Genomic DNA, 57,671 nt, shown 5'->3' with positions numbered 1-57,671 from the left:
ATATTTATACTAATGTGGTATTCATTATGTGGATTATGATATATCTTGATTAACATAATGATGTATCATGAAAAAATTATAAATTTAGGAGTGCATTATGAAAAATAAAGGGAGCTTAATTTTTACAATGGTCATGACGTTAATTGTCGTTGGGGCAATTGCAGCAATGGTGATCATGAAGCAAAACTCAAATAAAGCAGATGCCGTTTTAGAAACAAAATCAGTAGAACCAGGGAAAGTAACCGCAACAGATGATTACAGCAAAATTGATTTAAAAGGTCAGCCAATGGAAGGCAAAAAAGATGCTAAAGTCACAATGGTTGAGTTTGGTGATTTTAAATGTCCTGCTTGTAAGTATTTTGAAGAAAATATTAAACCTAAATATGTTCAAAAATACATCGATAAAGGTGATTTAAAGGTTTACTTTATTCACACACCATTCCACGGAGCTGAGTCTTTATTAGGTGGTTATGCTGGTGAGTCTGTATTAAAACATGAGCCAGATAAATATTGGGCATTTCACGAAGCGTTATTTAATTTACAACCAAAGCAACATGATACTTCTGATCAATGGTTAACAGCTAGCGCTTTAGACAAAGCATTTGATAAAGCAGGTATTAAAGATAAAGAGGCTATTATGAAAGATGTGAAATCATCTAAAGAAGAAGCGGCAGTTCAAAAAGACGTTGATTTAGTACAACAATATCAAATTACACAAACACCAACATTAATCGTCGATGGCAAAGTCATTAAAGATCCAATGAATGAAAAACAAGTCACAGATGCAATTGAAAAGGCATTAAAATAATGAAAAATACTAAATTTTTCTATTTTGCTTGGGTGATTTCGTTGACTGCAATGTTGGGAAGCTTGTATTTTTCGCAAATTAGACATTTCGTACCGTGTGAAATGTGTTGGTATCAACGTATATTAATGTATCCATTAGTTATCATTAGTGCGTTTGCGGCATTTACAAATCAATATCAATATAAATTTTTAATTTTAACGTTCTCATGTATTGGTATATGTTTTTCGATTTATCACTACATGGAACAAAAAGTACCGGGATTTGCATCAATTAAGCCATGTATAGGTGGTGTTCCTTGTAATACGCAATACATTAATTATTTTGGCTTTATAACAATTCCGTTTTTAGCAGGTACTGCATTTTTATTAATCATTATTTCAATGTTATGTATTAAAAAAGAACAATAATTATCATCGAATCATCATTTTATTAGCAAATGAATAGCAAAAAAATTAGGGAATGGGCAAAATTTAAGCCATATTCCCTTTTTTTCGTATTTGGAGAGGTATTTTAGGAAACTGTACCGAAAGTGTATTTATTCGTTAAAAAACATGCAATTTATCGAAAATAAAGGTATAATTAAATAATGATTAAAAGATGGAGGAGTGTGTGTAATGACTAAAAAAATCGTCTTCGATAAAGAAGTCACTTTAGGTCAGTTTTTAAAGTCTGAAGGAATTATCTCAACAGGTGGTCAGGCAAAATGGTATTTACAAGATAATCCTGTCACTTTAAATGGCGAGCTAGAGAATCGTAGAGGCAAAAAATTACTTCAAGGCGATACACTTGAAGTAGAAGGCGAAAAATTCACGATTTCATACACGACAACAGAATGAAATTAAAATCATTATCGCTTACGAATTACCGCAATTATGAGCAAATTTCATTAAACTTTAATGATGAAGTGAACATTCTCATCGGTAACAATGCACAAGGTAAAACCAATATGCTAGAAGCCATCTATACATTGAGTATGGCTAAAAGTCATCGTACAAGTAACGATAAAGACTTAATTGGTTGGGGACAGTCATTTAGTCGTATTGAAGGTGAATTAGAGTATAGATATGGTGTAATGCCACTGTCACTAACCATTTCAAATAAAGGTAAAAATGCTAAAGTAAATCATCTTGAACAAAAGAAACTAACACAATACATTGGCCATATGAATGTCGTGTTATTTGCTCCAGAGGATTTAAATTTAGTAAAAGGTAGTCCTCAAGTTAGAAGAAGATTTATTGATATGGAGATTGGTCAAATTTCGAATGTTTATTTGAATGACCTTTCAAATTATCAACGCCTCTTAAAGCAAAAAAATCACTACTTAAAGCAGTTGAAATTGTCTCAAAATAAAGACACGACTATGCTAGAAGTCTTAAATGAACAATTTTGTGAATATGCTGTTAAAATTACTTTAAAAAGACAATCATTTATTAAGCAATTAGAGAAACTTGCAATTCCAATTCACAAGGGCATTACGATGGATAAAGAGTTATTAAAAATTAATTATTTATCCAGTCTTACAATTGATGATGAAGCCTCAATGAAAACAGCATTTTTAGAGAAACTCAATAAAGAGATGCATAAAGAAATTGAACGCACAGTCAGCTTATATGGGCCTCATCGAGATGATATGGCTTTTTTCATCAATGATATTGATGTTCAAACCTTTGGCTCGCAAGGACAACAACGTACAACAGCACTATCTGTTAAGCTCGCTGAAATTGAATTGATTTATGAAGAAATTGGAGAGTATCCAATTCTTTTACTAGATGATGTACTTAGTGAACTAGATGATTATCGTCAAACACATTTATTAACAACCATTCAACATAAAGTTCAAACCTTCGTTACAACAACGTCAGTAGAAGGTATTGAGCATGAAACAGTCAATCGCGCAACATTATTCAATGTCCAAAATGGGCAGATCATTAATTAAAGGTTAGGTGACATTCGTGGAACAAAATTTAAACCAATACGGTGCAGACCAGATACAAGTATTAGAAGGCTTAGAAGCGGTACGTAAAAGACCTGGTATGTATATCGGTTCAACAGCTTCAAAAGGATTACATCATTTAGTTTGGGAAATTGTCGATAATAGTATCGATGAAGCTTTAGCAGGATTTGCAGATCATATTACAGTAACAATTGAAGAAGATAACTGGATTCGCGTTACGGATAATGGTCGTGGAATTCCTGTTGAAATGCATAAGAAAATGGGTCGACCTGCTGTTGAAGTTATTTTAACAGTATTGCATGCTGGTGGTAAGTTCGGCGGTGGCGGATATAAAGTATCTGGTGGATTACACGGTGTAGGATCTTCGGTAGTAAATGCTTTATCATCGACATTAGAAGTTTATGTCCATAAAGATGGTCAAATTCATCATCAAGCCTATCATCGTGGTGTACCTGCTTTTGATTTAAAAGTGATTGGTGAAACAGATAAGACTGGTACAGAAATCAGATTCAAAGCAGATGACGAAATCTTTACTGAAACGACAGTTTATGAATATGAAACACTTCAAAAACGTATACGTGAATTGGCATTTTTAAATAAAGGTATCCGAATTGAAATTCGTGATGAACGTGACAAAGAAAATATCATTGAAGATGATTACTACTATGAAGGTGGTATTAAATCATACGTTGAGTTATTAAATAAATCTAAAGAAGTATTGTTTGATGAGCCAATTTATATTCATGCGTCACGTGATGAAATTGAAGTCGAAATATCGATTCAATACAATAATGGCTATGCAACGAACCTTTTAAGTTATGCCAACAATATTCACACGTACGAAGGTGGTACACATGAAGATGGCTTTAAACGTGCTTTAACACGTGTAATTAATAACTATGGTTCTAAAAATAAGCTGATTAAAGATAATGATGAAAAATTATCAGGTGAAGACGTTCGTGAAGGGATTACAGCAGTCGTATCTATCAAACATGGTAATCCTCAATTCGAAGGACAAACGAAAACGAAATTAGGTAATACTGAAGTTCGTCAAATCACAGACAATTTATTTAGTGAACATTTTGAGCGTTTCTTAATGGAGAATCCTCCAGTTGCAAGAATTATCGTAGAAAAAGGAATTATGGCATCACGTGCACGTCTTGCTGCGAAAAAAGCACGTGAAGTAACACGTCGTAAGTCTGCATTAGAAGTATCAAGTTTACCAGGTAAATTAGCAGATTGTTCAAGCAAGAACCCTGAAATTAGTGAATTATATATCGTAGAGGGTGACTCTGCCGGTGGTTCAGCAAAATTAGGTCGTGACTCTAAAACACAAGCGATTTTACCACTGAGAGGTAAAATTCTAAATGTTGAAAAAGCGCGTCTAGATAAAATTTTAGGTAACAATGAAATTCGTTCAATGATTACTGCAATGGGAACAGGTATTGGTGGCGAATTTGATATTGTAAAAGCAAGATATCATAAGATTGTGATTATGACCGATGCCGATGTCGATGGTGCGCATATTAGAACATTATTATTAACGTTCTTCTATCGCTTTATGAGACCTTTATTAGAAGCGGGTTATGTGTATATTGCACAGCCACCGTTATTTAAATTAGAACAAGGTAAGAAGAAATATTATGTTTATAACGACAGAGAATTAGAAAAGTTAAGAGCAGAATTACCACAAACACCTAAGCCACAATTAGCACGTTACAAAGGTTTAGGAGAAATGAATGCCGATCAGTTATGGGAAACGACAATGAATCCTGAAAACAGAACAATGTTACAAGTAACATTAGATGATGCGATTGAAGCGGATGAAGTTTTTGAAATGTTAATGGGTGATGTTGTTGAGAATAGACGTGCATTTATCGAAGAAAATGCTGAATACGCAAATATTGATGCATAAGTCATTTAAGGAGGCCATAAAATGGTTTTAGAACACGAAAGTGTGAAAGAACAAAATATTACCAAGGAAATGAAAACGTCATTCCTTGATTACGCGATGAGTGTTATTGTTTCACGTGCATTACCCGATGTGCGTGATGGTATGAAACCGGTACATCGTCGTATTTTATACGGTATGAATGATCAAGGGATGACGAGTGATAAACCGTACAAAAAATCAGCACGTATCGTCGGTGATGTAATGGGTAAATATCACCCACACGGTGACTCATCGATTTACGAAGCAATGGTACGTATGGCACAAGATTTCAGTTATCGCTATATGTTAGTTGATGGTCAAGGAAACTTTGGTTCTATGGATGGCGACGGTGCAGCTGCAATGCGTTATACAGAAGCACGTATGTCTAAAATCGCTATGGAATTAATGCGAGACATCAATAAAGATACGATTGACTTTACAGATAACTACGATGGAAATGAACGTGAACCAGTTGTTTTACCATCTCGTTTCCCTAATTTACTTGTTAACGGTGCGTCAGGGATTGCCGTGGGGATGGCAACAAACATTCCACCTCATAACTTAACAGAAGTCATCAATGGTGTATTGGAATTAAGTAAAAATCCAGACATTTCAATTACAGAGTTAATGGATCATATAACAGGACCAGATTTTCCTACTGCAGGATTAATTTTAGGACGTAGTGGTATTCGCCGTGCTTATGAAACAGGTCGTGGTTCTATCATGATGCGTGCAAAAACATTAATCGAAACACGTAAAAATGGTAAAGAAACGATTGTTATTACTGAAATTCCTTATCAAGTGAATAAAGCGAAACTTGTTGAAAAGATTGCTGAACTTGCACGTGATAAGAAAATTGATGGTATTACAGATTTACGTGATGAAACAAGTTTAAAAGAAGGCGTACGTATTGTTATTGATATTCGCCGTGACGCGAATGCCAATGTCATTTTAAATAACTTATACAAATTAACACCGTTACAAACTTCATTTGGTGTCAATATGATTGCACTTGTTGATGGTAGACCAAAGTTATTAAACTTAAAGCAAGCATTGTACCATTATTTAGAACACCAAAAAGTCGTAATTCGTCGTCGTACAGCTTATAACTTAAAGAAAGCTGAAGACCGTGCGCATTTACTTGAAGGTTTGCGTATTGCATTAGATCATATCGATGCAATCATTTCATTAATTCGTGCATCTGAAACAGATTCAATCGCATTACAAGGATTAATGGAGCAATTTAATTTATCTGAACGACAAGCACAAGCCATTTTAGATATGCGTTTACGCCGTTTAACAGGTTTAGAACGCGATAAAATTGAATCAGAATATCAAGAGTTATTAAAATATATTGATGAATTACGTGCCATCTTAGCAGATGAAGAACGTGTATTAGAAGTAATCCGTGAAGAATTGATTGAAATTCGAGATAAATTCGGTGATGAAAGAAGAACTGAAATTACAGCGGGTGGCTTTGATCAATTAGAAGATGAAGATTTAATTGATGAAGAGAATATCGTGATTACATTAAGTCATAACAATTACATTAAACGTTTACCAGCATCAACGTACCGCACACAACATCGTGGTGGTCGTGGTGTACAAGGTATGAATACGTTAGATGATGACTTTGTTAGTCAAATGGTAACAACTTCAACACATGATAACGTCTTATTCTTTACGAATTTAGGTCGTGTGTACAAAATCAAAGGTTATGAAATTCCTGAATTGTCACGTCAGTCTAAAGGTATTCCGATTGTAAACGTATTGGAATTAGATAAAGATGAAAAAATCAGTACAATGATTGCTGTTCGTGACTTAGAACGTGAAGATGCCTTTATCGTATTTGCTACAAAACACGGTATCATCAAACGTTCTCATTTAAATAACTTTGCCCGCATCAATAAAAATGGCAAGATCGCCATCAACTTTAAAGAAAGCGATGAATTGATTGCTGTTCGCTTAACAAATGGTGAAAAACAATTAATCATCGGTACGAAAAATGCCTCATTAATTCGCTTTGAAGAAGATAAATTAAGACCACTAGGCCGTACAGCTTCAGGGGTTAAAGGTATTTCTTTACGTGATGGTGACGAAGTTATCGGATTAGACGTATTAGAATCTAATGGTGAAGACGATGTATTAGTTGTAACTGAAAAAGGATACGGTAAACGTACAAAAGAAAGTGAATATCGTATTTCTAATCGTGGTGGTAAAGGTATTAAAACTGCCTCTATCACTGAGAAAAATGGTAACTTAGTATACATTGCTACGGTTAAAGGTGACGAAGACATCATGCTTGTTACAAACCAAGGTGTCATTATTCGCTTAGATGTGAATGAATTCTCACAAAATGGCCGTTCAGCACAAGGTGTACGATTAATTCGCTTAGGTGAAGGTCAGTTGGTTGCAACAGTCGCACGTGTTGAAAAAGAAGAAGAGGTAGAAGAAGAAGTTGTAGATACAGAAGCATCATCTGAAGGTGTGATCGTAACAGAATCTAAAGTAGCAACTGAAGATGATACAACAGATAAAGCTGATTTACCTGCTGAATTTTTAGAACGCGTAGAAGAAGATATTGCGCAAGCTGAAGCAATAGAAGATGAAAACACTGAGGAATAGTACAAAAAGTTTGAGATATTGATGAAACCATCATCATGTCTCAAACTTTTTTTATCTAATATTGTAAACGTAATCATATAAAATTTTATGCAAATACATTGAAATCAATGCGTGAAAGTACTACATTAAGGGTGTTAAATAGATAAAATAGGGAGTCGTTCAAATGAAAAAAACAGGTGCAGATTTACTAGTAGATACTTTAATTAATCAAGGCGTAACACATGTATTTGGTATTCCAGGTGCGAAGATTGATAAAGTATTCGATGTATTAAATGAACGTGGGCCAGAAATGATTGTGACGCGTCATGAACAAAATGCAACGTTAATGGCGCAAGGTATTGGCCGATTAACAGGTAAACCAGGTGTTGTTATTGCAACAAGTGGTCCTGGGGTTACAAACTTAGCGACAGGACTTGTTACTGCAAATTCAGAAAGTGATCCAGTTGTTGCGATTGGTGGTAATGTGCGTCGTCAAGATGCATTGAAGAGAACACATCAATCTTTAGACAATAAAGGTTTAATGAGTTATGTGACGAAGTATTCAGTTGAAGTAGAAAGTGCAGCAAGTATGTCAGAGGCAACAAATAACGCCTTTCGTGAAGCGGTAGCAGGTAGAAAAGGTGCAACATTTATTAGTATTCCTCAAGACGTTACAACTGAAGAAGTTGAATTGGAAGCGAAGAATGTTAAAGAAGCACCAATTTACGGTCCAGCACCTTCATTTGAAGTAGACGCATTAGTAGAAAAATTAAAAAATGCGAAATTACCTGTACTTTTATTAGGAATGCGTGCTTCTTCAGAAGAAAACACAGCAGCATTACGTCAGTTGTTATCTAAAAATGAAATACCAGTGGTTGAAACATTCCAAGCATCAGGTATCATTTCTCGTGAGTTAGAACATACTTTCTTCGGCCGAATTGGATTATTTAGAAACCAACCTGGTGATGAATTATTGAGAAAATCAGATTTAGTTATTACGATTGGATATGATCCAATTGAATATGACCCATTCATATGGAACAAAGAAAATGATAAAAATATCATTCACATTGATGAAGTACAAAGTGATATAGATAACCACTATGTACCAGTAACAGAGTTGATTGGTAACACAGCCCTTACGATTCAACGTATTTCTGAAAAACTGGACGCAGGTGATATTCAAATTGGTGAAACAGAACAACAATTCTTAAATCAATTGGCACAAATCCTACAAGATAAAATGACATTGCCAGAAGACTATAAAGACAGTGCATTAGTGAACCCAAAACATATCATTAAAGCAGTTCGTGATATGATTGGTGACGATGTGACAGTAACAGTAGATGTAGGTTCATTGTATATTTATATGGCGCGCTACTTTAGAAGTTATGCACCAAGACATTTACTATTTTCAAATGGGATGCAAACATTAGGAGTTGCGCTACCTTGGGCAATTGCAGCATCTATTGTAAGACCTGGTAAGAAAATCATCTCAATGGCAGGTGATGGTGGTTTCTTATTCTCAGGACAAGATTTAGAAACAGCTGTACGTTTAAAAGCCCCAATCGTTCAATTAATTTGGAATGATGGCCATTACGATATGGTGAAATTCCAACAAGAAGATAAGTATGGTCGAAATGCTGCAGTTGAATTAGGCGAAGTAGACTTTGCAAAATATGCTGAATCAATGGGTGCTAAAGGCTATAAAGTAACCCATGCAAGTGAGTTAGAAAGTATTTTAGAGCGTGCAATGCAAGAAGAAGGACCAGTTGTTATTGATATTCCAGTAGATTATAGTAACAACGCGAAGTTAATGGCAGAGTTATTACCGAACGAAACGAACTAGGAGGCTTATTATGAATGATTTGTATCAATATTCAACGATGGGTGCATTAGTTGGTGGTATGTTCGAAGGTCAGTTCAAAATGAAAGATGTACTTGAAACAGGGAATTATGGTATCGGTACGATGGATGGTTTAAATGGAGAACTCATCATTCTAGAAGGTAAACCATACTTGATTGAAAGTACAGGAACTGTGAGAGCAGTTCAACATGATGAACTGACACCATTTGCGAGTGTGATGCATTTTGAACCAACAAAGACATTACATTTTAATGAACCATTAACAAAAGCACAATTAGATGAAATGGTGCTTAAAGAAATGCAGGGGATGAATTATTTTCATGCAGTAAAAATCAGTGGGAAATTCAAATTAATTAAAGCACGTTCTGTTAAAAAGCAACAACCGCCATTTAAGAAATTAGTAGAAGCGGTTAAAGAACAAGGTTACTTTGATTTTGAAGATACAACAGGTACACTGTTTGGTTTCTATACACCACACTTTATTCAAGGGATAGGTGTAGGTGGTTATCATGTGCATTATTTAAGTGATGATTTAACACAAGGTGGTCATGTCTTTGATTACATTATTGAAGATGTGACAGTAGCATTAGCGCTACAAGAGGACTTTATACTACGTATGCCTAATACGGATCGTTACCGTAGTAATGATTTAAATGATCCTGATATGTTAAAAGACATAGAAGCGAGTGAATAAAGAGGAGGCTGTGATATAAGCTATTATCACCTCTTTCTAAACAGACTAAACGGCGAAACATAAGTTGCCACTACGACAAAAACCGAACAAAAACGATAAATCAAAAAGCGATTTATACGTTTTGTTCGGTTTATTGCTTGAGGCAGAACACTTATGTTTCAGCCTCCCCTTATTTCTATATCTATTCCTCTTCTAAACTTTTCATCATATATGGTAATTCATCGATGACTTTTGATGCAGGTGTGACATACATTTCTTTTGCAAGCTTATCTCCAATTAAACTATGGATATAAACAGCTTGTTTAATGGCATCTTCAATATCGTCAAATTGAGCGACAAAGCTTGCCATAATACCTGCTAACGTATCTCCCATACCACCAGAAGCCATTGCAGGATTGCCAATGTCTATTTTGTAATCACCAGACTTTAAGTAAAGCTCAGATTCATGTTTTTTAAGCACAACATGTGCACCTAATTTATTCGCGCGTTTGCGATTTAATTCTGGTGTTTGATCATCAATTTCAATCCAAGATAAACGTTCCCATTCCATTTGATGTGGTGTGAAGATCACTTCACAATCTGGAAGTGGATGCTTAAGTTTGCTTAAAATAGTGATGGCATCTCCATCTATGATTAATGTTTGATGTGATTCAATATGTTGAAATAATAGCGTTAACGTATTATTTCCCTGGAAATCCAATCCGAGACCAGGACCTATCAAGATACAGTCCGCAGCTTGTATGAGTTTTGTGAGTCGTTTAATGTCGGTAATATCAGATACCATTGCTTCAGGACATCTTGAATGTAAGGCAGAATGATTTGATACATGTGTTGCAACTGTCGTTAATCCACCACCACTATAAACACAAGCGCGTGCAGCTAGCATGATAGAGCCACCCATATTTTGATTTCCGCCAATTAATAAAATACGACCATAGTCACCTTTATGAGAGTGTATTTTACGTTTTGGAATTTTAATGTCACGAATGATTTCCATACAAAAGCTCCTTCTTAGAAAATTACAATCGTTAATACTATATCATATTGTTGAAAATGTAAAAGTGATTTGTTAATATATAGATAATTCAATATATTATTTATCGATGGGATAAGTAGTGAATGTGATTTAAATAGAGACACAGTGGTCGGTGCAAACTGTGAGTTACAGTCATGAAATTCTACCCATATACAAGATAAATCGGTCAAACCGTTATCATTTTTGAGTGAATCGCTTCGGCGATTAATTAGGGTGGCAACGCGTATACCACGTCCCTTTTATGGGGCGTGGTATTTTTTGTTACTCAAAAATAAATGTTTTTATTAAAAATATTAGGAGGCAATAACTATGTTAGACATCAAATTATTTAGAACTGAACCTGAATTTGTTAAGAAGAAATTAGAAATGCGTGGTATTGATACAAGTGTTGTAGAAACAATCCTTGAATTAGATACGAAAAGTCGTGAATTGACTCAAAAAACTGAAGAATTAAAAGCACAACGTAATAAAGCAAGTGAAGAAATCGCACTTAAAAAACGCAATAAAGAAAATGCAGACGATGCCATTGTAGCAATGCGTCAAGTTGGTGAAGAAATTAAAGCCATCGATGCGGAATTAAATACTGTAAGTGCAGAATTACGTAATCATTTAGTAACTATTCCAAACTTCGTAAGTGATGAAACACCATTTGGTACATCTGAAGAAGAAAACGTTGAAGTTAAAAAATGGGGTACACCGCGTGAGTTTGATTTTGAAGCAAAAGCACACTGGGATATCGTTGAAGAATTAAAAATGGCTGACTTTGAGCGAGCTGCAAAAGTTTCAGGTGCACGATTTGCGTTCTTAACTAAAGACGGTGCAAGATTAGAACGTGCTTTAATGAACTTCATGTTAGATACACATATGAAAAATGGTTATCAAGAAATGGTATCACCTCAATTAGTAAATGCAGCTTCAATGTTTGGTACAGGTCAATTACCTAAATTTGAAGAAGATTTATTTAAAGTAGAAAAAGAAGGTTTCTATACAATTCCTACAGCGGAAGTACCATTAACAAACTTCTACCGTGATGAAATTTTAGATGGCGATATGTTACCTCAAAAATTCACAGGACAAACAGCATGTTTCCGTTCAGAAGCAGGATCAGCTGGTCGTGATACACGTGGTTTAATTCGTATGCACCAATTCAATAAAGTAGAAATGGTTCGTTTCGAAAAACCTGAAGATTCTTATGCAGCGTTAGAAGAAATGACGCATCATGCTGAAGGTATTTTAGAAGCATTAAAGATTCCATACCGTACAATTACTTTATGTTCAGGTGATATTGGATTCGGTTCAGCAAAAACATATGATATTGAAGTTTGGTTACCAAGTTATAATGACTATAAAGAAATCAGTTCATGTTCAAATATGATTGACTTCCAAGCAAGACGTGCAAACATTCGTTTCAAACGCGAAAAAGGTGCAAAAGCTGAATTAGTACATACTTTAAATGGTTCAGGTTTAGCAGTAGGTCGTACATTTGCAGCTGTGGTAGAAAACTATCAAAATGCTGATGGTACAATTACAGTACCAGAAGTATTAGTACCTTATATGGGTGGACAAACAGTTATTAAATAATTGGCTGTGTAATGATAACATGTAAAAAGCTAGAGACATTAAATTCAATGTCTCTAGCTTTTTATTTGTTGATTTTGTATTTTCCTTATTTCAAATAAATTGGTCCGCCTGGTCCTACAGGGATACCGAGTAAATACCATACGATGACAAGGATTGTCCAAAAGATCCCAAATCCTATTGAGAATGGCATGAGTGCCGCAATCATTGTTCCTAATCCAATGTTTTTTTCATACTTTTGGGCAAATGATAAAAGTAATGGTAAATAAGGCATCATTGGTGTGATTGGGTTTGTGACTGAGTCCCCAACACGATAAATCGTTTGAGTAAATGCTGGGTGAAAGCCTAGTAACATCATCATTGGGACTAAAATTGGGGCTAATATCGCCCATTTTGCTGATGCGCTTCCCATTAACATGTTGATTGTAGCCGATAAAATTAATATCCCTACAATCAATACGACACCATTTTGGCCTTCTAAACTTTCAGCACCTTTAATGGCAATATACGTACCTAAGTTACTCCAAGTAAAGTAAGCAAGCATTTGTGCTGCAAAGAACACAATCACGATAAATGATCCCATTTGGCTCATTGAATCACTCATCATTTTTGCAAAATCTTTCGTTGATTTTAAAGTCCCAGCAATAAAACCGTAAATTAATCCCGGAATTAAGAATAAAATTGTAATAATAAACACAATTCCATTCATTAAAGGTGAATCTTCTATTAAGCTTCCTGTTTTGGCATTTCTTAATAACCCATGTTCAGGGATCGCTAAAATGGCAATGATAATCATGGCTACTAATATACCCAAATTTGCAAAATTCATGGCTTTCTTTTCTAAAGGCGAGATGTCATCTTCTAAATCAGTTGCTTGTTCTTGAGCAACATTTTCTTGGTCTTCAGCATGTGATGGATCATATTTGCCTAAACGTGGAATAGTAATTTTCGTTGCAACGAACCATGCGACAAATAATAAAACAAACGTTGAAGCACATAAGAAATAATAATTCATCGCAGCATTCACTTTAACATTACCATCGACGAGCTTTGTTGCAGGTTCTGTAAACGAAACAACAAGTGCGTCTGTCATCCCTATAAATAAACTTGCTGAGAAACCACCAAGTGCTGCAGCATAAGCAGTCACAAGTCCGGCAATGGGGTGATAGCCTAGTTTAATAAAGACCATCGCAGCAATCGGTGGTAAAACGATTGGTGCAGCATCGCCAGCAGCATTTCCTAAAATCCCTACTAATATGATGACAGGAATAATCAATTTTTTAGGGGCTTTTTCTACTGTATACTTCATTAACGTTTCAAAATATCCCGTACGTTCTGCTACACCTACACCTAACATGACTGCTAAGACTAAACCAAGTGGTGGGAATGTCGCAAAGTTTTCAACCGCTTTTGAAATAATCTTCGCAATACCTTCAGCATTTAATAAATTCACAATTTCAACGGTTTTACCGTTCGCTGGATTCTTTGCGCTAACGCCTAAATTTCCTAGAATACATGAAATCGTAAGAATGATTGCACAAAGAGAGATAAAAATCATTACAGGGTCAGGCAACTTATTACCTGACTTCTCGACAAGATCTAAAAAACGATCAAAGAAACTTTTCTTTTTAATATTATCTGCCATAAACAACCTCCTAGATGTAGTCAAAAAGAATAAAATCAAGCTTAATACCCTTTTAACCGTAATTGTTATGCTTTAAACCCTAAAATCAGAAAATTTAAACTTTTTATGATAGAATGGCTTTAAATAAGGGTTTTAAAGCATTTAATTTAATAAAAAGATGAAAAAAGCAATAAATATAAAAAATATACTTGAATATAATAAATATATTCAGTATACTAAGTATATAAGTTAAGCAAGCGAAGGATGATTAAACATGTTTAAGAAGCTTTTTGGTAAAAAAGAAGAACAAAATACAAATAACGAAAGAGGTAATGTAAAAATGACAACATTTAAATTTGACAAAGCACACTCAAGTATCGATTTTTCAGTAAAACACATGATGGTTTCTAAAGTGAAAGGTGAATTCACTGATTTTGACGCAACTTTAACAGGTGACGTTAACGACGTAAATTCATTAAAAGCAACAGCTACAATTCAAGTGGTATCAATTGATACAAACAACGCTGACCGTGATGGTCATTTAAAATCAGCTGATTTCTTTGATGTTGAACAATTTGAAACAATCACATTCGTTTCTAAATCAATCACTGAAGATACAATCACAGGTGATTTAACAATTAAAGGTGTTACTCACGAAGAAACATTCGATATCGAAGTAGGTGGTGTTCACAAAAACCCATTCACTGGTGGAGATGTATCAGGTGTTTCTGTATCAGGTAAAATTAACCGTGAAAAATATGGTTTAACTTGGAACCAAGCGTTAGAAACAGGTGGCGTAATGGTTGGTAAAGACATTAAATTCGAAGCATCTGCAGAATTTAGTATTGAAGCATAATTATTGATGATGTATTGCAAGGCACACTTTTTATAGTGTGTCTTTTTTACGTTTGAGATAAGTTGTACATTCATTGAGGTATTTGTGTAGGTGGTGTAAAATAGAAACGTTATAAAAATTTAGTTTAGGAGCTTTTTATTTTGAAAATCGATATCTTTAAAACGTTGATCACGACGTTTATTTTGGTACTGATGACGGTTATTGTTAGCTTTGTACCGGGATTAATGGTGATATTGACACCTTTGATGTTAGTACCCATCGTCAATTTATTTATAAAATCAAAAAATAGTTATTTTGTTGCAAGTGCCATTACTGTATTATTTGCAACTTTATTATTGTCAACGGTCTCAATGGTTTGGATAACAGGTCTTGTATTAGCAGGTTATCTGATTGGATCGTTACTTAATATGCGTAGTTCTAAAGAACGTATGTTATATGTTCTGACGATTTTTTATAGTTTTTATACATTGCTTGCTATTATCGTTTTTCAAATGGCAAATATTATACCGAAAGTAGATGTGTGGTTTAAGGATGTAACAACACTTTATATCAAATTACTTCAAGAAGAAGTGAAAAAGGGTAATTTTAAAGCAGAAAATATTGAGTTGTTTAAAACAGCAATGGATATGTTTATGCTACAAGTGCCTGGATTAATCATCTTTTGTATGTTCTTACTTTCTTTAGTACAGCTATTGATTACGATGCCTTTACTGAGAACTTTTAAAGTATCGACACCTAATTTTAGGCCGTTATATATGTGGCATATTCCAAAAATCACGATGTATCTATACTTCATTGCAACAATCATTAAATGGGGTTTAACAGAGACAGATGTAGTGATGCTTGGCATAGTCACTAACTTACAGTATGTGTTAGAATGGATTATATTTATACAAGGGATTTCATTGTTCCATTTCTTTATGAAAATTAGAAAAACCAATATTTTCATGAATATTTGTATATTTATTTTGGCGTTTTTATTGCCATCAGTGACACAAATATTTGGTATGTTGGATATGATATTTAATATGAAATCGCGTATTAAACGAAAGTAGGTGCTAGGGTGAACAGGAAATATGACAAACAAAAAATACTGATTCCATATATATTGATGAGTATTTTAGCTTGTGTGATGACTGTCTCAATATTTTTTGTAAAAAAAGAACTTGCACTTATTTTTAGTGTAGTACTTATTGTATCTATCATTATTGGATGCATTTATTTGATTAGAAGTATTCGTAATTATGATCAATATATTGGGCATTTATCGACATCGATTGACCATGGTAAGAAACGTGCAATTCGTGATTTACCGATAGGTGTTATTTTATTAGATGAAAATGATGTCGTAGAATGGCATAACCAATTTATGTTTAAACATATTAATCGTCCGATGATTAATGAGCCAATTAATGAATTGTTTCCAAACTTATTGAATCAATTAAAGGTGAGCAATTTAAAAGAAGCCACAACTTCTTTTGAAGATCGTCATTATAAAGTTTTTTACAGTAGTGATACGAATATTTTATATTTCTTTGATATTTCAGATGCTGTGATGTTAGAGAATATGTATGAGGATGCTAAACCTGTTGTAGGGACATTATTTTTAGATAACTACGATGAAATTACCCAAAATATGAGCGATGCGCAACGTTCTGAAATCAATAGTATGATGACATCAGAAATCAACCGTTGGGCTGAAGAAAATCAAGTGTTTGTTAAGCGTTATTCAGCGGATCAATATATGTTGTTTTTAAATCAAAAGATTTTACATGACATCGAACAAACGAAATTTAACTTATTAGACGATATTCGTGAGAAAAACCGCGAGAAAAAAACACACATCACGTTAAGTGTCGGTATTGGTGAAGGTGCCGATAATCTCGTTGATTTAGGCGCACTAGCACAATCAAGTTTAGACTTGGCATTAGGTCGTGGTGGTGACCAAGTAGCAATAAAAAATGAAAATGGTAATGTACGTTTCTATGGTGGTAAAACGGATCCTATGGAAAAACGTACACGTGTCCGTGCTCGAGTTATTTCACATGCTTTAAGAGATATTTTAATTGAAGGTGACAATGTCATTGTGATGGGACATAAACGTCCTGATATGGATGCAATTGGTGCAGCAATCGGTGTTGCACGATTTGCGAAAATGAATAATTTAACTGCACACATTGTATTAAATGACCATGATATTGATGATACGCTATCTCGTGTGATGGAAGAAATTAAAGAAAAAGAAGAGTTGCATAAAACATTTGTAACTTCTGAAGAAGCATGGAATTTAATGACACGCAATACGACTTTGGTTATTGTGGATACAAATAAACCAGATATGGTCATCGATGAAAGCATCTTAAATAAAGCACAGCGTAAAGTGGTGATTGATCATCATAGACGTGGTGAAGAATTTATTTCAAGTCCATTACTTGTGTATATGGAACAATATGCAAGTTCTACAGCAGAGCTTGTTACAGAGCTTTTAGAATATCAACCGACAGAGCATAAATTAACACGTTTAGAAGCAACGGTAATGTTAGCCGGTATTATTGTGGATACGAGAAACTTTACATTAAGAACGGGATCAAGAACGTTTGATGCTGCAAGTTTCTTAAGAAGCCACGGTGCTGATACTATTTTATGTCAACATTTCTTAAAGGATGATATTGAAACATATATTAAACGTTCTGAAATCATTAAGACGGTTGAATTAGAGAAAAATGGTATTGCGATTGCGCATGGATCAAATGATGAAATTATCCATCCAGTTACTGTTGCGCAAGCGGCAGATGAGTTGTTAAGTTTAGAAGGTGTAGAAGCGTCATTTGTATTTGCTAAACGTGCTGATAATATCGTTGGTGTATCAGCAAGATCTTTAGGAGAAATCAACGTACAAGTGGTGATGGAAAAATTAGGCGGCGGTGGTCATTTAACGAATGCAGCTGCACAATTAAAAGATATTTCAATAGAAGAAGCGATTTTGCAATTACATCAAGTGATTACAGAAAGCGATAAAGGAGAAGATTAAGATGAAAGTCATTTTTACTCAAGATGTTAAAGGTAAAGGAAAAAAAGGTGAAGTTAAAGAAGTACCTGTAGGCTACGCGAACAACTTCTTACTAAAAAATAATTACGCTGTAGAAGCAACACCAGGTAATTTAAAGCAATTAGAAGCACAAAATAAGCGTATTGAAAAAGACAAACAACAAGAATTAGAAGATGCGAAACAATTAAAAGAAAGAATCGAATCGTTAGAAGTTAAAGTGACAGCAAAGTCAGGTGAAGGCGGTCGTTTATTTGGTTCAGTAAGTTCAAAACAAGTTGTAGAAGCATTAAATAAACAACATGGTATCAAAGTAGATAAACGTAAAATGGATTTACATGATGGTATTAGAAGTTTAGGATACACAAATGTACCCGTTAAATTACATCATGATGTATTAGCAACATTAAAAGTACATGTAGTAGAAGCATAAAAACAAGGAGGTTAATATGTCTGAATTTGAACAACGAAAAATACCTTACAGCGAAGAAGCAGAACAGTCTGTATTAGGTGCAGTATTATTAGAACCAGATGTATTAACCTCTGTGTTAGAAGTACTGTTACCTACACATTTTTATAAGCGTGCACATCAAAATATTTTTAGTGCGATGCTCACATTATCAGAGCAAAATAAAGAAGTAGATGTGATTACCATCATGGATCAAATGACCAATGATGGAACGCTTGAAGAATCTGGTGGCGCACAGTACTTGATTATGCTATCGGAATTTGTACCAACGACGAGAAATATTGATTTCTACGCTGATATTGTCTATAAGAATGCGATAAAACGTAGAGTCATTCATACTGCTGAAAGCATTATGATTGAAGGTTATGATGATAGTGTTGATTTTGAAACATTATTATCAGATGCTGAGAAACGCATTTCTGATATTGCTACGAACCGTGGTTCAGATGGATTTAAAGATATCAGTACAGTATTAACACAAGTATTTGAAAATGCTGAAATGTTGGATTCCAACAAGGGGCAAACACCAGGTATTCCAACAGGATATCGTGACTTAGATGCAATGACCGCAGGATTTAACCGTAATGATCTAATCATTATTGCCGCACGTCCATCAGTAGGTAAAACGGCGTTTGCTTTAAATATTGCCCAACAAGTCGCTGTACATGATGATAATTATTCAGTAGGTATTTTCTCATTAGAGATGGGTGCCGATCAATTAGCAACGCGTATGATTTGTTCAACGGGTAACGTAGATAGTAATCGACTAAGAACGGGGACAATGGATGCAGATGATTGGAAAAGATTCACTGTAGCCATTGCAAAGTTATCTAAAACAAAAATCTTTATCGATGATACACCAGGTATTCGTATTACAGATATTCGTTCAAAATGCCGTCGTTTAAAACAAGAACATGGATTAGATATGATATTAATTGACTATTTACAGCTAATCCAAGGTTCAGGAAGTCGTAGCTCAGAAAACAGACAACAAGAAGTTTCTGAAATTTCTCGAATGTTAAAAGCATTAGCACGTGAATTAGAATGTCCGGTTATCGCATTATCACAGTTATCACGTGGTGTAGAACAACGTCAAGATAAACGTCCAATGATGAGTGATATTCGTGAATCGGGATCGATTGAACAAGATGCGGATATTGTTGCGTTCTTGTACCGTGATGACTACTACAATCGTGGTGGTGGTGAAGAAGGTGAGGACCAACAAGTGGATGCAGGTGCACAAAGTGAAAATGGTGAAATTGAAATCATCATTGCTAAACAACGTAACGGTCCAACAGGTACAGTCAAATTAATGTTCATGAAGCAATATAATAAATTTGCGGATATGGAATATGCACATGTTGACGGTTATTAAATAAATAAAAAAATAAATAATTCAAAACACGTATATTTCATAAGGTTTTTGTGAAAATGTACGTGTTTTTTTACATTTAGTTTCGTTTGATTCATAGAATGTTTGGTAAAAATACAGTTAGATGTATAAGGTGTATGATAATTTTAATGTCTTTAATATCAAGTGAAATAAAGGTTTTTGGCCTTTGAAAATGGAAAGTAAGCTGATAAAGTATATCATATACATGAATAAATATACTAAAAATTTAATGTTCGTTTTTGATTTGCTTTTTTCACATATCATTGGTAGAATACAAAAGGTTAGTCATAAATATGGAGGTGCTCTTATGTCATCAATCGTAGTTGTTGGGACGCAATGGGGAGACGAAGGTAAAGGTAAAATCACAGACTTTTTAGCAGAACAAGCGAATGTTATCGCTAGATTTTCAGGCGGTAATAATGCAGGACATACAATTAAATTCGGTGGAGAAACGTACAAATTACATTTAGTACCATCAGGTATTTTCTATTCAGATAAATTATCAGTAATCGGTAATGGTGTAGTTGTTGATCCGGTTGCTTTATTAAAAGAATTAGATGCTTTAAATGAACGTGGTGTGAGTACTGATAACTTACGTATTTCAAACCGTGCGCAAGTCATCTTACCATATCATTTGAAACAAGATGAATTAGAAGAAGAAAAACGTGGCGATAATAAAATTGGTACAACGAAAAAAGGTATCGGACCTGCATATGTAGATAAAGCACAGCGTATCGGTATTCGTATGGCTGATTTATTAGACAAAGAAACATTCAAATTAAAGTTAGAAGAAAACTTAGCATATAAAAATGAATTATTCGAAAAAATGTTCGGTGCAACTGGCTTCACTGTAGAAGAAATCTTCGATGAATACTATGCAGCGGGCCAACGCTTAGCACAATATGTAACAGACACTTCTAAAGTATTAGACGATGCTTTTGTTGCAGATGAGAAAGTATTATTTGAAGGTGCACAAGGAGTTATGTTAGATATCGATCACGGTACATATCCTTTCGTTACTTCAAGTAACCCTATTGCCGGAAATGTAACAGTTGGTACAGGTGTAGGTCCAACATTCGTTTCTAAAGTTGTTGGTGTATGTAAAGCCTACACATCTCGTGTAGGTGACGGTCCATTCCCAACAGAATTATTTGATGAAGATGGCCATCATATTCGTGAAGTAGGTCGTGAATACGGTACAACTACAGGACGTCCACGTCGTGTAGGTTGGTTTGACTCTGTAGTATTACGTCATTCTCGTCGTGTAAGTGGTATTACAGATTTATCAATCAACTCAATTGACGTATTAACAGGTTTAGATACAGTGAAAATCTGTACTGCTTATGAGTTAGATGGTAAAGAAATTACTGAATATCCAGCAAACTTAAATGAATTAAAACGTTGTAAACCAATCTTTGAAGAGTTACCAGGATGGACTGAAGATGTAACAGCTTGCAAAACTTTAGATGAGTTACCAGATAACGCACGTCGTTATTTAGAACGTATTTCTGAATTATGTAACGTTAAAATTTCAATCTTCTCAGTAGGTCCAGACCGTAACCAAACGAATTTATTAGAAGATTTATGGGCATAATAAAAAACGAGGCAGCTGCCTCGTTTTTTTGTTTATATAGATATTCATATCTATATCTATATCTATATCTATTTCTAAATTTATCTCTAACTCTATTTTCAAAACGATTTCTAAAGTTAATGAATGTCTCTTTTCTTAAATCTGCCACCTTTTACTTCTGCGACATTACCAATCGCTACAAAGGCTGATTTATCAAAATGATTTACAATATCTTTAACTTTAAATTCCTCTAAACGTGTAATGACACAGAAGATAACCTTTTTATCATCACCTGTATATGCGCCTTCACCTTTTAAATATGTTACACCACGACCTAAACGATCATTAATGGCATCGCCAATCTCTTCATATTGATCACTAATAATCCAAACCGATTTCGACTCATCTAAACCTTGTTGTACGATATCGATGGTTTTAAAAGCAATAAAATAAGCAATAACAGAATACATTGCAGATTCATAATTAAATACAAATGCTGCAGCAACATAAATAAAGAAGTTAATTACCATCACGATTTCGCCAACTGAAAAAGGTGATTTATTACTGATCAATATCGCTAATATTTCTGAACCGTCTAAAGATCCACCATAGCGAATAACGAGTCCGACACCAAGTCCGAGTATTACTCCACCAACGATAGTTACAAGAAATTTCTCATCAACAATAGGTGGTACCGGATGTAAGAGTGATGTACCGATTGATAATATTAAGATTGCATACAGTGTTGAGATTGCAAAAGTTTTGCCGATTTGTTTATAACCTAAAAAGAAAAAGGGGACGTTTAAAATGAAAATGAATAGCCCTAATGGTATATGTAGTAAATGGCTAAGCATAATAGAAATACCTACGATACCACCATCAAGTAATTTATTAGGAACTAAAAAAAGTTCTAGAGAAACGGCCATTAATATGGCGCCTAGAGTAATGAAAGAAAACCGTTTAATTTTTTCTTTAAGTGGTAGTTTTTTATGAACTTTGACCACTTTCTGTGCATTCATATCTTGAGTTTGCACGATATCTGCACTCATACAACCAACTCCCTTTTTAAAAAAATAGTGTTCAATACAATTATACAAAAAAATCAGTAAAATTTTAAAAATAATGCTTGTCATTGCTATTTTTATCATGCTATAATCATTCTTGTGCTATTAATAAATGGCCCCTTGGTCAAGCGGTTAAGACACCGCCCTTTCACGGCGGTAACACGGGTTCGAATCCCGTAGGGGTCACCATTTTTAATATTAAGGTCCCGTGGTGTAGCGGTTAACATGCCTGCCTGTCACGCAGGAGATCGCGGGTTCGATTCCCGTCGGGACCGTATCAAAGAGTTAGACAATCGTCTTGCTCTTTTTTTTGTGTTTTAATGTAAAAATATGCAAGTTATATAACAGACTGATTAAATTAATTCAGTTAAATAGAAAAATGACGAAAATAGTGGTAAATTAGAGAATAGATTATTATGAACTTTTATAGAAAAGAGGGTCAATATGTCGAGAAAAATAGTTGTGGTAGATGACGAAAAGCCGATTGCAGATATACTAGAGTTTAACTTGAAAAAAGAAGGATACGAAGTATTTGTTGCTTATGATGGAGACGATGCTGTTGAATTAATTTATGATATTCAACCGGATATTGTCTTATTAGACATTATGTTACCAGGGCGTGATGGTATGGAAGTATGTCGTGAAGTTCGTAAAAAATACGATATGCCTATTATCATGTTGACTGCTAAAGACTCTGAAATTGATAAAGTATTAGGTTTAGAACTTGGTGCGGACGATTATGTTACAAAGCCGTTCTCTACACGTGAATTAATTGCACGTGTGAAAGCGAACTTAAGACGTCATTATACGCAAGCACAATCTGAAGAAAAAGAAGAAACAAATGAAATTGTGATTAAAGACATTACAGTTTATCCAGATGCATATTCAATTAAAAAACGTGGTGCAGATATTGAATTAACACACCGTGAATTTGAATTGTTCCATTATTTATCTAAACATATTGGACAAGTAATGACACGTGAACATTTATTACAAACTGTATGGGGCTATGACTATTTTGGTGATGTGCGTACGGTTGACGTAACGATTCGTCGTTTACGTGAAAAGATTGAAGATGATGCAAGCCATCCAGAATATATCGTAACAAGACGTGGTGTAGGCTACTTCTTACAATCTCAGGAGTAGTATGATGGCGCAGTTTCTAAAAAAACTTCAATCACTCCATATCAAACTTGTTGTGATTTATGTATTGCTGATTATTATAGGGATGCAAATCATTGGATTGTATTTCACAAACAATTTAGAGAAAAAGTTAACTTATAACTTCGAACAAACAATTAATACACAAATTAAGTCGATTAATTATGATTTAAAAAATGTTTATCGTCAGAATAAAGACGATAAGACAGCGATTCAAAAAGAAGTACAAAAGATAGTAGACGAGTATGCAGTGCGTTCTAATATTGATGTCATTCGTTTTATCAATACAGATGAAAAGATCATTGCGACGAATAAAGATTCGAATCAAGGGACAATCAACCCTAAAGTGAATGATAGCCAAATACAAAATTCATTGTCATTAGGGAAAACGAATGACCGTATTCAATTAAAGGATGAACCTACTCGAAAAGTACGTGTGTGGGTAAAGAATTTCCCGATTAAAGATAGCAATAAAATTATTGGTGTTATTCATATTGAAGAGTCGATTGAACCTGTCTATGAACAATTAAATGATATTAATAAAATCTTTATTATCGGTACGGGTGTGTCGTTATTAATTACGATTATTTTAGGATTCTTCATTTCAAGAACTATTACAAAACCGATTTCAGATATGCGTAACCAAGCCATCGAGATGTCCAAAGGGAATTATACAAATCGTGTTAAAGTGTATGGAAACGATGAAATTGGTGAATTGGCAGTAACGTTTAACAACTTATCTAAACGTGTTCAAGAAGCACAGGCCAACACTGAAAGTGAAAAACGCCGATTAGATTCAGTAATTACTTACATGTCAGATGGAGTTATTGCGACAGATCGCCGTGGACGAGTGCGTATCGTAAACGAAATGGCACTTCGTATGTTAGATATGAACAAAGATGAAGTAGAAGGCCGTCACGTATTAGATATTTTGAATATTGAAGAGCATTATTCATTAGATGAATTACAAGACATTGCTGGTGGTATTATAATTGATATGAATGAAACGGAAAAATTAATTGTCCGCGCTTCATTTAGAACGATTATTCAAGATACAGGATTCATCACAGGTTATATTGCGGTATTACATGATGTAACAGAACAACACCATGTAGAAAATGAACGTCGTGAGTTCGTTGCCAACGTATCACATGAATTAAGAACACCATTAACATCGATGAGAAGTTACATAGAAGCGTTAGAAGAAGGTGCATGGCAAGATGAGAAGTTAGCACCTCAATTTTTAAGTGTTACACGTGAAGAAACAGATCGAATGATTCGATTGGTCAATGACTTATTACAATTATCGAAAATGGATAATACAGATGACCATTTAAACAAAGAATTAATTGATTTCAATATGTTTATACATAAAATTATTAACCGCTTTGAGATGTCAGAAGGTAAAAATGCCACATTTATACGTGATATTCCGAAAAACGGTATCTTCGTAGAAATAGATCCAGATAAAATGACACAAGTATTTGATAATGTTATTTCTAATGCATTAAAGTACTCAAAAGGTAAAAAGAAAGTTGAATTCCACGTGAAACAAAATACATTGTTTAATCGTATGACCATTCAAATTAAAGATAATGGTATTGGGATTCCTCTGACAAAAGTGGATAAAATCTTTGATCGATTCTTCCGAGTGGATAAAGCACGTACTAGAAAAATGGGTGGTACTGGATTAGGGTTGGCAATCAGTAAAGAGATTGTTGAAGCACATAACGGTCGAATTTGGGCAAACAGTAAAGAAGGTTACGGCACAAGCGTTTATATCACATTACCATGTGAAGTATTAGATGATGGTGATTGGGATGTATAGAGGCATATTAAAAGGTTTACTGCTTACTGCACTTGTAATATCGAGTGTGATATTAACCTATAAAATATGGAACTTTAGGCCAGACTTTGACCGATTAGAAACACCTACAACAAACAATCCAACATCGAGACCCACAACAAATGACAGTATAAAAAATGTATTCTTACCGTTTCAAGTGGTGTCTTACTCAGAAGATAATATTAAAGGTACAACGGAGAAAGAAATATTACTTCAATACTTACAGCGCCTTACAAGTGCACGCATTACTGAAGTGAAAGATCGACAAAATATGGCGACGTTCTTCTCGAGACATCCAGATAAATTTATCATTTTAGATTACTCAGGAGACATGCCAACAACAACCTATTTATCTCAAGTGTTAAACATCACATTGGATTCAAATACTGAGAAACCGTTTGAACGTATGATTATTGATAGTTATTCAGGAGAAACGATAACGATAAACTTACTGACAAATGATAAAGGCGTTATTACATTAAAGACTAACATTAATAGTAAGACATTTAACCTTTTTGTTAAATCTACACAAAAAGAAATGACCAATTATACGGGAATCATCACGAACCAAAAAACAACCGACGAAAAAACGAGTATTTATGTACCTACAAAACCAGATCACAAAGAAGCATTTAGATATCTAGCTGAAACGATAAATGCTGAAGACTTTAATAATGAAGTGTTAGGGTCTAAAGATAGTATCATTGAGCGTAATGGAAAGAAAAATGAGAAAATCTATAACTCTAACAAGGGTATTGTTACGACAAAAGATAAATCATTGTATAAATACGATAATTTATCTGAAGTTGATCGTAAAAAATCAAAACCGTTAGATAATTTAATGAGTTCATACGATTTTGTAAACAATCATAATGGATTTACGGATGATTATCGCTATTTTACAGTATTAGAAGATGGTGCAATCAGTTATCAAATGTTCTTAAAAGGTATACCTGTATTTGACGATAATCATTTATCAGAAATTAATGTAATTTGGGGAAATAAAGAAGCTTATGAATATCGAAGAGGCTTATTCACTACTAGTGTGGCAGTACCAACAAAACATGAAGTGAAAACATTACCTTCATCAGAAGCGGTACGTTATCATTTGGCCTCAAGTAAATATCACTTTGAATCGGTAACGAATATGTTAGTTGGCTATTATATGACTAAAACAAAGAACCCTGAAATTCAAAGCACATTATCATTTGAACCAGCATGGTTTGTAAAATATGATGGCAAGTGGATGCGATATGAAGACGGGAGGTTATTATAATGGATTTTAAAAGAGCAACGTCATTATTTATCTTCGTCTTCATTATCATCAACATTGCGTTAGGGATTATTTATTACCAAAAAGTACAACAGTCAAACATTAAAGAAGTAAAATCAGAACGTGTCAATTTTGAACGAGAAGGCATAAAAATTCCGAAAATGGCATCAGTACTTAATATTAAAATGAATATCGTATCAGGAAGAAGTGCGGGATTTTCACAAACTGAGGATGATTTTAATAAAGATGGTGATAATTTAAAAACATCCGTAACGGTTAATGTATCAAAGAAAATTAAATTAAAAACCATTGAACCAAATGAAATTAATAACAAATTAAAAAGCTTGTTAGGAACAGATGTCGATAAAGGAAAAGAATACGTATTGAGTGGTATTGATCGAAAGAATAGAAAATTGTATTTTGATCAATTTTATAATGAATTTCCAATCTTAAATAATGATAAAGCACAAATCGTATTCAGTTATAACAAAGACAATGAAATAACAAAGTATAAACAAAGTTATTTAAAAGATTTAAAAGAAGGCCTCGGTAAGAATAACGAAAAGAAAAAAGTCATTCCAGCACGTGAAGCACTCGAAGTATTGTATTATCAAGCAGAAATCGAACGCGGAGACGAAGTACGTGCTGTTCGATTAGGCTATTATTCGATTGTACGTGAGGTACGAGGACAAGTATTAAAACCGACCTATCAAGTAGAAGTATTAAAGAAAAATGGCGATTCTGAGATGTACTATGTTGATGCATTGAATCCAGAACAACGTATATTAAAGTAATATACAGAATAAATAGAAGTAAAGAGATGGTAATATGATAAAAATGTCAGTACTTGCAAGTGGCAGTTCAGGGAATGCGACGTATGTTGAGAGTGATAAAGGTTCACTACTCGTAGACGTTGGACTCACAGGCAAGAAAATGGAAGGTTTATTTCAACAAATCGACCGAAAAATCGAAGACCTAGACGGCATATTGGTGACACATGAACACGTAGATCATATTAAAGGCTTAGGGGTATTAGCGAGAAAGTATAAATTACCAATCTATGCGAACGAAAAAACATGGGAACGTATACATCAAGCAGATAAAAATATCCCACTAGATCAAAAGTTTATCTTTAATCCATATGAAACCAAATCGATAGCAGGATTTGATATCGAATCATTTAGCGTATCACATGATGCAGTAGATCCACAGTTCTATATCTTTAATAATGATTATAAGAAATTAAGCATCATAACAGATACAGGTTATGTATCAGACCGAATGAAAGGGATGATACACGGATCAGATTGTTTTGTGTTTGAAAGTAATCATGATGTGGATATGTTACGAATGGGAAGATATCCATGGAAAACAAAACAACGTATATTAAGTGATATGGGACACGTATCCAATGAAGACGCCGCATATGCCATGAGTGATGTGATTACAGGATCAACGAAACGTATTTATTTAAGTCATTTATCACAAGATAACAATATGAAAGACTTAGCGAGAATGCACGTGAGTCAAATATTGAATCAACATGATATAGATACAAATAAAGAAGTGTTAATCTGTGATACTGATAAAGAAATAGCGACGAAAATACATACGTTATAAACAGAAATATCAAAAACAATAGAAATAATCCTAACAAAAATTTAAATTTGGGAAATAATTTAGAGTTATACACAAAAAAGTAAAGAAATTCACAAAAATATGTGGATAACAGGGGATAACTGTGTGTATAACATTTTAGTTATCCACAATGTATAAAGATGCCAGTGAAATCGGCATCTTTTTTTATAGATATTCAGTGGTATTTTACACGAAAATGAATGAAAATCGGGAAATTATGAATATAATAAGGTTGTGAAATGTGAATAAGTTGATAACCTGTGGATAAGTAGGATAAGTTATACAGAAAGGATGAATAAAAATGAAGATAACAATTATAACTGTGGGTAAATTGAAAGAAAAATATTGGAAAATGGCGGTAGAAGAGTATGTAAAAAGACTAGGTGCTTATACAAAAATGGAATTAATAGAAGTAGCAGATGAAAAAGACTTCGATAATATGAGCGAAAAAGATATCGAGATAGCAAAAGAAAAAGAAGCACAGCGTATACTGTCTAAAATAAAAGACGATAGCTACGTGTATACACTTGAGATATTAGGGAAACAACTAGATTCAGTACAATTATCAAAAGACATCGAACAAAAAATGAACACAGGAAAAAGCCACCTCACATTCATCATCGGCGGATCAAACGGACTACACCAAAGCGTCATGGACAGATCAAACTATGCACTATCATTCAGCAAAATGACCTTCCCACACCAAATGATGAAAGTTATATTGCTTGAACAAGTTTATAGAGCGTTTAGGATTATAAGGGGGGAAAGTTACCATAAATGATGTGGTTTTTTATGATGCTATTTTATTAAATATGATAAAATAATGTAAAGAATATTTATATATTAAGGAGAATTTATGACCACTTTTAATCTTAGTAACCGCATAATATTATTTGCTATATGTTCGTCTATAGAGTTTGATATAAGAAAATTCATACTATCTGGTGAAGATATTATTTTATCAGAATTCTTACAAGAAAAAGCTAAGGATAGATCAAAAAATACAGCAGATACTTTAGAAAAAAGGTTGAATGAATTCGATTTAGGGGACTATATTGAAGTTATAAAAATGAATCCTTATAAATTAGGACTGAATAACGAAAAAGTAAATAACTTAGAAAAGTACTTTAATAAATTAATACCTATAAGAAATAGAGTTATGCATACTCGACCGCTTGAAATTGGAGATAGAGCAATTTTATTTGAATTTTTAGATGATTTATCAGATAAAATTGGTTGGATTAATTGGAGTGAGACTAAAATAACAAAGAATTTAATCCATGAAAACCCTACAAAATTATTTGAAATGAAGAAATACTATAATAATAATATTAAAGACAGTGTCTATCACAACTTACCAAATCCAGAATTTGATGATACAGGTTACATTGGTAGAAAAAAAGAAATAAAGAAACTAAAAGAATTACTGCAAAATAATAAACATCAAATTGTTTCGATTATAGGTAATGGAGGATTAGGTAAAACGGCACTTACAATTAAAGTTTTATATGAATTAATAGATGATATTGATAATGAGTATGAAGCAGTTTTATGGGTGACACTAAAAACTAGAACATTATCTCAAGGCGAGTTTAATTATTTAGAAAATACAGTAAAAGATATACCGGAATTAATGGAAGAAATGCAAAAACAGATGATTTTTAGTAATGAAAAAAGTTCAGAAGAAAATATTTTAGAGTTTTTAGATTCATTTAAAACTTTGCTAGTCCTTGATAATCTAGAAACAATAAATACGAATGAAGTTATGGACTTTTTAAAAAAGATACCTGAAAAATCAAAAGTTTTGATTACATCACGACATGGTTTAGGAGAATTAGAATATAGATATATCTTAGAAGGATTAAGTCTGAGTGATTCTACAGCATATTTTAGAGAATTATCAAAATATTATGGGTTAAAACTACACGAATTAGATCATTCAGAAATTAAAGAAATTGTTATGGATAGTTTATACTCGAATCCACTATCAATAAAATGGTTTATAACAAGTATATTTAAAGGCTTGGATATAAATAGTTTATTACTTAATAAAGGGGACTTGATAGAATTTTGTATGTCCAATGTATATGATAAGTTGAGTAATAACTCTAAACAGATACTTCAATTATTTTTAATAGAGAAATATGATTTAAGTTACGGAGAAATTGATTTTTATTTAGATTTAGATCCTGTAGAGTTAAGAGAATCAATTAATGAGATGTTATCTACGAATATGGTTACTTTAAGATCAGGTACATATATATTAAACGAAATGGCTAAAGATTATTTATCTAAATTTTATCCCCCTACCAACCAATTTTTCTATTTTATAAATAAAAAAAGGAAAGATCTCAATGCATTGTTACAGATGGTAACAACAATGAAGGAGAATGATTCATTTAATCCTCGTGCTTTAGCACATTCTATGGAAAGTAAAGATTATCGAATAGCATCTTATTATTTATATCAAGCATTCGAAAATAAAAATCTTACTAAAGCAAGAGAGTATTTAGATAAAGCAATTAATGTCGCACCGAATTACTTTGAGGTTTACAAAGTACAGGCATTTATAGAAGGCAACCACAATAATATATATAAGGCAGAGCAAAGTTATGATATTGCACTGAATAGATGTATGGAAGCAGAAAATAAAGCACGTGTAGCCCTTTTATATTCAACTTTCTATGTATTAAAAGTTGAAGATTATCCTAGAGCTCTTGAAATAATTGAAGAAGCAGATAGAAATTTACCTAATAATTTAGAAATTCTCTTTGAAAAAAACAGAATTTTAATGCGATTAGGAAAATTTAAAGAATGTTTTGAAATTCTTGAAGAAATAAAAGAGCTATCTCAAGATTATTCAGAAAAACATAAAAGATTAATGGTTAAATCATATGCCGAATTATATAGAAGGAAAGCAGAGACTCTTTCAGCTAAAACAGATATACATCTTAAAATAGAACTTCTTGAGAATGCATTAAATGAAATAGAAAAGTTAAAACCATTAGATTTAGATAGGAAAAATGCATTGACTTTATTAGCTATACTGGCAGATTTATCTTTTTTAGCTCTTAATAATTCAGCTATTAATTTATTAGAAAAAAATATAATGAAATATTATGATCAACTTAAATGGATAAATAGTACAGATTTTAAAAAGATACGTTCAAATATTGAAAAATATAAAAATGAAATACTACCTGAAAAATATAATAATATTAAAAAGTATATTATTGATACAAAAGCACTATCTAGAAATATAACAGAGACTAATAAAGGGGTTATTACAAAAATAGTTGATGAAGGTTATGGTTTCATTGCAAACTCTAATAGAAAAGATATTTTTTTTCATGTGAATAATACTGTAGGTAAATTAAATACAGGAGATGTTGTAACTTTTGAAACTTATTTTAATAGAAAAGGAATAGCTGCTAAGAATGTTACAAAGTTTGAAGGACACTAAATGAGTGATTGAATCTAAAAAATAAAATTTAAGAGATATAATTATAAAATAAAATCACTTAATTTATGAAATTTAATATTTTAAAATATAAGAATATATATAATGAATATTATAAAAAATATTGTTTTAATTTAGGAAGTGACTAATAATGAGAGTTCCTCAGGCTATACCATATCAAGGTAGCAAAAGAAAACTGGCAAATCAGATTATTGATTTTATGCCAAATCGAGTAGAGCGATTTATAGAGCCATTTGCAGGTTCGGCAGCGATGTCCATGGCAATTTCTTATAATAAGATAAGTGAAAATATTTGGATTAATGAAATAAATAAACCCTTAGCTGAATTACTAGAATTAATAATAAATTCTCCAGGGTACGTATCAGATGTGTATGAAAAGTTATGGAATGAACAACTAGATAATCCCCAAGATTATTATTTAAAGAAAAGAAAAGAATTTAATTATTCACAAGATCCAATTATATTATTATATTTATTAGTAAGATGCGTAAAAAATGCAGTTCGATATAATGAAAAAGGAGAATTTAATCAATCTCCAGATAAGAGAAGGCTAGGTTGGATTGGGAAGGGTTAGCGAGTCAAATTTATTTTAATATGTAGAAAAATTAGTAATGAAATATCCAATAAATATTCCAAATTATGAGTAAACCCAAAGCCGTATATTAGCTTTGGGTTTAATTTTTATACTAATAATTCTTTTTTATTAATTTCATTTTTCAATTCCTTAATAAATGTTGTGATATCTTTTGATACATTCTCTGAGTGACCGTATTTTCTAACAGATAATGAATTATTATTTTGTTCCTCATCACCCACTACAATAGTGTAAGGAATTTTATTCATTTGACTTTCTCTAATTTTCTTACCTAGCTTTTCGTCTCTGTTATCAATATTTACTCTGATGTTTTCATGGGCAAGTACTTTTTGAATTTGTTTTACATAGTTAATATTATTTTCAGATACTCCTATAAGATTCACTTGAGTTGGTGACATCCATAATGGAAATGCCCCTTTAAAGTGTTCGATTAATATTCCGAAGAAACGATCAAGTGAACCAAATATTGCTCGATGAATAACTACTGGTCGTTCTTTTTCATTGTTTTCATTTACGTATGTTAAATCGAATTTTTCAGGCATTTGGAAATCAAGTTGCACAGTAGCACATTGATGACTTCTTTTTAATGCATCTTTAATATGAATATCAATCTTAGGTCCGTAGAAAGCACCGTCACCTTCATTAATACTATATGGGAGATTCAGGTTATCTAAAACATTTGATAATGATTTTTCAGCTTCTTCCCATAGACTTAAATCTCCAAGGTATTTATCTGGACGAGTTGATAGTTCTATTGAATATTCAAAACCAAAAATGTTATACAGGTAATCGATAAGTTCTAATACATTTTTAACTTCGTCTTGGATTTGAGATTTCATTACAAATATATGTGCATCATCCTGACAGAATGTTCTTACACGAAGTAATCCATTTAGAGCACCACTAAACTCGTGACGATGTACTTGTCCAAATTCAGCTATTCTAAGTGGTAAATCTTTATAAGATTTTAATTCATTTTTAAATATCAACATATGACCAGGACAATTCATAGGTTTTAATGCAAAATCATTGTCATCAACCTTTGTAAAATACATATTTTCATGATAATGATCCCAATGTCCAGAAGCTTCCCAAAGTCTTTGATTCATCATTAAAGGTGTCTTAACTTCTTGGTATCCTCTTTCTAATTGAATCTCTCTTAAAAACTCTTCCATTTTATTTTTAATGAACTGACCATTTGGTAGATAGAAGGGCATCCCTGGAGCTTCTTCGGAAAACATGAATAGTTTCAGTTGCTTACCTAGTTTTCTGTGATTTCTTTCATCCGCTTCTTTTAAGAAGTCAAAATAATTATCTAGTTCTTCTTTGGATGCAAACGCTACACCATATATTCGTTGAAGCATCTTATTATTACTATCACCTTTCCAGTAAGCACCTGCAACTTTTGTTAATTTAAAGTGATTTACATATTTAGTACTTGGTGCGTGTGGACCTGTACATAAGTCTGTAAATTCACCTTGTTGATATATTGAAAGTTGTTCATCTTTATGGCTTTCTATGATATTCACTTTATAAGAATTATCTTTAAATATATTCTCAGCTTCTTCATAAGATATCTCAGAACGAATGAATGTAAGGTTTTCTTTCTGAATTTTTTTCATTTCTTTTTCTATTTTACTTAAGTCACTCTCGCTGATAGATTGATCTAAGTCTATATCATAATAAAAACCATTTTCAATAACTGGTCCAATAGATAATAGTGAATTTGGATAAATTCTTTTAATTGCTTGGGCTAAAACGTGTGCTGCAGAGTGTCTCATGACTTCAATACCTTCAACTGTATTAATGTTATAGAAACTTAGTTCTGAATCTTGATGGATGGGATAGGTCAAATCAACTAAGGTTCCATTGACGCGGCAAACAATGGCTTCCTTGAATAAAGAATTACTAATCGATTTTGCAACTTCACTTGCTAGAATTCCTTTTGTATATTCTTTTTTACTTCCGTCTGGAAATTTGATACTAATTTGTTGATTTGACATTTAAATCTCTCCCTAATTTTATTTTTTTATAATAAAAAGACTCGTCCCTCAAAAAAAGGGACGAGTCTTCTATTACCCGCGGTTCCACCCAAAATTCCATCATTAATGATGACACTCTAGCATGTTTAACGCACATGAACGTGACATGTTTCCATATCATTTATTTTTAAGGTAGTAATTTTATTATCTAATTTAGGAATCTCTCAGCAATTATTCCCTCTCTGTTAATCGACCAAATAAAATCGTGTCCTTGTATGTAATATTAAATTAAACATATGATATAATTGATTGAATATTTTGTCAACATTTTCATTTTTAAAATTGAATGTAAAAGGAGTAATAAAGTGCCTAAATTTAAAGGGATTATTATTGAAGGCTTTTCATACACAGGAAAATCGTCTATATTTAATGAAATAAAGAAATTACAAACATTATCAAATAAAGAACGTTCAGCAGTCTATATTACAGAACACTTCACTCAAATTCTCAACGTTAACAAACATGATGAGATAATTGAAATAACAAAAGATAATCATATTTCGTTATTAGAGTTGCAATTGAATTATTTGTCTCAACTATCGAATTGGATAAATAATGAGATAAATCATGGTAAATCTTCTAGTGACCTTTACTATATGATCGAGCGATATCATTTAAATCATATAGTACATTTTGGAAATCATCATGAGATTATTCAAATACAAAATAAATTAATGGAATTAAATCCACTTTGTGTTCTGTTAACTGTTTCTAAGAGTGAAATGAGCAAACGAATTCAGCTTAGATATCCGCAAATAGGTAATCATGATTTAAAAAAAGAAATTGAAAATTTTACACAAATTCAAGAGTGCTATATAAAAGCTGTAAGCAATACAGTCATTCCGTATAAGATTGTAAATACTGATAGTATGGATTGGGAAGGTTTAGCGAGTCAAATTTATTCTCATATATAAGAAATAATTACAAAATTTTTTAATAAAAATAAAAAAGGGGTAATTTTATGAAAATTTTAGATTATTCATCAAAATATGAAGATTCATGGATTCGATGTAGAACCTTATCATTTCTTTACACGCAGTATTTTGATGATGTTCTTCAAACAAAACCTAAAATTGATGGTGTTGAATTAATTTGTGTAGAAAACAATCAAGTGATTGGATTGCTCGATATCGAAATTAAAAATGCTTATTGTAGCTATGATAAGCATCAAAAAGGCGCAATGATAGAAACAATCGCAGTTCATCCTGATCATCAATCTAAAGGTATTGGCCAAAAATTATTAGAGGTTGCTGAAGAAAGATTGAAATTAGAAGGTATCGAATATTTAGAAGCTTGGACTAGAGAAGACTATGCAAGTAATCAGTGGTATATAAAAAATGGATTTTCTCAATTCAACTCATATTTTCATGTATTTACAAGTGGAGATATAAAGACTAGCAATCCTCATTTTCACCCGATTTTTACATTTGGACATGTAACAGATAGAAAGCAAATTGATGAAACGGTAGTAGACAGAATTTATGAGTGTAGAGGTTATGTGAAAAATCTAATGGAGGGTTTATCGTGAGAATAGGTAACATAGTTATACCAAATGAAATTGCGAGGCATATAAACAATCTTAATTATAAAGTTGATGATATAGGTCGTTCCCATTCATCTGTTATTTTATTTGATGATTATGTTCTGAAAATAGAACGTGTATCATCAGAAACAGAAAACGAAATTAAATTAATGAAATGGTTAAATGGTAGATTGCCTGTACCGAAAATAATTGAGCATTGTGTGAAGAATGACAAAAGTTATTTGCTGATGACCCGATTAGAGGGTGAGATGTTAAGTAAAGATGGTGATTCACTTGAATTATATACAAAAGCAATAAATAAGTTGAAAGAAATTGATTTTAGTGACTGCCCAGTAGATAATCGATTACAACATTATTTAAAGAAAGCAGAATATAATGTTGAAAAAGGTTTAGTGGATATTGAAGATGCTAACCCAGATACATATGGCCCAGAAGGGTTTAAAGATCCACAAGAGCTATTATCTTGGTTAAAAGATAATCAACCAGAAGAAGAAATAAGCTACACGCACGGTGATTTATGTATGCCAAATATTTTGATTAAAGATGGTAATATTTCAGGTTATATTGATTTGGGGCGAGGTGGTCTTGGTGATCCTTATCGAGATATAGCACTTTGTTATAGAAGTTATCTTTACAATACAGAAATCAATGAAGAAGAATTGAAGAATGAGTTAGAACACCTTTTAGGTTTTAAGTTAGATATGCAAAAGGTTAAATATTATATTTTAGTGGATGAGCTCTATTAATGGAGATATAGTTATTAGCAATTAATTTTATTGTTGAAGTTGGTAGCAGTAACGAATAAAAGTAGCACTGAATCAAATCAGTCGCTACTTTCTTTATTTTATTGTCACCTACTAATCCAAGTCCATAATACATTTGTCACGAATATTACTTTTTCTTTGTCTTTCTTTATGTAGTATAGTATATCAAATTTATCCTCTTCGTCTAAATTAACATAATCAGTAAAATTCATTTCCGTTACAGATACCTTACGTGTGAACTTCAAATTATATTTACTTTCAAGTTGTTTGATATAATTAGGAATTTTTTCTGATTGTTCTTGTATAAGGTTTAAATTTAAATCATTATTATCGTCACTAATAATTAAATGACTATTCAAAGCATTTATCTCATCAATGATATACATAAAAGCCGCAGATTCAGGAATAGAATCTTTAGTATTTTCAATCAGAAAATCGATAACTTGATATTCATAACCGCTTATATTTTCGTTAACATAATTTATTTGAGGGACATATAATTCTACATATCCACTATATACATTTAACTTTTCGTTATAATCATATAATGTCGATTTAAATTTTCTCTTAAGTCCTCTATTTTTCTTCATAAACTCTCACTTTCTATACTTTTATTCTTCTGAAGGTCTCACATTAAAGAAAAGAGGAATTTATAAATCTTGGCTTCTCATTTTACTTAACTCAGAAGTTCTTTTTTTGCTGTAGTCTTTCTGCGCACTTTCATATTCTAAATATAATAATGCATACGCTATTAACAATAATAATCCTAAAGCCCATAATGGCCATACTTCATTTATATATAGATAAACTGCATATACTGTACATAAAATCGGTACGATTAGACCTAGAAATTTATACTTTGTTTTGGATAAAAAATATTGTGACGCTAAAATGGCTGCAAATATTAAAGCATTTATTATATGTCCTGTCATTTTATTTACTCCTTTTCACTGTTATATAGATTAATGATTTTCTTAGCATCTTCTAAACTTATTTTTTCATCAATAGCCAATGATTTCACATAGTTTACGAGTCCTGAGTTTTCTTCTTGTGACGCTAACTCTACCTTTTGGATCAAAGCATTAAGTCTAATTCTTACAGTTGGATATGAAACATCATACATTTTGGCGATGCTTTTTAATGAACCTGATTCTAAAACAAAGTTCTTCATAAATTCAATATCTTCTTTATCTAATTTTAATAACCAATCTGGCAATTCATTTCTTTCCATCTTACTCCTCCAATCTTTAAATTTATTTTAAGGCTTAAATTAATAAAAATCAATATTTAAACAATAATATTTTTAATAAAATTAAAAAATGCTTTAACTTTATTGAAGTTTGTTGTAAGATAGTGTCAGAATACAAATTATGGAGGTAACATATGTTTAATATTGTTGAATTGATTTTCTTAATTTTAGTTTTATTTGGATTGCAACGCTATTTAGCTTCACGTGATAACAAATTGCTAGGTTTGGTTATACCAGTAATTTTTAACTTATATGTAATCTATAATTTTAAATTCGTACACCAAGATATTGAATACTTATGGTATAGAGCAATAATAGGTAATTTAATATTACTTGTAGATTATTACTTCGGTTTTCAAAGGAAAAAAGAAAGATATAAAAATGAAATTCAAAAAATGAAGTCAAAAGACATCTAAAATTTTTTTTAAGAGGGGTAGTATATGAAAAATCTAGAGGTAAGTTATATTAAGAGAGCCTTAATTATTTATGGCATTATGATGTTAGTAGCCATTTTTACTTTTATTATTTCACTAGTATTTTATCCATCAGAAGAAATATTTAAAGACATAACCAGTAAGTTACCTTCAAATTCTGAAGAATTAAAAGGACTTGATAAAGTATGGATGTATGTTGTAAATAATGGATTTGTTGTACCGTTGCAAATGTTTATTCTATCTCTAATACCTATTCCATTTCTTTATTTCTTAAATATAATATCTACTTCAATTATTACTGGAATAATATTTGGTTTTGCCGTTCATGTGGTTCCTGATTTTGGATGGATTTTAGTATTATCGTCTACTCCACATACATTGATAGAAATTCTAGCATTTTGTTTTGTTGCAAGCGGACTATGGTCATTGAACCGATCAATCATTAGTGAGGTAAGTAATTTTTTCAGAAAAGAAAAGAGATATGGACTATCTATTTCAGAATCTATGTATAACTTGATCAGAGTCTATGTATTTATTGCATTACCTTTATTTATCATTGCAGCCTTTGCCGAAACATATTTAACGGATTTCATAGAACATTTACTAAAGTAGACTTAAAACCTCACTCTTAACCGATACGCTGAAAGTCACCACAAAAAGAACGTACGTTCTGTTTAATGTTATACACAGTTAATAATTGCATATTAATAATTTTAGATATATATTTATAAAAGGAATAAGGGAAATCCTTCCTTGCTGCGTCTAACCACGCGGATAGAGGTGAAAGACATGTCATTTTGACATGTCTTTTTAATTATTAATAAACAAATTACTTACAAAAAATAAGGAGTACTCCAATGGTGTTAAAGCAATTCTTTCGATGGATCTTAGAGGATGAAACATCTGTAGGTATTGATCCATATCCAGAATCTATAATCGTTGAAAAAGGTGTTATTAGTGATGCCAAAAATAGGTTAATCACGGTAGATGCGCATGTAAATGATATAGAACCTATATTTATTAATTTACTGAAAGATAAAAAATTTCACTCAGTCATTGATGGATATGGAGCATATGTTGATATAGAAAATTTGGATTTCAGTGAAGAAGTTGAGCAAGGTTATTTTCTAACGGTACTACTAGACAATCAAAACGAACCAATTTTGATTTGGGACCCTATTGTTGGAAGATTAAGTTATCATCCTTCAATCACATCGTATATAAGATGTAGTGATAGTGAGTTAAGTCCTCCATATTTACTGCCTGTAAAGCAACATGAAATGCTTATTGTTGGGCAAATTATGTACTCAGGTAATGATGCATATTTGTTAGAGATGGATGATGAATACAGAGCGTTATTGATGATAAAGATGATGCAGCCTAAACAATCTATCTTTATTAAAGGGAAAACATTGATAGATTATTTAAAGACAAATCATATTAAACATCGTGAAAAGTGTAATCATATTTTATTTGATTATCCCTTGGATATTAATGTCATTAAGGAATTAATGGATTGTACTTGTTTTGATGGTCATTACAACGTACAAGGCATATATTTTTTAGATGAGCATTTGGATTTAGACACTGTTCATTTTCAACCTGTTAGAAATTCATTTGTGGTTGATATTAAGAACGAGAAATCATTTTATATTAGCACTAGCAGCGATGAATCGTATGCGTTTAATTTAAATATTTAATCAATGAATAATAGGAATATTGAAGCCGAAGTATAACGCGATGTATACTTCGGCTTTCCTGTTTATTTTAAAAGTTCACAATAGAAAATGTCTATTATTTGTATAATACTGAGATAAATGAGATTGCTGGCAGTTTATCTGTTGAATACTTTCCGTCAATTAATTTTTTATTTTGGATGACTCAAGAAGCTGCGTTATCACATAAATATGATATTTGGGAATCCTTTGAAGTGAGGAGTATGACGGTTCAAGATTTTTATAAGAATACGTTGAAAAATATAGCATCATACGGGGATGTTTTAAGTATTGGATGGACTATGGATGCAGGAGAAGAGTTTTTTGCTGAAGAATTCTTGGAGAATTAATTTAATCAACAAAAGGTTTATGTTATCTAAACTAGTTTAAGAACACATACTATATAAATCTAGGGTATAAAGATCCTCGTGGCAGAAAAGGTTTTAAAATGTACTACACGACCATGCACAGGAATAATAAGAAATATAATCTAGAAGTATTGTATAATAAAAAGAAAAATTTAGTTGCACACTTTAAATATGCTAGAGAAGCCATGGGACCTTTAAGAAAAATAAATAAATAGGAGATTAATGGATGGAAGATAAAGAAATGTTGATGATGATAATTAAAGATTATATCGAAAAAAAAATAACAACAGAAATTTTTCAAAGATATTATTTTAGTATTTACAATTTTTATATTGATTATGATGAACTGAATGAGTTTGATTATGAAAATTTTAAGAAAGTTAGTGAGTTAGTAGATTTTTATGATGATAATGATGAAGTAGAATATCCACATTTTAATAATAGAAAATACTTTGATGAAAAAATTCATGAAATTTATAATAATTTATTATATTAAAGGTATACAAATAAACTTAGAAAGAAAAAATCATTAAATAGGGGCTCAACAGGAAGAACAAAGCCAAAAAATCTAAAAGAAAAACTATTTATGAAAGAAGTTTTATCCGATCCATTTGCGAGTACTTATTTTAATCCATAGACATATACATCAAGAGTTCCAATTAAAATGACAGATATAGGAGTAAGAAAATGAGCTGGAAAGAACATAGAATTCTATCAGCAAAGAATTGAATCCAGCAAGAGTAAATTATGAGATATTAGGCAATAAAGATCACTTCCTTCATGCACATTTATTTCCTAGATACAATGGGAAGATGAATCAGTAAGATATATGCCAGTATGGGCATATGATGCATCAAATTGGTCAAATGAAGAAACAGCCTATAATCCTGAGAAACATGATGGAGCTAGAAATAAGATTAAGAATGAACTTGAGCAGTTATATACCATATAAAATTAAAGTCGATATCATTATTTGATATCGATTTTTATTATAAATAAACCTCATTCTTAACCGATACGCTGAAAGTTATCACAAGTAATGAGGTTTATTTTAAGGCAATCCTCATAGAATTTGTACAATTAAGTGTAGACGATTCATTCTCCCTATAGCGTAAATGGTAATGTAATTTACACTAGAATGGTATATTAAAGTGAGAATTATCTTAATCGACAATGAATTAGGAGGTTAAAATGACTACTTTTACAGATTTACAGTGGACACGTGCACCAAAAGTTTACGAAATAACAGATGAACGTATTCAAATTACAACGGAGCCTCATACTGATTTATGGCAAAGAACGTATTATGGATTCCAAAATGATAATGCACCTGTCTTACAAATGACGACGACAGAGGATTATTTCTCCTTTACAGTGAAAACATCTTTTGACACGAAACGTCGCTTTGATCAATGTGGTGTTGTAATGTATTTAGATAGTGACAACTGGTTAAAAGCATCTATTGAATATGAAAATGATACTTTCCAACGTTTAGGTAGTGTAGTTACGAATAATGGTTACTCTGATTGGGCATCATTTGATATTGATAGTGGGATTAAATCAATGTGGTATAGACTTAGTCGTCGAGAAAGTGATTATTGTATTGAGTACTCTGAAGATGGCGTTGACTTTAAACAGATGAGAATCTGTCATTTAAATGAAGGACAAGGTGAAGTAAAGTTTGGTATTTATGCATGTTCACCAGAAGATTCATCGTTTGTCGCAGAATTTACAGAAATGCATGTTGGTCCATGTCAGTGGGAAGCTCACGTATAATCTAAAATGCATTAGGATATTAAAGATAAAGACATGTCAATATGGCATGTCTTTATTCGTAATCGAAATGTTTATTTAAACTTCACTGGAATAATCTTATTGATAATATTGGTAAGTTCTTCTGGACTTTCTTGTTTGCCATTTCTGACCCATTCCTGGATGATACCAAAAATTGCATTGCTAATAAATACTGTAAAGTAATGGACTTCTCTTTCGTTTTGAAACGGAATATCAATATACTTTAATATATTTTGCTTTGCATTTTCACGGATCATCATTTTAAATGTTTCTTGAATCTCTGGTGACCCATTCATTGAGATGAGCATTAAGAACAGTTCATCTTGCTGGGTGATCAAAGATAGTAATTTATTGTGCAAATTAACTTGATTTGTTCGATCATCTTTAACGATTGTTCGAGTAATCTTTTTTATGACTGACATACGATATTTTTGTATATAGTCATTTTTGTCTTTGAATTGGTTATAGAAAGTAGCACGTGAGATTTTTGCTTCTTCACATATATCTTTTACTGTGATTTTGTCATAACTCTTTTCAGAAAGTAGTTTTATCATTGCGCGTTCTATATCATTTTTAGTTTTCACAATGCGTGCATCTTCTATTGATATATCTTGCATAAGTATCACTCCTAAAAAATAATTTACATATTTCAATATGTGTAAATTAAAAAATATGACGTCTATTGAATAATTTCTTAAATATTTTATACTCAAAGTGTAATAAATAATAGACACTGTGTAAAATAAATAGAGGTGAGAATAATGGAATCAAAAACAATCGCAAATTTGTCGCATGCTGTAAAAGTGTATGATAAACGTACAGTGCTAAATGATGTATCGCTTTCAGTAAACAGCGGACAAATATTAGGAATTATCGGACCTTCTGGATCAGGGAAGACAACTTCAATTAAATGTTTACTTGGGATGGAGAAGTTAAATAGTGGTCAAGCGACCATTCTTAATACTACGATGCCTAACAGAAAAGTATTAGGACGTATTGGTTATATGGGGCAAAGTGATGCGCTTTATGAGCATTTAAGTGCTTATGAAAATTTAGTCTTCTTTGGTAATCTTATCGGGTTAAAAGGTAAACAATTAGAGACGATGATAGATGAGAATTTACAGCTTGTTAAATTAAGTGCATTTAAGAACAAGTTAGTACACACTTTCTCAGGTGGTATGAAACGTAGATTATCACTTGCAATTACGTTACTTGGTAATCCTGAATTGATCATATTAGATGAACCTACTGTTGGGATTGATCCAAGTTTAAGAAAAGACATTTGGGAACAATTAAGAACATTGTCCCTGCAAGGTAAAGGTGTTATTGTAACAACACACGTAATGGATGAAGCGGAGAAATGTGATTTAGTAGGACTGATTATTGACGGAAAGTTATTTGAAATTGGCACACCTGTAGCGTTAAAAGAAAAATTTAATGCAACATCAATTGAAGAAGTGTTCTTGAAAGCAGAGGTGGACAATCATGCTTAGATTTAATGCGATGTTAAAACGTGTTGTGAAAGAAATTATAAGAGATAAACGTACCCTTGCATTAATGATGATTGCACCGATGCTTATCTTATCATTGATGTATTTTGTATTTAATTCAAACAATTCACAATCCCTAAAGATAGGGATAGATCATTCAATACCATCAAATATTGTAGAGGTAATGCCGACAAAGGATATCGATTATCATCATTATAAACAAGGCACGGCAAAATCACATATTAAAAATGATGAGTTAGATGCATATATCCAATATGCCGATCAGAAAATTAAAGTAACCTATAAAAATGAAGATCCAACCAAGACGGCACAAGTTAAAATGATTGTAAAACAATCCCTAGTTGGTGAGAAAATGCAGTTATTGAAAGATAATATGCAAGTGATGCAACAAGCATTACAAAAGCAATCAGAACAAATTCAATCAAAGTTACCACCACAAGTTAAAAATCAATTAATGAAAAATATGAAAAAACCAGCAATCACAAAACCTGCACAATATGAAATTGAAAATGAATATATGTATGGAGATGCTAACGGCACATTCTTTGATAAAATATTTCCTGTATTGATTGGATTCTTTGTATTCTTCTTCGTATTCTTAATTTCTGGGATTTCGTTGTTAAGAGAAAGAACAACTGGGACATTGAATCGATTAATTGCTACACCGATTAAACGCAGTGAAATTGTATTTGGTTATCTAGTGGGATTTGGGATATTTGCAATTATACAGACATTGATTATCGTAACGTTTGCAATGTTTGTGTTAGATTTGCATATCGAAGGAAATGTGATTTGGGTGTTTGTTACGAATATATTATTAGCACTTGTTGCATTATCAATGGGGATATTCGTATCAACATTTGCAAATTCTGAATTTCAGATGATTCAGTTCATCCCAATTGTTGTGATACCACAAGTATTCTTCTCAGGGATAATCCCGATAGAACAACTCGCTAGTTGGGTGAGAACACTATCTATGATTTTCCCATTAACATATGGCGGTAAGGCTTTAACTGCTGTCATGATAAGAGGTGAAGGATTCGATGGGATATGGATGCAGTTATTAATACTCATCGGATTTATGACATTTTTTACAGTGCTCAATATCATTGGATTGAAACGATATAGAAAAGTGTAGTTTATTGTGTGTACTATAATGCGACTTGGAAATGATTTAGATAATATAATTAAGTGAAGACATGTCATTTTTGGCATGTCTTTTTCTTTGTTATGAATTACTGCACTCTTATACGATCCCGAGTTGTATCGTAAGTAATACAATTTTTCTAAGTCTATTTTCATAAAAATTGTTTAATAAAGGGTATGAATGAAGTAAATACATAAGTAAATGTAAAACGAATTATATACTTTTTACTAAAGGAGAGACTGTTATGATGCACAATGGGAAGCTTTACTGGCCAGATACTTATCAAAAAATGAATTATAACGATGAAATAGCAAAAAATTATGATGTTGTTATTATTGGTGGAGGTATGAGTGGTGCACTAACTGCATTTCGCGTTGCAGAAGCGGGATATCACACATTACTAGTTGATAAAGATACGATTGGTAGCGCAAGTAGTGCAGCGAATACTGGTTTAATGCAATATATGAGCGATAAACTATTACATGAATGCGTAAAAGATTTTGGTCCACTTGAAGCCTATTATTTTTACAAGGCGAGTAAAGAGGGACTTGAAGATATTGAGAGGCTTTCAACTTTACTTGATTCTAGAGTGAACTTTATTACACGTGATAGTCTCTTTATTGCGTCAACCAAACGACATAAAGAGAAGATTAAAGATGAGTTTGATGCGTTAAAGTATTTTGATTTCCCAGTGGAATACATAAGTGATGAGCAACTAAAAGGTGAATATGGCATCGATAAATACAATGCGCTTATTACGCATGAAGATGCTGAAATTAATCCATTTGTTTTCGTTAATGAAATAGTTAAATATGCACATAACAAATATCAATTAGATGTATTAGAAAACACAGAATTAATACAATATAAAAAAGAGAATAACCAAGTTATTTGTGAATTTAAAAATAAAACAATTGCAACTAACAAACTTGTCATGACAACGGGTTATGCAAAGAATAAAATTACAAAAAAATATATTAACAGAGAACAATTCGTCGCAAGTTACGCAGTTGTGACACAACCAATACAAGAAAGCCAGTTTTGGAAGGATAAAGTAATGATTTGGGAATCAGCAAGACCATATCTATATATTCGACATGTCCCGGGAAATAGAGTGTTGATTGGTGGATTAGATGAAACGACAGATAAGATTCCAAATGAAAAGCATATACAAAAACAAGGTAATCGACTGATTAAAGCATTCAATAAACTCTATCCGGAAATAAAATTAGAAATTGAATATGCTTATGGTGCAAGATTTGGTGAGACAAAAGATGGTAAGCCATTTATTGGGAAGATAGATGAGGATTTAGAAGTGTATGGATTATATGGCTATGGTGGAAATGGTACCGTGTATTCATCATTTGGAAGTAAGCTATTATTGGATATGATAGAGGGTAAGTATAATCCGTTGTCAGAGATATTTAAATTGAAGCGATAGTGTCTCCTATATGCATACGAATTGCTAACAACGTTTAATCCTAAGTAACATGGGTATGTATTAACTTTAAGATATTTCAACTACTTAGAGGAGGCGCATATGAAAGATATCGAAATCGTAAAATACACAGATGAATTTAAACAAGAGGTTAATGAATTTATTATTAATATTAAACTTCATGAGTTTGATATTGATAACGTTACTTACAATAATCAACCGGATTTAAAGGACATTAAAGGCACATATATTGATACAGGTGGTCAGTTCTGGCTTGCTTTATTGGATGGTAAGATTGTAGGAACAATTGCATTGACGCGAATGAAGAATAACAACAGTGCTTTAAAGAGAGTATATGTTGATGAAAATATACGTAATATGAAGATTGGTAAGAAAATGTTGGATCATGTCATCCAAAATGCACATGATGATGGTATCAAATCAATTTATCTTGGAACGATTGATAAGTTTGAAGCAGCACAACACTTCTATCGTAAGAATGGTTTCCATCGAATTCCTAAAGAAGAATTACCAAAAGATTTCCCATTAGTAAAAGTAGATAATATTTTTTATTATAAAGATATTTAAGATGTGAAGCGCAAAAATAATAGATTTATTTCCGAGAAAATATATAACGTGAGGGATATTATTCATGACATTACTAGAAACAAGCTTTACTGAAAGATTAGAAATTAGACCATTAACTTCTGATGATTACGATGTATGGATTTCTGGGTTTAAGAATAGACTTAAGAAGCAAAATGCATTTGATTCAGATGATATCGATGTAAGTGATTGGGATGAAGACTTTTATGACAATGTGATTAAAGAACTCAATGAATTAGCCGAAAAAGATACTGCATATGTATTGGGCGTTTTCTTACGAGATACTGGAGAACATATAGGAAAGTTAGAGTTTACAGTGCTTCAACGTGGTAGATTTGAGTGGGGTGTATTAGGTTACTTGATACATAACCAATATTGGAATAATGGTTATGCTAGTGAAATGTTAAGTGTCATAGAGCAAATGGGATCAAAGTTAAAGTTTCATAGAGTCGAAGCGCATATTCATCCAGATAACATTGCATCGATTAAAGTAATTGAAAAGCATGATTTTTTATTTGAAGGCATGAGAAAATCATTTATGTATGAAGACAATCAATGGAATGATTATTTAATTTTTTCTAAAATAATTGAATAGACATTTAAGAATAGCATAACTTTGTATCATTCAAAAAACGAGAGAACAATTAAAATGATTGTTCTCTCGTTTAAATTTATCATTACTTTTTAACTCGTAATAAAATCTCCGCCGTTGATGTGTATTGCTTGTCCTGTGATGTATGTTGAATCATTAGAAGCTAGGAATACGTATGCTGGTGCATTTTCACTTGGTTGCCCACGTCTTTCTAATGCGGTTTCGTGTCCATGTTTTTCAACTTTTTCACTATCGAATGTAGCTGGTATGAGTGGTGTGTAAATTGGTCCAGGTGCAACACTGTTTACACGGATACCTTTTGGTGCTAATTGTTGTGATAATGAACGTGTAAATGTCGTAATGGCACCTTTTGTTGCTGAATAATCGACTAATGAGGCAGATCCTCGATATGCAGTGACACTACTTGTATTAATAATTGTATCACCTTTACTTAAATGTGGAATTGCAGCTTGTGTTACGTACATCATTCCAAATATATTTGTTGCGAATGTTTCTTGTATTTGTTCGGGTGATACCTTTGTAAAATCATCATTTGAGTATTGCATACCGCCGTTATTCACAACAATATTCAGCTTACCGAAATCATCAATAACGTCTTTTACGAACTGTTTACACATGTTAGGGTCTTTTAAGTCGAATTGATATGCCTTTGCTTTAACACCAATTTCTTGTAATCTTTTTATCGTATCGTGTGCATCTTGTGTCTCTTCATAATAACCAATGGCTACATCTGCACCTTCTTTAGCATATAAGATTGCAACAGCACGACCGATACCAGAGTCACCGCCTGTGATTAATGCAGTCTTTCCTTCAAGTTTGCCACTTGCTTTATATTGATTATCTTCAGCGATAGGCTTTGGATCCATTTCGTATTCATTTCCTGGTTGTTTGTTTTGAGTATATCCTTCAATTTCTTTATCGATTTTTTCAAATTTGTCCATGTTCAATCACTCCTTAAAGATTGATATGTTAATAAACAATGGTATATTACACGATAGCCTATTTAGTGGGATATAAACATGGACCGTATTTGATAGGCAAAAAATAAAGAAACGGATATAAATCAAATTTTTTTTATAAATATTACAAAATTTATAGAAAATGTAGGTCGTATTTGTGTTATCTTTATAACATCTTATTAAAGGCGGTTACGAATTATGGGGTACGTTAATTTATTTATCAATTGGAAAAATCAAGATTTAGAAAAAGTAAAAAAACAACTGTCAGAATCTCTAAAAGCGACATTTGTATTTAATGGGGATAGAGAAGTGACTTATAATTATTCTCAAATTGTTAATCTGTTTGAAAAAAGATTTGAAACAGAACAAAACTGGACTTTTGACGTACTCAAAAGATTTAAAAGAAATGATGAACAGGTCGTAATCGTTAACATAATGAGAGAATGTAACGACTACACATTGATTGAGCCGCTCGCAGTTTGTTTACTGACATTCAAGGACAATAAGTTGATAAGATTGTATATGGAAACAGAACTAGTTAGTGATTAGTGGGATGGAAAAACAAAACTACATGACAAAACGCCAAAGCAAGAATTGTGAACATAATTCTTGCTTTGGCGTTTTTTACAATGTTCCTTAAAGTTTTTGTATTTTAATTCCGAGTGGATACATATTTTTTCAGAATTGAAATGAAATTTTTGTGAATTCATATTGTTGATAAACAATTGTTAAGTTATTGCCAATAAATATACAAAATGTATACACAATAGTAAAAATAGAATGAGTAGCAAATCCTTTATAATTGAACCAATAATTAAATTTTGGGGGATATAAAATGAAAAAGTTGGCATTCTTATCTTTAAGCGCGTTACTTTTATTATCAGCATGTGGTCAATCGGAAAAAAGTGATGAAAAAAATGTTAAATCGGAAACAAAAACTTCACAAACGAAAAATGTTAAAAAAGATGACAAAGTAGTTAAAGTAGACGGTGTTACTTTGAAAGAACCACAAAAAGATACAAAATGTGCTGCATGTAATATGAAGGTTTATCAAAAATCTGATGCTCTTGGTAAATTCTCTGCTCAAGCAATTGGAGAAGATGGAAAAAACTATTTCTTTGATGATTTATATTGTTTATTGAATTATGAAAGAAAGTCAAAAGTGAAGTTGAAAGAAAAGTTTGTGAGAGATTATAAAACTTTAGAATGGATTAATGTTAAAGATGCTAAGTTTGTTAATGGTAAAATCAAAACACCAATGAATGTTGGTTATGCAAGTTTTAAAGATAATAAGGATGCTCAAGCTTTCGCACATGAACAACATTCGCATGTCGATAATTTAAAAGTTGCAGATAAAAAGGCATTAGAACGCTTTATGAAAAAACAACAGATGCAAGAACAGAGTAAAGATATGAAGCATGATATGAAGCATGACGACGCAATGAAACATCAGTAAAACAAAGATAAAGAGGAGGATTAGAAATGAAATACTTCATTTGCATTTTCCTTCTTTTTTTATGCTTGGATAGTGAGGGAATGGCAAAGACAATTAAATTAGATGGGAAGGTTTATCATCAACACTTTACGCTGAATACTGGTGATCAATTGATAGGTGATAAGGACACGGTTATTAAAGGTGGATTGAGTATCAAAGGTGACAACATAACCGTAAAAAATATTAAGTTGGATGGCACGTTGTTAAACAAACAAGTGAAGGGCATCATGGAAATAAATCGTAGTAACAATGTTGTGTTGGACAAGATTGAAGTGGTTGGTGACAGTACTATAAATGGATTACATATTACTAATAGTCATGATTTAATATTAACCAAATTAAATGTGCATGATGTGAAAGATGGTATTTATGTTGAACATGTAAAGCGCATTAAATTATTGAATGTTCAATCTCAATATAACAGGTATGGTGTGCATTTTATGTATACTAACAAAGCTATAGTTAGAAAAAGTGGATTCATGCACAATGTCACTGGCATAATGTTAATGGTATCGAACCATATTCAAATGTCTCAGAATAAAATTGCTGAACATAACTTGGTAAATGGTACAGGAATTACACTATATCAAAGTACGGGTTTGATGGTGTCAAAAAATAAAATTCTAGATAATCAATTGGGTCTTTCAATTCAAGAAGTTAAAAATAGTACTATAAAAGAAAATGATTTTATTAGTAATTTAAATGCTATTGAAAATTCTAAGTCTCAAATTCCGATACATTTTAATCATTTTATTAATAATATAAATGTGACAAACAGTGACGTACTTCAAAAGCAATTTATAAATAATTATTATGATGATCTTGAAATTATAGACCTAAATGATGATGGTATAGGAGATAAGCCTTATCGCTATACAAATATTTTGAATCAAATGATGATAAAAGATACGAAACTTAATTTTTATCAAAATAGTCCGATTCATATTTTGATGAAATGGATAGAAAATAGAAGTGGTGCATATGAAGAAGGTTATAAAGACGAACAACCAAGGGTAGAAAAGAGGTGAATATATGAGAATTTGGAGTGCATTATTTATCATGATTATTTTACTTGCTTCATGTGGGAAACCTGATTTATCACCTAGAGATATAAAAGATACTGATAAATGCGTGGTATGTAATATGATGATTGACCATTCTGAGCAAGCTGCCCAGATGGTATTTAATAGTGAAGAACATATTATATTTGATGATATTGGTTGCATGATGACATATTATAATGAGCATAATAAAAAAGACGACATAGGTATGATGTATATTAAGGATTATAAGCATAATAAATGGATAGATGCTAAAAAAGCTTATTATTTATACCATAAAGATATATGGACACCTATGAATTATGGTGTTGTTGCATTTAAAAATAAGGAAGACCGTAATCAATATGCGAAGAAAGTTAAAGGTGCCAAACCATTAAGTTTTGAAGATTTAAAAACTTTCAAGTGGGGGGTTCATTAGTGTATATTTCTGAAATAAAACAATATATAAGGAATCCAATTATATGGCTTAGTAGCTTAATCTATTTGATAACAGTCATACTTACTGGAGTCGTTCAAATGAAATCTGCTCATAGCTCATTTTTTCACATGAATTATGCTTTAAGTATCATGTTGTTTATCGGCCCATTGTTTATTTTATCTATGAGTAGTATGAATATAGCGTATGCAAATGAAACGCGTTGGTTAGAGTTACTTTTAAGTTATTCTATTAAATCTGTTTATTATATTTTGGTACATTATTTTTCTATTGTTACAGTATATACATTTGTTTTGTTTACTGGTCATATTATTCTAGTGATAATGGGATTGCCATTAAATTTAAAGTTTTTTTTGCTATCATTTATTATGATTCTGTTATGCGCTAGTGCTGCACTATTTGTTGGTATCGTTTCAAATACAAGATTAAAAGCTGTAGGATATGCACTGGTATTATGGACATTGATGTTGATTATTATGCCTTTTATATTAATTACTTTAAATGGTTATATCCCAGGAAATAAATTGCTCAATCTAATGATATTAAATATTCATTTGAATCCTGTAGATTATATCCGTATGGCTTTTTATTTATTAACACATCAAAAAGGAATTTTAGGAAGTGAAATGTACGAATATGTGAGTTTTTTGTATACGCCAACAGGCATCCTTTTATTTGTTCTCAATGGTTTACTATTAGTCATATTACCATTAATCATTGCATTTATATTATTAAAAAGAAGGGGTTTTAAGTGATTAAATTCGAAGATGTTGTATTTTGGTATCGAAAAGATAAACCTTTTGGGCCATTTAATTTGCAGTTCGAATCAGGTAAGGTAAACGTAATTATTGGTGCTAATGGTGCAGGAAAAAGTACATTAATTCAATTAATCTTGGGTAGAATTCACCCGAAAAGTGGCGTATTAAATGTCGTTGGTAATATAAGTTATATGCCAGATGATTTACTCTTTCCACGTTATCTAAAGGTTAAAGAAATCATAACATTATTAGCGAACTATAAACATGCTGAAGCCAATCAGATAAATGCAGTGTTAAATAGCGTAGGTTTGTTAGATCAATCAAATGATTATGTAAAATCTTTTTCAAAAGGTATGGTTCAAAGAGTTAATATTGCTCAAAGTTTACTTGGGAATGCTGATACATTAATTATGGATGAACCAACGAATGGTTTGGATCCAAATTGGATATATAAGCTAACTAAAATAATTGATAAGGAAAAAGAGCTTGGTAAAACAATTATAATTTCTACACATCAATTGGATTTTGCATTGAAAGTAGCAGATAAGATTATGATTATGAAAGATAGAAGACTGCTTAATGTGGTAGATAATCAGGCAGTAAATGAATCGGAATTGAGAGCTTATTATCAATAATATATACAAAAAATAATTCATCTCGTTTATTGAGATGAATTATTTTTATTTTCTAAGATTAAATTTGAAATCAATTTCATGCAATCATATTATAAATCATTTTTAATGCTGAAAGTAAAATAAGCACAGATAAGATAACTTTTAAAACATCCTGATTTGTTTTTTTACTTATCGTTGTGCCTATAGGTGCAAATATTAAACTTGCAATAACCAATGGTATTGCTAAATCTAAATCCACAAGTCCGAAATATGCTTTTGTTAAGAATGTACCAATTGATGATATAAACGCGATGAATATGCTATTAGTGATAACTTTACGCATAGGTACTTTAAAAATTGTTAATAGTATAGGAACGATTAAAAAAGCACCTCCAGCACCTACAATTCCAGAAAGGAATCCGATAATCAATGCTATAAAAAGTAAAGGATAAAATGCATATGTTTCATGTGCTTCTTTAGGTTTTACTCTAATAAACATTAAGAATACGGCAACTATTGCGAGAAATGTATATACGACATTAATGAACATTTCATTAAAGAATGAGGCACTTATCGCACCAATAATACTACCCATCAAAATGCCAATGCTCATTGGGACAATGATAGTCTTACTAATATCATTGCTTTTTCTTTTGCTATAACTACCGCTTAGTGTACTAAAGAATACTTGTGCAGCAGTTAATCCCGAAGCTACAGATGGTGTGATTTCAATATTAAAAATAGGTGGGATAAATAAAATCATGGGAAATAATATGATTGCACCACCGATACCTACTAATCCTGATAAAAAAGCACCTAAAGCTCCGATAGAAAATAATAGTATGAAAGTTATAAGCGATTCCATTCAATCATGCCACCTTGTACGTTAGTAGTGTGTATACCTTTTGAAGTAAGGTACTCACAAGCCATACCACTACGATTTCCAGAACGACAAATGATTATATATTCACTTTCTTGATCAAATTGGTCCAAATGTTGATCTAATTCAGATAAGGGGATGTTTTTTGCTTTATCGATGCCATCAACTATGAACTCATCTTTTTCTCTTACATCAATGAGCTGAATATCGGCCTCCTGTTTTAATAAGTTGTTTAAACTATTTACTGTAATTGTATTCATTTCATTACCTCCTAAAAATTATATGTCTACTTTAAACCTATGTAACATGGTTTGTCAAATACCCCACAGGGTATTTGACAAATAAAATTTTATGTTATATTATACCCCCATAGGTATTTTAGAGAGGGAGAGAAATATTATGTATTTTAAACAATTTTTTAATGAACAATTGGCACAAATGTCATATATAATAGGATGTCAAAAGACTGGCGAAGCTATCATTATTGATCCTTTAAGAGATTTAACACCATATATTGAGGCTGCTGAAAAAGAAGGATTATCAATTCAATATGTAACAGAAACGCATATTCATGCTGATTTTGCCTCTGGTATTAGAGAAGCGGTTGATTACTTAGGTGCTAAAGCTTATGTATCAGGACACGGTGGTGCAGATTGGTCATATCAAGCGATAGAAGCAATTCGAGTTACTGAAGGTGATGTCATTCAAATAGGTAATATTAAATTACAGGTGGTTCATACACCGGGCCATACTCCTGAAAGCATTAGTTTCATTCTTTATGATAATGGCATGACAGAACCTATGGGGATGTTTACAGGTGATTTCATTTTTGTGGGTGATGTAGGAAGACCGGATTTATTAGAAGAAGCAGCAGGAGTTAAAGATTCGACACAGATAGGTGCAAAGCAAATGTTTGAATCGATTCAAAACACGAGCGAACTTCCTGATCATATGCAAATATGGCCAGGACACGGAGCTGGAAGTGCGTGTGGTAAAGCATTAGGAGCTGTACCAATGACAACATTAGGATATGAAAGAAAAACGAATTGGGCTTTTCAAATTTCCGATGAAAATTCATTTATTAAAGCTTTAACTAGTGAACAACCTGAACCACCATTATATTTTGCACAAATGAAAGTGATTAATAGAGATGGAGATGTTCTTTACAAAGATGACACAGTATATCCATTATTGAAAGGGAAACAAGTTATCGATTTAAGACCAAAGGAAATCTTTGCTGAACAACAAAGTGAAGGCATTAATATTCCATTTAATAAACAATTTTTATCATTTATAGGTTGGTATGTGGATTACGAGAAAGACATGCACTTAATAGGGGATTATCAAACAGTTCAAAATGCTAAAGAAGCGTTGAAATTAATAGGATTTAATAACGTTGCGGGTTATACTACACCCAGAAAAATTAAGGGTAATGCATACGAACAAATATCACCACGTGCCTTTAAATCAATGAAACGATCTGAAATAAATATTTTAGATGTTCGTACAAATAAAGAGTGGGAAGAAGGTCACTTTGAAGAGGCAAAACATGTGCATTTCGGAAAATTAAATATAGAAAAAATTCCATTTGAAAAAGATAAAACAATATATGTACATTGTCAGTCAGGTGTTAGAAGTGCAATTGCAATGTCGGTATTAAAACTTCAAGGATTCAAAAAAATAATTAATATTAAAGGCGGATATAGCCAAATAAAGGAGTAAATCATGTTTAACATATTTAGAAAAATACCTTCAATTTCAACGAAAACTTTAGAAAGTATTGTTGGAGAGATTCAATTGATTGATGTGAGAACAGCGAATGAATATAAAAATGGTCATATCTTAGGTGCAAAAAACGTACCATTACATACAATTGATAAATTTGAATCCAATCAAAAAGTATATGTCATTTGTCAATCTGGTATGAGAAGTAAGAGAGCCGCTAAGCATTTGATTAGTAAAGATTTAGATGTTGTAAATGTTAAAGGTGGAATGAATGCTTGGACTGGGAAAACTGTTACAGGTAAAAGATAAATATCATAATCAAAAAAATTCGTCTGAAAATACAGGCGAATTTTTTTGTTAGATTAACTAACTATTTTTAATATATCAACTAGATATTGGGTATAAGTATTATGGAGGCGATATTTATGACGAATACTAAAAAAGTAATTAGAACATTTGCACCGCTTGTTGGAGGATTAATTATTGGGAGATTGACGGCTAAGGCGCAAGATGATTATAAGCAGTATGAAAAGCCACCTTTTTCTCCACCAGCGATTGCATTTCCAATTGTTTGGCCGATTCTTTATACATCAATGGGTGTTGCATACAAAATAGCGACGGATAAAGTTGAAAGTGCGGATGAAAGAAATGTACTTAAACGTGTGCATTATACGCAGTTAGGTTTGAATTATGCATGGTCGATATTATATTTCAATTTAAAGCTTAGAAAAGTCGCGTTAATTGAAAGTTTTGCTTTATTAGCTGCTGGTAATATTGCTGCTACTAAGTTTTATCAAGCGGATAAAGTTTCTGGTGCTTTAATGGTACCTTATGTTTCGTGGTTGAGTTATGCAAGTTATTTGAATAGTGGTAATGTAGTATTAAATAAAGATAAAGCAGGTTACACGAGAGATTAATTAATGGAATGAGGATACTATGACGAAGCTACCAAAAGACACACAGCACTTTTCACTTCAGCAAATGGATGCTATGGATTCTTTTTTACATGTGGATAAGAAAGTTCAATTAGATCAATTGAATAAGCTTAATTATCTTATAAAGCAGTATATGCTAAACGTGCCGTTTGAAAATATTACTGTGCAGAATAAAGAAGGTGTAGATTTAAATCTAGATAGTTTGTTTCATAAAATAATTGAAAGTAATAGAGGCGGCTATTGTTACGAGATGAATACATTATTTAAGCATTACCTGTTGCAAAAAGGTTATGATGCCTGTAATGTTTCAGCGACAGTTCGTACGCCTGATGGTTGGGCACGTGCCCATTCTCATATGTCACTTCTTGTGAAACTAGACCGTTTGTATGTTGCTGATGTTGGCTTTGGAGATTTACCTACGAAAGCAATACCGATTATGACTGAGGATGAAGCGATTGTCATTAAAGATGTGAATGGAGAATACCGTGCTGTCGAAGTTGAGGGTGGATTTGAAGTACAGAAGTTTGTAGATGATGCATTTCAAACACTGTATCGAGCTGATTTTGAGCCGCGTGATCTTCAATTCTTTGCTGAAAGCATTGAATTTAATCAACATCACCCTAATTCGATTTTCGTAAAAAAATTAATAGTCACAAAACCTTTACCAGACGGCCGTGTTACAATGTCTGAACGTCATTTGACGGTAACGCATCAAGGTAAGAAGGAAATGTATCCTGTAACTAAAGATAATTATCGCATGTTGCTAAAACAGTATTTTAATATGGATGTATGTATAAAAATATTGGAATAAAATAATATCAATAAAAGACACTTCCTATCGAAGTGTCTTTTATTGTATTGTTACAACTTGTGTTTCAATATGCCGTATAATATACTTGTAAAAATCAAATCCATGAATATTTTCTTGGATACTGTGGATGGTTAAGGAGGAGTTTATTTGTTTAAAGATTTTCATGCGTTATTGAAGCACCCTATTTTATTTTTATCACTGATCGTTATTTTATTTTTGCCCGTCATCTATAGTGCGGTATTTATATTCTCAATGTGGGATCCATACGGTCAAACGAAAG

The 57,671-nt window shown here is 32.1% G+C and carries 60 protein-coding genes, 2 tRNA genes and 1 other annotated feature (1 of these 63 only partly in view); of the genes, 51 read left to right on the top strand and 11 right to left on the bottom strand.

The features are described from left to right. Positions 1-97: 97 nt before the first annotated feature. From ER639_RS04540 to budA, 8 genes are all read left to right on the top strand, one after another. Positions 98-808, top strand: a complete 711-nt coding sequence (locus ER639_RS04540; RefSeq protein ID WP_129064578.1) for a DsbA family protein — start codon at positions 98-100, stop codon at positions 806-808. Continuing rightward, a complete protein-coding gene (locus ER639_RS04535) occupies positions 808-1,215 on the top strand; it encodes a disulfide oxidoreductase (RefSeq protein WP_129064577.1) in 408 nt (135 codons plus the stop codon). The genes ER639_RS04540 and ER639_RS04535 overlap by 1 nt, the downstream gene beginning before the upstream one ends. A 207-nt stretch (positions 1,216-1,422) precedes the next feature. Beyond that, the gene (yaaA, locus tag ER639_RS04530; protein WP_129064576.1) at positions 1,423-1,644 is read left to right on the top strand and encodes a S4 domain-containing protein YaaA; all 222 of its coding nucleotides are present in this window, start codon (positions 1,423-1,425) and stop codon (positions 1,642-1,644) included. Further along, on the top strand, positions 1,641-2,744 hold the full coding sequence (recF, locus tag ER639_RS04525) for a DNA replication/repair protein RecF (protein WP_129064575.1): 1,104 nt from the start codon (positions 1,641-1,643) through the stop codon (positions 2,742-2,744). Before yaaA ends, recF begins: the two co-directional genes overlap by 4 nt. Before the next feature lie 7 nt (positions 2,745-2,751). Continuing rightward, complete coding sequence (gyrB, locus tag ER639_RS04520; protein WP_129064574.1) at positions 2,752-4,677, top strand: DNA topoisomerase (ATP-hydrolyzing) subunit B; 1,926 nt, start codon at positions 2,752-2,754, stop codon at positions 4,675-4,677. Positions 4,678-4,698: 21 nt separating this feature from the next. Further along, positions 4,699-7,320, top strand: a complete 2,622-nt coding sequence (gene gyrA / locus ER639_RS04515; protein WP_129064573.1) for a DNA gyrase subunit A — start codon at positions 4,699-4,701, stop codon at positions 7,318-7,320. Between the two features lie 163 nt (positions 7,321-7,483). Continuing rightward, positions 7,484-9,148: an acetolactate synthase AlsS gene (alsS, locus tag ER639_RS04510; protein WP_129064572.1), complete on the top strand. Its 1,665-nt coding sequence runs from the start codon at positions 7,484-7,486 to the stop codon at positions 9,146-9,148. 10 nt (positions 9,149-9,158) lie between these two features. Next, positions 9,159-9,860, top strand: coding sequence for an acetolactate decarboxylase (gene budA, locus ER639_RS04505; RefSeq protein ID WP_129064571.1), 702 nt, complete (start codon positions 9,159-9,161; stop codon positions 9,858-9,860). A gap of 181 nt (positions 9,861-10,041) precedes the next feature. Here budA and ER639_RS04500 read toward each other — a convergent pair whose 3' ends face one another. Next, positions 10,042-10,857, bottom strand: a complete 816-nt coding sequence (locus ER639_RS04500) for an NAD(P)H-hydrate dehydratase (protein WP_129064570.1) — start codon at positions 10,855-10,857, stop codon at positions 10,042-10,044. A gap of 93 nt (positions 10,858-10,950) precedes the next feature. After that, positions 10,951-11,137, top strand: a binding site (T-box leader). Positions 11,138-11,205: 68 nt separating this feature from the next. Here ER639_RS04500 and serS point away from each other — a divergent pair. After that, positions 11,206-12,477 carry a serine--tRNA ligase gene (gene serS / locus ER639_RS04495; protein WP_129064569.1) on the top strand — a complete coding sequence of 424 codons (1,272 nt, stop codon included), beginning with the start codon at positions 11,206-11,208 and terminating at the stop codon, positions 12,475-12,477. A gap of 85 nt (positions 12,478-12,562) precedes the next feature. Here serS and ER639_RS04490 read toward each other — a convergent pair whose 3' ends face one another. Continuing rightward, positions 12,563-14,119, bottom strand: a complete 1,557-nt coding sequence (locus tag ER639_RS04490; RefSeq protein WP_129064568.1) for an AbgT family transporter — start codon at positions 14,117-14,119, stop codon at positions 12,563-12,565. 319 nt (positions 14,120-14,438) lie between these two features. Between ER639_RS04490 and ER639_RS04485 the strand changes: the two genes are divergently transcribed. From ER639_RS04485 to ER639_RS04460, 6 genes are all read left to right on the top strand, one after another. After that, complete coding sequence (locus tag ER639_RS04485; protein WP_129064745.1) at positions 14,439-14,954, top strand: YceI family protein; 516 nt, start codon at positions 14,439-14,441, stop codon at positions 14,952-14,954. A gap of 140 nt (positions 14,955-15,094) precedes the next feature. Further along, the gene (locus ER639_RS04480) at positions 15,095-16,009 is read left to right on the top strand and encodes a DUF2232 domain-containing protein (protein WP_129064567.1); all 915 of its coding nucleotides are present in this window, start codon (positions 15,095-15,097) and stop codon (positions 16,007-16,009) included. 8 nt (positions 16,010-16,017) lie between these two features. After that, positions 16,018-17,985: a DHH family phosphoesterase gene (locus tag ER639_RS04475; protein WP_129064566.1), complete on the top strand. Its 1,968-nt coding sequence runs from the start codon at positions 16,018-16,020 to the stop codon at positions 17,983-17,985. A gap of 1 nt (position 17,986) precedes the next feature. Beyond that, positions 17,987-18,433 carry a 50S ribosomal protein L9 gene (gene rplI / locus ER639_RS04470; protein ID WP_129064565.1) on the top strand — a complete coding sequence of 149 codons (447 nt, stop codon included), beginning with the start codon at positions 17,987-17,989 and terminating at the stop codon, positions 18,431-18,433. Between the two features lie 16 nt (positions 18,434-18,449). Beyond that, positions 18,450-19,844: a replicative DNA helicase gene (gene dnaB / locus ER639_RS04465; RefSeq protein WP_129064564.1), complete on the top strand. Its 1,395-nt coding sequence runs from the start codon at positions 18,450-18,452 to the stop codon at positions 19,842-19,844. A gap of 325 nt (positions 19,845-20,169) precedes the next feature. Continuing rightward, a complete protein-coding gene (locus tag ER639_RS04460; RefSeq protein ID WP_129064563.1) occupies positions 20,170-21,456 on the top strand; it encodes an adenylosuccinate synthase in 1,287 nt (428 codons plus the stop codon). Positions 21,457-21,572: 116 nt separating this feature from the next. On the opposite strand, the gene ER639_RS04455 is transcribed toward ER639_RS04460, so the two are convergent. After that, positions 21,573-22,454 carry a YitT family protein gene (locus ER639_RS04455; protein ID WP_129064744.1) on the bottom strand — a complete coding sequence of 294 codons (882 nt, stop codon included), beginning with the start codon at positions 22,452-22,454 and terminating at the stop codon, positions 21,573-21,575. Positions 22,455-22,613: 159 nt separating this feature from the next. Here ER639_RS04455 and ER639_RS04450 point away from each other — a divergent pair. The 10 genes from ER639_RS04450 (at position 22,614) to ER639_RS04405 (ending at position 32,472) form a co-directional block, all read left to right on the top strand. Further along, positions 22,614-22,688, top strand: a tRNA-Glu gene (locus tag ER639_RS04450). A gap of 13 nt (positions 22,689-22,701) precedes the next feature. Next, positions 22,702-22,774: transfer RNA gene (locus tag ER639_RS04445), tRNA-Asp, on the top strand. A gap of 169 nt (positions 22,775-22,943) precedes the next feature. Beyond that, positions 22,944-23,645, top strand: coding sequence for a response regulator YycF (gene yycF, locus ER639_RS04440; protein ID WP_129064562.1), 702 nt, complete (start codon positions 22,944-22,946; stop codon positions 23,643-23,645). 4 nt (positions 23,646-23,649) lie between these two features. Beyond that, on the top strand, positions 23,650-25,488 hold the full coding sequence (gene walK / locus ER639_RS04435; protein WP_129064561.1) for a cell wall metabolism sensor histidine kinase WalK: 1,839 nt from the start codon (positions 23,650-23,652) through the stop codon (positions 25,486-25,488). Beyond that, positions 25,481-26,782: a YycH family regulatory protein gene (locus ER639_RS04430; protein ID WP_164993360.1), complete on the top strand. Its 1,302-nt coding sequence runs from the start codon at positions 25,481-25,483 to the stop codon at positions 26,780-26,782. Before walK ends, ER639_RS04430 begins: the two co-directional genes overlap by 8 nt. Further along, positions 26,782-27,573 carry a two-component system regulatory protein YycI gene (gene yycI / locus ER639_RS04425; RefSeq protein ID WP_129064559.1) on the top strand — a complete coding sequence of 264 codons (792 nt, stop codon included), beginning with the start codon at positions 26,782-26,784 and terminating at the stop codon, positions 27,571-27,573. The genes ER639_RS04430 and yycI overlap by 1 nt, the downstream gene beginning before the upstream one ends. A 34-nt stretch (positions 27,574-27,607) precedes the next feature. Next, positions 27,608-28,399 (top strand): MBL fold metallo-hydrolase, encoded by a 792-nt coding sequence (locus ER639_RS04420; RefSeq protein WP_129064558.1) that lies wholly within the window; start codon positions 27,608-27,610, stop codon positions 28,397-28,399. A 319-nt stretch (positions 28,400-28,718) separates the two neighbouring features. Next, positions 28,719-29,198, top strand: coding sequence for a 23S rRNA (pseudouridine(1915)-N(3))-methyltransferase RlmH (gene rlmH / locus ER639_RS04415; protein ID WP_129064557.1), 480 nt, complete (start codon positions 28,719-28,721; stop codon positions 29,196-29,198). Positions 29,199-29,273: 75 nt separating this feature from the next. Continuing rightward, positions 29,274-31,880, top strand: a complete 2,607-nt coding sequence (locus ER639_RS04410; protein ID WP_129064556.1) for an NB-ARC domain-containing protein — start codon at positions 29,274-29,276, stop codon at positions 31,878-31,880. A 148-nt stretch (positions 31,881-32,028) separates the two neighbouring features. After that, complete coding sequence (locus ER639_RS04405) at positions 32,029-32,472, top strand: DNA adenine methylase (RefSeq protein ID WP_129064555.1); 444 nt, start codon at positions 32,029-32,031, stop codon at positions 32,470-32,472. Between the two features lie 107 nt (positions 32,473-32,579). On the opposite strand, the gene thrS is transcribed toward ER639_RS04405, so the two are convergent. Next, complete coding sequence (gene thrS / locus ER639_RS04400; protein ID WP_129064554.1) at positions 32,580-34,496, bottom strand: threonine--tRNA ligase; 1,917 nt, start codon at positions 34,494-34,496, stop codon at positions 32,580-32,582. Positions 34,497-34,840: 344 nt separating this feature from the next. Here thrS and ER639_RS04395 point away from each other — a divergent pair, with 344 nt between their 5' ends. From ER639_RS04395 to ER639_RS04385, 3 genes are read left to right on the top strand one after another with little or no spacing between them, the layout of a single operon-like run. Beyond that, entirely contained in the window at positions 34,841-35,449 is a 609-nt protein-coding gene (locus ER639_RS04395) for a hypothetical protein (protein ID WP_129064553.1), read from the top strand. Between the two features lie 47 nt (positions 35,450-35,496). Further along, entirely contained in the window at positions 35,497-36,063 is a 567-nt protein-coding gene (locus tag ER639_RS04390; RefSeq protein ID WP_129064552.1) for a GNAT family N-acetyltransferase, read from the top strand. After that, positions 36,060-36,824, top strand: a complete 765-nt coding sequence (locus tag ER639_RS04385) for an APH(3') family aminoglycoside O-phosphotransferase (protein WP_164993359.1) — start codon at positions 36,060-36,062, stop codon at positions 36,822-36,824. The genes ER639_RS04390 and ER639_RS04385 overlap by 4 nt, the downstream gene beginning before the upstream one ends. Before the next feature lie 104 nt (positions 36,825-36,928). Here ER639_RS04385 and ER639_RS04380 read toward each other — a convergent pair whose 3' ends face one another. The 3 genes from ER639_RS04380 to ER639_RS04370 are packed head-to-tail and all read right to left on the bottom strand — an operon-like array spanning position 36,929 to position 38,073. Beyond that, a complete protein-coding gene (locus ER639_RS04380; protein WP_129064550.1) occupies positions 36,929-37,432 on the bottom strand; it encodes a hypothetical protein in 504 nt (167 codons plus the stop codon). 60 nt (positions 37,433-37,492) lie between these two features. Continuing rightward, positions 37,493-37,774, bottom strand: coding sequence for a hypothetical protein (locus ER639_RS04375; protein ID WP_129064549.1), 282 nt, complete (start codon positions 37,772-37,774; stop codon positions 37,493-37,495). A gap of 5 nt (positions 37,775-37,779) precedes the next feature. Beyond that, on the bottom strand, positions 37,780-38,073 hold the full coding sequence (locus ER639_RS04370) for a DUF2089 family protein (protein WP_120786317.1): 294 nt from the start codon (positions 38,071-38,073) through the stop codon (positions 37,780-37,782). Between the two features lie 152 nt (positions 38,074-38,225). On the opposite strand from ER639_RS04370, the gene ER639_RS04365 reads away from it, so the two are divergent. The 7 genes from ER639_RS04365 (at position 38,226) to ER639_RS04335 (ending at position 42,384) form a co-directional block, all read left to right on the top strand. After that, a complete protein-coding gene (locus tag ER639_RS04365; RefSeq protein WP_129064548.1) occupies positions 38,226-38,507 on the top strand; it encodes a hypothetical protein in 282 nt (93 codons plus the stop codon). 24 nt (positions 38,508-38,531) lie between these two features. After that, entirely contained in the window at positions 38,532-39,137 is a 606-nt protein-coding gene (locus ER639_RS04360; protein ID WP_129064547.1) for a stage II sporulation protein M, read from the top strand. Positions 39,138-39,382: 245 nt separating this feature from the next. Then, positions 39,383-40,225 (top strand): hypothetical protein, encoded by an 843-nt coding sequence (locus ER639_RS04355; RefSeq protein ID WP_129064546.1) that lies wholly within the window; start codon positions 39,383-39,385, stop codon positions 40,223-40,225. A gap of 176 nt (positions 40,226-40,401) precedes the next feature. Further along, on the top strand, positions 40,402-40,590 hold the full coding sequence (locus tag ER639_RS04350; protein ID WP_240663996.1) for a hypothetical protein: 189 nt from the start codon (positions 40,402-40,404) through the stop codon (positions 40,588-40,590). A 244-nt stretch (positions 40,591-40,834) separates the two neighbouring features. Further along, positions 40,835-41,104 carry a hypothetical protein gene (locus ER639_RS04345; RefSeq protein ID WP_129064544.1) on the top strand — a complete coding sequence of 90 codons (270 nt, stop codon included), beginning with the start codon at positions 40,835-40,837 and terminating at the stop codon, positions 41,102-41,104. Between the two features lie 333 nt (positions 41,105-41,437). Then, positions 41,438-41,560, top strand: coding sequence for a hypothetical protein (locus ER639_RS12500; protein ID WP_255420563.1), 123 nt, complete (start codon positions 41,438-41,440; stop codon positions 41,558-41,560). A gap of 239 nt (positions 41,561-41,799) precedes the next feature. Further along, entirely contained in the window at positions 41,800-42,384 is a 585-nt protein-coding gene (locus tag ER639_RS04335) for a DUF1349 domain-containing protein (protein WP_129064543.1), read from the top strand. Between the two features lie 71 nt (positions 42,385-42,455). Here the strand turns inward: ER639_RS04335 and ER639_RS04330 are convergent, their stop codons facing one another. Beyond that, positions 42,456-43,019, bottom strand: coding sequence for a TetR/AcrR family transcriptional regulator (locus ER639_RS04330; protein ID WP_129064542.1), 564 nt, complete (start codon positions 43,017-43,019; stop codon positions 42,456-42,458). A gap of 144 nt (positions 43,020-43,163) precedes the next feature. Between ER639_RS04330 and ER639_RS04325 the strand changes: the two genes are divergently transcribed. The 5 genes from ER639_RS04325 (at position 43,164) to ER639_RS04305 (ending at position 47,699) form a co-directional block, all read left to right on the top strand. Next, positions 43,164-43,895: an ABC transporter ATP-binding protein gene (locus ER639_RS04325; protein ID WP_129064541.1), complete on the top strand. Its 732-nt coding sequence runs from the start codon at positions 43,164-43,166 to the stop codon at positions 43,893-43,895. After that, complete coding sequence (locus ER639_RS04320; protein WP_129064540.1) at positions 43,888-45,051, top strand: ABC transporter permease; 1,164 nt, start codon at positions 43,888-43,890, stop codon at positions 45,049-45,051. Before ER639_RS04325 ends, ER639_RS04320 begins: the two co-directional genes overlap by 8 nt. Before the next feature lie 253 nt (positions 45,052-45,304). Next, entirely contained in the window at positions 45,305-46,501 is a 1,197-nt protein-coding gene (locus tag ER639_RS04315) for an NAD(P)/FAD-dependent oxidoreductase (protein WP_129064539.1), read from the top strand. Between the two features lie 99 nt (positions 46,502-46,600). Beyond that, positions 46,601-47,086, top strand: coding sequence for a GNAT family N-acetyltransferase (locus ER639_RS04310; protein ID WP_129064538.1), 486 nt, complete (start codon positions 46,601-46,603; stop codon positions 47,084-47,086). A gap of 64 nt (positions 47,087-47,150) precedes the next feature. Then, positions 47,151-47,699, top strand: a complete 549-nt coding sequence (locus tag ER639_RS04305; protein ID WP_129064537.1) for a GNAT family N-acetyltransferase — start codon at positions 47,151-47,153, stop codon at positions 47,697-47,699. Between the two features lie 89 nt (positions 47,700-47,788). On the opposite strand, the gene ER639_RS04300 is transcribed toward ER639_RS04305, so the two are convergent. After that, the gene (locus ER639_RS04300; RefSeq protein WP_483306225.1) at positions 47,789-48,664 is read right to left on the bottom strand and encodes an SDR family oxidoreductase; all 876 of its coding nucleotides are present in this window, start codon (positions 48,662-48,664) and stop codon (positions 47,789-47,791) included. Positions 48,665-48,874: 210 nt separating this feature from the next. Here ER639_RS04300 and ER639_RS04295 point away from each other — a divergent pair, with 210 nt between their 5' ends. The 6 genes from ER639_RS04295 (at position 48,875) to ER639_RS04270 (ending at position 53,061) form a co-directional block, all read left to right on the top strand. After that, the gene (locus ER639_RS04295) at positions 48,875-49,225 is read left to right on the top strand and encodes a hypothetical protein (RefSeq protein ID WP_129064535.1); all 351 of its coding nucleotides are present in this window, start codon (positions 48,875-48,877) and stop codon (positions 49,223-49,225) included. Positions 49,226-49,511: 286 nt separating this feature from the next. Further along, entirely contained in the window at positions 49,512-50,132 is a 621-nt protein-coding gene (locus ER639_RS04290) for a nitrous oxide reductase accessory protein NosL (protein WP_129064534.1), read from the top strand. A 26-nt stretch (positions 50,133-50,158) separates the two neighbouring features. Next, positions 50,159-51,199: a right-handed parallel beta-helix repeat-containing protein gene (locus tag ER639_RS04285; protein ID WP_129064533.1), complete on the top strand. Its 1,041-nt coding sequence runs from the start codon at positions 50,159-50,161 to the stop codon at positions 51,197-51,199. Positions 51,200-51,203: 4 nt separating this feature from the next. Then, positions 51,204-51,650 (top strand): nitrous oxide reductase accessory protein NosL, encoded by a 447-nt coding sequence (locus ER639_RS04280; protein WP_129064532.1) that lies wholly within the window; start codon positions 51,204-51,206, stop codon positions 51,648-51,650. A gap of 98 nt (positions 51,651-51,748) precedes the next feature. Continuing rightward, positions 51,749-52,423: a hypothetical protein gene (locus ER639_RS04275; RefSeq protein WP_129064531.1), complete on the top strand. Its 675-nt coding sequence runs from the start codon at positions 51,749-51,751 to the stop codon at positions 52,421-52,423. Next, positions 52,420-53,061, top strand: a complete 642-nt coding sequence (locus ER639_RS04270) for an ATP-binding cassette domain-containing protein (protein WP_129064530.1) — start codon at positions 52,420-52,422, stop codon at positions 53,059-53,061. Before ER639_RS04275 ends, ER639_RS04270 begins: the two co-directional genes overlap by 4 nt. Before the next feature lie 76 nt (positions 53,062-53,137). On the opposite strand, the gene ER639_RS04265 is transcribed toward ER639_RS04270, so the two are convergent. Both ER639_RS04265 and ER639_RS04260 read right to left on the bottom strand, forming a co-directional pair. Next, entirely contained in the window at positions 53,138-53,905 is a 768-nt protein-coding gene (locus ER639_RS04265) for a sulfite exporter TauE/SafE family protein (RefSeq protein WP_129064529.1), read from the bottom strand. Next, entirely contained in the window at positions 53,890-54,180 is a 291-nt protein-coding gene (locus ER639_RS04260) for a rhodanese-like domain-containing protein (protein WP_129064528.1), read from the bottom strand. The genes ER639_RS04265 and ER639_RS04260 overlap by 16 nt, the downstream gene beginning before the upstream one ends. Positions 54,181-54,319: 139 nt before the next feature. Here ER639_RS04260 and ER639_RS04255 point away from each other — a divergent pair, with 139 nt between their 5' ends. The 5 genes from ER639_RS04255 to ER639_RS04235 form a co-directional block, all read left to right on the top strand. Next, on the top strand, positions 54,320-55,642 hold the full coding sequence (locus ER639_RS04255; RefSeq protein WP_129064527.1) for an MBL fold metallo-hydrolase: 1,323 nt from the start codon (positions 54,320-54,322) through the stop codon (positions 55,640-55,642). Positions 55,643-55,645: 3 nt separating this feature from the next. After that, positions 55,646-55,954 (top strand): rhodanese-like domain-containing protein, encoded by a 309-nt coding sequence (locus tag ER639_RS04250; protein ID WP_129064526.1) that lies wholly within the window; start codon positions 55,646-55,648, stop codon positions 55,952-55,954. A gap of 116 nt (positions 55,955-56,070) precedes the next feature. After that, positions 56,071-56,562 carry a TspO/MBR family protein gene (locus ER639_RS04245; protein ID WP_129064525.1) on the top strand — a complete coding sequence of 164 codons (492 nt, stop codon included), beginning with the start codon at positions 56,071-56,073 and terminating at the stop codon, positions 56,560-56,562. A 19-nt stretch (positions 56,563-56,581) separates the two neighbouring features. Further along, the gene (locus ER639_RS04240) at positions 56,582-57,391 is read left to right on the top strand and encodes an arylamine N-acetyltransferase family protein (RefSeq protein WP_240663990.1); all 810 of its coding nucleotides are present in this window, start codon (positions 56,582-56,584) and stop codon (positions 57,389-57,391) included. A 147-nt stretch (positions 57,392-57,538) separates the two neighbouring features. Further along, positions 57,539-57,671: the 5' end (the start) of a YhgE/Pip family protein gene (locus ER639_RS04235; protein ID WP_129064524.1), read on the top strand. It continues 1,319 nt past the right edge of the window; only the first 133 of its 1,452 coding nucleotides appear in the window; the start codon lies at positions 57,539-57,541; the stop codon falls past the right edge of the window.

The sequence above is a fragment of the Macrococcus sp. DPC7161 genome (assembly GCF_004117835.1).
GTDB lineage: Bacteria > Bacillota > Bacilli > Staphylococcales > Staphylococcaceae > SDSC01.
The sequence above is the reverse complement of the archived record's forward strand: the minus strand, read 5'-3'. Positions and strand labels throughout refer to the sequence as shown.

What these genes read in the sequence shown, in the direction of transcription:
- ER639_RS04355 (WP_129064546.1), top strand. Translation starts at nt 39,383, where the DNA reads ATGGTGTTAAAGCAATTCTTTCGATGGATCTTAGAGGATGAAACATCT.
- ER639_RS04540 (WP_129064578.1), top strand. Translation starts at nt 98, where the DNA reads ATGAAAAATAAAGGGAGCTTAATTTTTACAATGGTCATGACGTTAATT.
- ER639_RS04460 (WP_129064563.1), top strand. Translation starts at nt 20,170, where the DNA reads ATGTCATCAATCGTAGTTGTTGGGACGCAATGGGGAGACGAAGGTAAA.
- serS (WP_129064569.1), top strand. Translation starts at nt 11,206, where the DNA reads ATGTTAGACATCAAATTATTTAGAACTGAACCTGAATTTGTTAAGAAG.
- ER639_RS04245 (WP_129064525.1), top strand. Translation starts at nt 56,071, where the DNA reads ATGACGAATACTAAAAAAGTAATTAGAACATTTGCACCGCTTGTTGGA.
- ER639_RS04335 (WP_129064543.1), top strand. Translation starts at nt 41,800, where the DNA reads ATGACTACTTTTACAGATTTACAGTGGACACGTGCACCAAAAGTTTAC.
- ER639_RS04345 (WP_129064544.1), top strand. Translation starts at nt 40,835, where the DNA reads ATGGAAGATAAAGAAATGTTGATGATGATAATTAAAGATTATATCGAA.
- ER639_RS04360 (WP_129064547.1), top strand. Translation starts at nt 38,532, where the DNA reads ATGAAAAATCTAGAGGTAAGTTATATTAAGAGAGCCTTAATTATTTAT.
- rplI (WP_129064565.1), top strand. Translation starts at nt 17,987, where the DNA reads ATGAAAGTCATTTTTACTCAAGATGTTAAAGGTAAAGGAAAAAAAGGT.
- ER639_RS04290 (WP_129064534.1), top strand. Translation starts at nt 49,512, where the DNA reads ATGAAAAAGTTGGCATTCTTATCTTTAAGCGCGTTACTTTTATTATCA.
- ER639_RS04305 (WP_129064537.1), top strand. Translation starts at nt 47,151, where the DNA reads ATGACATTACTAGAAACAAGCTTTACTGAAAGATTAGAAATTAGACCA.
- ER639_RS04390 (WP_129064552.1), top strand. Translation starts at nt 35,497, where the DNA reads ATGAAAATTTTAGATTATTCATCAAAATATGAAGATTCATGGATTCGA.
- ER639_RS04365 (WP_129064548.1), top strand. Translation starts at nt 38,226, where the DNA reads ATGTTTAATATTGTTGAATTGATTTTCTTAATTTTAGTTTTATTTGGA.
- ER639_RS04375 (WP_129064549.1), bottom strand. Translation starts at nt 37,774, where the DNA reads ATGACAGGACATATAATAAATGCTTTAATATTTGCAGCCATTTTAGCG.
- ER639_RS04350 (WP_240663996.1), top strand. Translation starts at nt 40,402, where the DNA reads ATGACTCAAGAAGCTGCGTTATCACATAAATATGATATTTGGGAATCC.
- ER639_RS04490 (WP_129064568.1), bottom strand. Translation starts at nt 14,119, where the DNA reads ATGGCAGATAATATTAAAAAGAAAAGTTTCTTTGATCGTTTTTTAGAT.
- ER639_RS04285 (WP_129064533.1), top strand. Translation starts at nt 50,159, where the DNA reads ATGAAATACTTCATTTGCATTTTCCTTCTTTTTTTATGCTTGGATAGT.
- ER639_RS04295 (WP_129064535.1), top strand. Translation starts at nt 48,875, where the DNA reads ATGGGGTACGTTAATTTATTTATCAATTGGAAAAATCAAGATTTAGAA.
- ER639_RS04485 (WP_129064745.1), top strand. Translation starts at nt 14,439, where the DNA reads ATGACAACATTTAAATTTGACAAAGCACACTCAAGTATCGATTTTTCA.
- ER639_RS12500 (WP_255420563.1), top strand. Translation starts at nt 41,438, where the DNA reads ATGCCAGTATGGGCATATGATGCATCAAATTGGTCAAATGAAGAAACA.
- ER639_RS04310 (WP_129064538.1), top strand. Translation starts at nt 46,601, where the DNA reads ATGAAAGATATCGAAATCGTAAAATACACAGATGAATTTAAACAAGAG.
- dnaB (WP_129064564.1), top strand. Translation starts at nt 18,450, where the DNA reads ATGTCTGAATTTGAACAACGAAAAATACCTTACAGCGAAGAAGCAGAA.
- ER639_RS04380 (WP_129064550.1), bottom strand. Translation starts at nt 37,432, where the DNA reads ATGAAGAAAAATAGAGGACTTAAGAGAAAATTTAAATCGACATTATAT.
- ER639_RS04430 (WP_164993360.1), top strand. Translation starts at nt 25,481, where the DNA reads ATGTATAGAGGCATATTAAAAGGTTTACTGCTTACTGCACTTGTAATA.
- ER639_RS04405 (WP_129064555.1), top strand. Translation starts at nt 32,029, where the DNA reads ATGAGAGTTCCTCAGGCTATACCATATCAAGGTAGCAAAAGAAAACTG.
- yycF (WP_129064562.1), top strand. Translation starts at nt 22,944, where the DNA reads ATGTCGAGAAAAATAGTTGTGGTAGATGACGAAAAGCCGATTGCAGAT.
- rlmH (WP_129064557.1), top strand. Translation starts at nt 28,719, where the DNA reads ATGAAGATAACAATTATAACTGTGGGTAAATTGAAAGAAAAATATTGG.
- ER639_RS04455 (WP_129064744.1), bottom strand. Translation starts at nt 22,454, where the DNA reads ATGAATGCACAGAAAGTGGTCAAAGTTCATAAAAAACTACCACTTAAA.
- alsS (WP_129064572.1), top strand. Translation starts at nt 7,484, where the DNA reads ATGAAAAAAACAGGTGCAGATTTACTAGTAGATACTTTAATTAATCAA.
- ER639_RS04500 (WP_129064570.1), bottom strand. Translation starts at nt 10,857, where the DNA reads ATGGAAATCATTCGTGACATTAAAATTCCAAAACGTAAAATACACTCT.
- recF (WP_129064575.1), top strand. Translation starts at nt 1,641, where the DNA reads ATGAAATTAAAATCATTATCGCTTACGAATTACCGCAATTATGAGCAA.
- ER639_RS04280 (WP_129064532.1), top strand. Translation starts at nt 51,204, where the DNA reads ATGAGAATTTGGAGTGCATTATTTATCATGATTATTTTACTTGCTTCA.
- yaaA (WP_129064576.1), top strand. Translation starts at nt 1,423, where the DNA reads ATGACTAAAAAAATCGTCTTCGATAAAGAAGTCACTTTAGGTCAGTTT.
- ER639_RS04255 (WP_129064527.1), top strand. Translation starts at nt 54,320, where the DNA reads ATGTATTTTAAACAATTTTTTAATGAACAATTGGCACAAATGTCATAT.
- ER639_RS04260 (WP_129064528.1), bottom strand. Translation starts at nt 54,180, where the DNA reads ATGAATACAATTACAGTAAATAGTTTAAACAACTTATTAAAACAGGAG.
- ER639_RS04370 (WP_120786317.1), bottom strand. Translation starts at nt 38,073, where the DNA reads ATGGAAAGAAATGAATTGCCAGATTGGTTATTAAAATTAGATAAAGAA.
- ER639_RS04535 (WP_129064577.1), top strand. Translation starts at nt 808, where the DNA reads ATGAAAAATACTAAATTTTTCTATTTTGCTTGGGTGATTTCGTTGACT.
- yycI (WP_129064559.1), top strand. Translation starts at nt 26,782, where the DNA reads ATGGATTTTAAAAGAGCAACGTCATTATTTATCTTCGTCTTCATTATC.
- ER639_RS04265 (WP_129064529.1), bottom strand. Translation starts at nt 53,905, where the DNA reads ATGGAATCGCTTATAACTTTCATACTATTATTTTCTATCGGAGCTTTA.
- ER639_RS04420 (WP_129064558.1), top strand. Translation starts at nt 27,608, where the DNA reads ATGATAAAAATGTCAGTACTTGCAAGTGGCAGTTCAGGGAATGCGACG.
- walK (WP_129064561.1), top strand. Translation starts at nt 23,650, where the DNA reads ATGGCGCAGTTTCTAAAAAAACTTCAATCACTCCATATCAAACTTGTT.
- ER639_RS04275 (WP_129064531.1), top strand. Translation starts at nt 51,749, where the DNA reads ATGAAATCTGCTCATAGCTCATTTTTTCACATGAATTATGCTTTAAGT.
- ER639_RS04330 (WP_129064542.1), bottom strand. Translation starts at nt 43,019, where the DNA reads ATGCAAGATATATCAATAGAAGATGCACGCATTGTGAAAACTAAAAAT.
- budA (WP_129064571.1), top strand. Translation starts at nt 9,159, where the DNA reads ATGAATGATTTGTATCAATATTCAACGATGGGTGCATTAGTTGGTGGT.
- ER639_RS04240 (WP_240663990.1), top strand. Translation starts at nt 56,582, where the DNA reads ATGACGAAGCTACCAAAAGACACACAGCACTTTTCACTTCAGCAAATG.
- ER639_RS04315 (WP_129064539.1), top strand. Translation starts at nt 45,305, where the DNA reads ATGATGCACAATGGGAAGCTTTACTGGCCAGATACTTATCAAAAAATG.
- ER639_RS04325 (WP_129064541.1), top strand. Translation starts at nt 43,164, where the DNA reads ATGGAATCAAAAACAATCGCAAATTTGTCGCATGCTGTAAAAGTGTAT.
- ER639_RS04410 (WP_129064556.1), top strand. Translation starts at nt 29,274, where the DNA reads ATGACCACTTTTAATCTTAGTAACCGCATAATATTATTTGCTATATGT.
- ER639_RS04320 (WP_129064540.1), top strand. Translation starts at nt 43,888, where the DNA reads ATGCTTAGATTTAATGCGATGTTAAAACGTGTTGTGAAAGAAATTATA.
- ER639_RS04250 (WP_129064526.1), top strand. Translation starts at nt 55,646, where the DNA reads ATGTTTAACATATTTAGAAAAATACCTTCAATTTCAACGAAAACTTTA.
- gyrA (WP_129064573.1), top strand. Translation starts at nt 4,699, where the DNA reads ATGGTTTTAGAACACGAAAGTGTGAAAGAACAAAATATTACCAAGGAA.
- thrS (WP_129064554.1), bottom strand. Translation starts at nt 34,496, where the DNA reads ATGTCAAATCAACAAATTAGTATCAAATTTCCAGACGGAAGTAAAAAA.